The 56,938-nt window shown below is 41.9% G+C and carries 62 protein-coding genes and 1 riboswitch (2 of these 63 only partly in view); of the genes, 48 read left to right on the plus strand and 14 right to left on the minus strand.

What is annotated here, in order from left to right; translation table 11 throughout:
• From dapA to BUB93_RS06145, 5 genes are all read left to right on the plus strand, one after another.
• On the plus strand, positions 1-593 hold the 3' portion of the coding sequence (gene dapA, locus BUB93_RS06125) for a 4-hydroxy-tetrahydrodipicolinate synthase (RefSeq protein WP_200789441.1). Its footprint begins 301 nt before the window's first position; only the last 593 of its 894 coding nucleotides appear in the window; its start codon lies off the left edge, out of view; the stop codon is at positions 591-593.
• Between the two features lie 21 nt (positions 594-614).
• Positions 615-1,871: a glycerate kinase type-2 family protein gene (locus BUB93_RS06130; RefSeq protein WP_073270208.1), complete on the plus strand. Its 1,257-nt coding sequence runs from the start codon at positions 615-617 to the stop codon at positions 1,869-1,871.
• A 1-nt stretch (position 1,872) separates the two neighbouring features.
• Positions 1,873-2,796, plus strand: coding sequence for a 2-hydroxy-3-oxopropionate reductase (garR, locus tag BUB93_RS06135; protein ID WP_423230801.1), 924 nt, complete (start codon positions 1,873-1,875; stop codon positions 2,794-2,796).
• A 32-nt stretch (positions 2,797-2,828) separates the two neighbouring features.
• Positions 2,829-4,160: an enolase C-terminal domain-like protein gene (locus tag BUB93_RS06140; protein ID WP_073270210.1), complete on the plus strand. Its 1,332-nt coding sequence runs from the start codon at positions 2,829-2,831 to the stop codon at positions 4,158-4,160.
• Between the two features lie 182 nt (positions 4,161-4,342).
• Complete coding sequence (locus tag BUB93_RS06145; protein ID WP_073270211.1) at positions 4,343-4,762, plus strand: PPC domain-containing DNA-binding protein; 420 nt, start codon at positions 4,343-4,345, stop codon at positions 4,760-4,762.
• A gap of 332 nt (positions 4,763-5,094) precedes the next feature.
• Here the strand turns inward: BUB93_RS06145 and BUB93_RS06150 are convergent, their stop codons facing one another.
• Positions 5,095-6,201 carry a GntR family transcriptional regulator gene (locus BUB93_RS06150; RefSeq protein ID WP_073270212.1) on the minus strand — a complete coding sequence of 369 codons (1,107 nt, stop codon included), beginning with the start codon at positions 6,199-6,201 and terminating at the stop codon, positions 5,095-5,097.
• Positions 6,202-6,626: 425 nt separating this feature from the next.
• Here BUB93_RS06150 and BUB93_RS06155 point away from each other — a divergent pair, with 425 nt between their 5' ends.
• From BUB93_RS06155 to BUB93_RS06215, 13 genes are all read left to right on the plus strand, one after another.
• On the plus strand, positions 6,627-7,601 hold the full coding sequence (locus tag BUB93_RS06155) for a Bug family tripartite tricarboxylate transporter substrate binding protein (protein WP_073270213.1): 975 nt from the start codon (positions 6,627-6,629) through the stop codon (positions 7,599-7,601).
• A 68-nt stretch (positions 7,602-7,669) separates the two neighbouring features.
• On the plus strand, positions 7,670-8,116 hold the full coding sequence (locus tag BUB93_RS06160) for a tripartite tricarboxylate transporter TctB family protein (RefSeq protein ID WP_073270214.1): 447 nt from the start codon (positions 7,670-7,672) through the stop codon (positions 8,114-8,116).
• A 12-nt stretch (positions 8,117-8,128) separates the two neighbouring features.
• Complete coding sequence (locus tag BUB93_RS06165) at positions 8,129-9,616, plus strand: tripartite tricarboxylate transporter permease (protein WP_073270215.1); 1,488 nt, start codon at positions 8,129-8,131, stop codon at positions 9,614-9,616.
• An 18-nt stretch (positions 9,617-9,634) separates the two neighbouring features.
• Positions 9,635-10,060, plus strand: coding sequence for an HIT family protein (locus BUB93_RS06170; protein WP_084117036.1), 426 nt, complete (start codon positions 9,635-9,637; stop codon positions 10,058-10,060).
• Between the two features lie 2 nt (positions 10,061-10,062).
• Entirely contained in the window at positions 10,063-10,710 is a 648-nt protein-coding gene (locus tag BUB93_RS06175) for a bifunctional 4-hydroxy-2-oxoglutarate aldolase/2-dehydro-3-deoxy-phosphogluconate aldolase (RefSeq protein WP_242945398.1), read from the plus strand.
• 19 nt (positions 10,711-10,729) lie between these two features.
• Positions 10,730-11,875, plus strand: coding sequence for an iron-containing alcohol dehydrogenase family protein (locus BUB93_RS06180; RefSeq protein WP_073270217.1), 1,146 nt, complete (start codon positions 10,730-10,732; stop codon positions 11,873-11,875).
• A 29-nt stretch (positions 11,876-11,904) separates the two neighbouring features.
• Positions 11,905-12,924 (plus strand): 2-dehydro-3-deoxygalactonokinase, encoded by a 1,020-nt coding sequence (locus tag BUB93_RS06185; protein WP_073270218.1) that lies wholly within the window; start codon positions 11,905-11,907, stop codon positions 12,922-12,924.
• A complete protein-coding gene (locus BUB93_RS06190) occupies positions 12,925-13,887 on the plus strand; it encodes a C-terminal binding protein (RefSeq protein WP_073270219.1) in 963 nt (320 codons plus the stop codon).
• 23 nt (positions 13,888-13,910) lie between these two features.
• The gene (locus BUB93_RS06195) at positions 13,911-14,234 is read left to right on the plus strand and encodes a cupin domain-containing protein (protein ID WP_073270220.1); all 324 of its coding nucleotides are present in this window, start codon (positions 13,911-13,913) and stop codon (positions 14,232-14,234) included.
• Between the two features lie 85 nt (positions 14,235-14,319).
• Positions 14,320-15,507, plus strand: a complete 1,188-nt coding sequence (locus BUB93_RS06200) for an AI-2E family transporter (RefSeq protein WP_084117038.1) — start codon at positions 14,320-14,322, stop codon at positions 15,505-15,507.
• 163 nt (positions 15,508-15,670) lie between these two features.
• Positions 15,671-16,894 carry an L-lactate MFS transporter gene (locus BUB93_RS06205; RefSeq protein WP_073270221.1) on the plus strand — a complete coding sequence of 408 codons (1,224 nt, stop codon included), beginning with the start codon at positions 15,671-15,673 and terminating at the stop codon, positions 16,892-16,894.
• Between the two features lie 153 nt (positions 16,895-17,047).
• Complete coding sequence (locus tag BUB93_RS06210) at positions 17,048-17,791, plus strand: SDR family NAD(P)-dependent oxidoreductase (protein ID WP_084117040.1); 744 nt, start codon at positions 17,048-17,050, stop codon at positions 17,789-17,791.
• A 26-nt stretch (positions 17,792-17,817) separates the two neighbouring features.
• A complete protein-coding gene (locus BUB93_RS06215; RefSeq protein ID WP_073270222.1) occupies positions 17,818-18,864 on the plus strand; it encodes a zinc-binding dehydrogenase in 1,047 nt (348 codons plus the stop codon).
• A gap of 22 nt (positions 18,865-18,886) precedes the next feature.
• On the opposite strand, the gene BUB93_RS06220 is transcribed toward BUB93_RS06215, so the two are convergent.
• Complete coding sequence (locus BUB93_RS06220) at positions 18,887-19,567, minus strand: hypothetical protein (protein WP_073270223.1); 681 nt, start codon at positions 19,565-19,567, stop codon at positions 18,887-18,889.
• A 180-nt stretch (positions 19,568-19,747) separates the two neighbouring features.
• A riboswitch (cobalamin riboswitch) is annotated at positions 19,748-19,926 on the plus strand.
• A gap of 104 nt (positions 19,927-20,030) precedes the next feature.
• On the opposite strand from BUB93_RS06220, the gene BUB93_RS06225 reads away from it, so the two are divergent.
• Positions 20,031-22,349: an anaerobic ribonucleoside triphosphate reductase gene (locus BUB93_RS06225; protein ID WP_073270224.1), complete on the plus strand. Its 2,319-nt coding sequence runs from the start codon at positions 20,031-20,033 to the stop codon at positions 22,347-22,349.
• Positions 22,350-22,364: 15 nt separating this feature from the next.
• Positions 22,365-22,862 (plus strand): anaerobic ribonucleoside-triphosphate reductase activating protein, encoded by a 498-nt coding sequence (gene nrdG / locus BUB93_RS06230; RefSeq protein WP_073270225.1) that lies wholly within the window; start codon positions 22,365-22,367, stop codon positions 22,860-22,862.
• A 46-nt stretch (positions 22,863-22,908) separates the two neighbouring features.
• Here the strand turns inward: nrdG and ablB are convergent, their stop codons facing one another.
• The gene (gene ablB, locus BUB93_RS11255) at positions 22,909-23,739 is read right to left on the minus strand and encodes a putative beta-lysine N-acetyltransferase (protein WP_084117042.1); all 831 of its coding nucleotides are present in this window, start codon (positions 23,737-23,739) and stop codon (positions 22,909-22,911) included.
• Positions 23,740-25,065, minus strand: coding sequence for a lysine 2,3-aminomutase (gene kamA, locus BUB93_RS11260; protein ID WP_084117044.1), 1,326 nt, complete (start codon positions 25,063-25,065; stop codon positions 23,740-23,742).
• 503 nt (positions 25,066-25,568) lie between these two features.
• On the opposite strand from kamA, the gene BUB93_RS06240 reads away from it, so the two are divergent.
• Both BUB93_RS06240 and BUB93_RS06245 read left to right on the plus strand, forming a co-directional pair.
• Complete coding sequence (locus BUB93_RS06240) at positions 25,569-25,937, plus strand: helix-turn-helix transcriptional regulator (RefSeq protein WP_073270226.1); 369 nt, start codon at positions 25,569-25,571, stop codon at positions 25,935-25,937.
• Positions 25,938-25,951: 14 nt separating this feature from the next.
• On the plus strand, positions 25,952-26,428 hold the full coding sequence (locus BUB93_RS06245) for a permease (protein ID WP_073270227.1): 477 nt from the start codon (positions 25,952-25,954) through the stop codon (positions 26,426-26,428).
• 529 nt (positions 26,429-26,957) lie between these two features.
• On the opposite strand, the gene BUB93_RS06250 is transcribed toward BUB93_RS06245, so the two are convergent.
• Positions 26,958-27,293, minus strand: a complete 336-nt coding sequence (locus BUB93_RS06250; protein WP_073270228.1) for a YggT family protein — start codon at positions 27,291-27,293, stop codon at positions 26,958-26,960.
• Between the two features lie 371 nt (positions 27,294-27,664).
• Here BUB93_RS06250 and BUB93_RS06255 point away from each other — a divergent pair, with 371 nt between their 5' ends.
• The 11 genes from BUB93_RS06255 (at position 27,665) to BUB93_RS06305 (ending at position 35,994) form a co-directional block, all read left to right on the plus strand.
• Positions 27,665-28,201, plus strand: coding sequence for a permease (locus tag BUB93_RS06255; protein ID WP_073270230.1), 537 nt, complete (start codon positions 27,665-27,667; stop codon positions 28,199-28,201).
• Between the two features lie 496 nt (positions 28,202-28,697).
• Positions 28,698-29,486: an ABC transporter substrate-binding protein gene (locus tag BUB93_RS06260; protein WP_073270232.1), complete on the plus strand. Its 789-nt coding sequence runs from the start codon at positions 28,698-28,700 to the stop codon at positions 29,484-29,486.
• 153 nt (positions 29,487-29,639) lie between these two features.
• Complete coding sequence (locus BUB93_RS06265) at positions 29,640-30,308, plus strand: amino acid ABC transporter permease (protein ID WP_073270234.1); 669 nt, start codon at positions 29,640-29,642, stop codon at positions 30,306-30,308.
• A 7-nt stretch (positions 30,309-30,315) separates the two neighbouring features.
• Positions 30,316-31,041: an amino acid ABC transporter ATP-binding protein gene (locus tag BUB93_RS06270; protein WP_073270364.1), complete on the plus strand. Its 726-nt coding sequence runs from the start codon at positions 30,316-30,318 to the stop codon at positions 31,039-31,041.
• 198 nt (positions 31,042-31,239) lie between these two features.
• Positions 31,240-31,515, plus strand: coding sequence for a DUF5320 domain-containing protein (locus BUB93_RS06275; protein WP_073270236.1), 276 nt, complete (start codon positions 31,240-31,242; stop codon positions 31,513-31,515).
• Between the two features lie 12 nt (positions 31,516-31,527).
• Complete coding sequence (locus BUB93_RS06280; RefSeq protein ID WP_073270238.1) at positions 31,528-31,902, plus strand: DUF134 domain-containing protein; 375 nt, start codon at positions 31,528-31,530, stop codon at positions 31,900-31,902.
• 3 nt (positions 31,903-31,905) lie between these two features.
• Positions 31,906-32,271, plus strand: coding sequence for a NifB/NifX family molybdenum-iron cluster-binding protein (locus tag BUB93_RS06285; RefSeq protein WP_073270240.1), 366 nt, complete (start codon positions 31,906-31,908; stop codon positions 32,269-32,271).
• Positions 32,261-33,103 (plus strand): 4Fe-4S binding protein, encoded by an 843-nt coding sequence (locus BUB93_RS06290; RefSeq protein ID WP_084117046.1) that lies wholly within the window; start codon positions 32,261-32,263, stop codon positions 33,101-33,103. Before BUB93_RS06285 ends, BUB93_RS06290 begins: the two co-directional genes overlap by 11 nt.
• Positions 33,100-33,966 carry an ATP-binding protein gene (locus BUB93_RS06295; protein ID WP_073270244.1) on the plus strand — a complete coding sequence of 289 codons (867 nt, stop codon included), beginning with the start codon at positions 33,100-33,102 and terminating at the stop codon, positions 33,964-33,966. Before BUB93_RS06290 ends, BUB93_RS06295 begins: the two co-directional genes overlap by 4 nt.
• Before the next feature lie 8 nt (positions 33,967-33,974).
• Positions 33,975-34,802 carry an MBL fold metallo-hydrolase gene (locus tag BUB93_RS06300; protein ID WP_073270246.1) on the plus strand — a complete coding sequence of 276 codons (828 nt, stop codon included), beginning with the start codon at positions 33,975-33,977 and terminating at the stop codon, positions 34,800-34,802.
• Between the two features lie 25 nt (positions 34,803-34,827).
• Positions 34,828-35,994: an iron-sulfur cluster carrier protein MrpORP gene (locus tag BUB93_RS06305; protein ID WP_073270248.1), complete on the plus strand. Its 1,167-nt coding sequence runs from the start codon at positions 34,828-34,830 to the stop codon at positions 35,992-35,994.
• 45 nt (positions 35,995-36,039) lie between these two features.
• Here BUB93_RS06305 and BUB93_RS06310 read toward each other — a convergent pair whose 3' ends face one another.
• Positions 36,040-36,498: a hypothetical protein gene (locus tag BUB93_RS06310; RefSeq protein WP_073270250.1), complete on the minus strand. Its 459-nt coding sequence runs from the start codon at positions 36,496-36,498 to the stop codon at positions 36,040-36,042.
• A gap of 85 nt (positions 36,499-36,583) precedes the next feature.
• On the opposite strand from BUB93_RS06310, the gene BUB93_RS06315 reads away from it, so the two are divergent.
• Positions 36,584-37,015, plus strand: coding sequence for an MOSC domain-containing protein (locus BUB93_RS06315; RefSeq protein WP_073270253.1), 432 nt, complete (start codon positions 36,584-36,586; stop codon positions 37,013-37,015).
• Positions 37,016-37,115: 100 nt separating this feature from the next.
• A complete protein-coding gene (locus BUB93_RS06320) occupies positions 37,116-37,562 on the plus strand; it encodes an Hsp20 family protein (RefSeq protein WP_073270256.1) in 447 nt (148 codons plus the stop codon).
• A 40-nt stretch (positions 37,563-37,602) separates the two neighbouring features.
• On the opposite strand, the gene BUB93_RS06325 is transcribed toward BUB93_RS06320, so the two are convergent.
• From BUB93_RS06325 to BUB93_RS06340, 4 genes are read right to left on the minus strand one after another with little or no spacing between them, the layout of a single operon-like run.
• Positions 37,603-37,968, minus strand: coding sequence for a VOC family protein (locus tag BUB93_RS06325; RefSeq protein WP_073270258.1), 366 nt, complete (start codon positions 37,966-37,968; stop codon positions 37,603-37,605).
• On the minus strand, positions 37,968-38,396 hold the full coding sequence (locus BUB93_RS06330; RefSeq protein WP_073270260.1) for an acyl-CoA thioesterase: 429 nt from the start codon (positions 38,394-38,396) through the stop codon (positions 37,968-37,970). Before BUB93_RS06330 ends, BUB93_RS06325 begins: the two co-directional genes overlap by 1 nt.
• Entirely contained in the window at positions 38,389-39,237 is an 849-nt protein-coding gene (locus BUB93_RS06335; RefSeq protein ID WP_073270262.1) for a tRNA 2-thiocytidine biosynthesis TtcA family protein, read from the minus strand. Before BUB93_RS06335 ends, BUB93_RS06330 begins: the two co-directional genes overlap by 8 nt.
• An 8-nt stretch (positions 39,238-39,245) precedes the next feature.
• Positions 39,246-40,364, minus strand: coding sequence for a cysteine desulfurase family protein (locus BUB93_RS06340; protein WP_073270265.1), 1,119 nt, complete (start codon positions 40,362-40,364; stop codon positions 39,246-39,248).
• 264 nt (positions 40,365-40,628) lie between these two features.
• Between BUB93_RS06340 and BUB93_RS06345 the strand changes: the two genes are divergently transcribed.
• The 3 genes from BUB93_RS06345 (at position 40,629) to BUB93_RS06355 (ending at position 44,577) form a co-directional block, all read left to right on the plus strand.
• On the plus strand, positions 40,629-41,759 hold the full coding sequence (locus BUB93_RS06345; RefSeq protein ID WP_073270266.1) for a sugar ABC transporter substrate-binding protein: 1,131 nt from the start codon (positions 40,629-40,631) through the stop codon (positions 41,757-41,759).
• 81 nt (positions 41,760-41,840) lie between these two features.
• Positions 41,841-43,379: a sugar ABC transporter ATP-binding protein gene (locus tag BUB93_RS06350; protein ID WP_073270269.1), complete on the plus strand. Its 1,539-nt coding sequence runs from the start codon at positions 41,841-41,843 to the stop codon at positions 43,377-43,379.
• A 25-nt stretch (positions 43,380-43,404) separates the two neighbouring features.
• The gene (locus tag BUB93_RS06355; RefSeq protein ID WP_073270271.1) at positions 43,405-44,577 is read left to right on the plus strand and encodes a sugar ABC transporter permease; all 1,173 of its coding nucleotides are present in this window, start codon (positions 43,405-43,407) and stop codon (positions 44,575-44,577) included.
• Between the two features lie 56 nt (positions 44,578-44,633).
• On the opposite strand, the gene truA is transcribed toward BUB93_RS06355, so the two are convergent.
• Positions 44,634-45,371 (minus strand): tRNA pseudouridine(38-40) synthase TruA, encoded by a 738-nt coding sequence (gene truA, locus BUB93_RS06360; protein ID WP_073270273.1) that lies wholly within the window; start codon positions 45,369-45,371, stop codon positions 44,634-44,636.
• Between the two features lie 117 nt (positions 45,372-45,488).
• On the opposite strand from truA, the gene BUB93_RS06365 reads away from it, so the two are divergent.
• The 3 genes from BUB93_RS06365 to BUB93_RS06375 are packed head-to-tail and all read left to right on the plus strand — an operon-like array spanning position 45,489 to position 48,649.
• Positions 45,489-47,363 (plus strand): YgiQ family radical SAM protein, encoded by a 1,875-nt coding sequence (locus BUB93_RS06365; RefSeq protein WP_073270275.1) that lies wholly within the window; start codon positions 45,489-45,491, stop codon positions 47,361-47,363.
• A gap of 14 nt (positions 47,364-47,377) precedes the next feature.
• A complete protein-coding gene (pgsA, locus tag BUB93_RS06370) occupies positions 47,378-47,914 on the plus strand; it encodes a CDP-diacylglycerol--glycerol-3-phosphate 3-phosphatidyltransferase (RefSeq protein WP_073270277.1) in 537 nt (178 codons plus the stop codon).
• Between the two features lie 15 nt (positions 47,915-47,929).
• The gene (locus tag BUB93_RS06375) at positions 47,930-48,649 is read left to right on the plus strand and encodes a class I SAM-dependent methyltransferase (RefSeq protein WP_073270280.1); all 720 of its coding nucleotides are present in this window, start codon (positions 47,930-47,932) and stop codon (positions 48,647-48,649) included.
• Positions 48,650-48,657: 8 nt separating this feature from the next.
• Here BUB93_RS06375 and BUB93_RS06380 read toward each other — a convergent pair whose 3' ends face one another.
• Genes BUB93_RS06380 through BUB93_RS06390 form a run of 3 tightly spaced genes read right to left on the minus strand, consistent with a single transcriptional unit; the run spans position 48,658 to position 50,753 of the window.
• A complete protein-coding gene (locus BUB93_RS06380; protein ID WP_073270282.1) occupies positions 48,658-49,287 on the minus strand; it encodes an amino acid ABC transporter ATP-binding protein in 630 nt (209 codons plus the stop codon).
• Positions 49,288-49,295: 8 nt separating this feature from the next.
• Positions 49,296-49,937 (minus strand): amino acid ABC transporter permease, encoded by a 642-nt coding sequence (locus BUB93_RS06385; RefSeq protein WP_073270283.1) that lies wholly within the window; start codon positions 49,935-49,937, stop codon positions 49,296-49,298.
• Between the two features lie 12 nt (positions 49,938-49,949).
• Positions 49,950-50,753 carry an amino acid ABC transporter substrate-binding protein gene (locus tag BUB93_RS06390; RefSeq protein WP_073270286.1) on the minus strand — a complete coding sequence of 268 codons (804 nt, stop codon included), beginning with the start codon at positions 50,751-50,753 and terminating at the stop codon, positions 49,950-49,952.
• A 155-nt stretch (positions 50,754-50,908) separates the two neighbouring features.
• Between BUB93_RS06390 and BUB93_RS06395 the strand changes: the two genes are divergently transcribed.
• From BUB93_RS06395 to BUB93_RS06425, 7 genes are all read left to right on the plus strand, one after another.
• Positions 50,909-51,580, plus strand: coding sequence for a TVP38/TMEM64 family protein (locus tag BUB93_RS06395; RefSeq protein WP_073270289.1), 672 nt, complete (start codon positions 50,909-50,911; stop codon positions 51,578-51,580).
• Positions 51,577-52,413: a CvfB family protein gene (locus tag BUB93_RS06400; RefSeq protein ID WP_073270291.1), complete on the plus strand. Its 837-nt coding sequence runs from the start codon at positions 51,577-51,579 to the stop codon at positions 52,411-52,413. The genes BUB93_RS06395 and BUB93_RS06400 overlap by 4 nt, the downstream gene beginning before the upstream one ends.
• Positions 52,414-52,469: 56 nt before the next feature.
• Positions 52,470-53,369 carry an FUSC family protein gene (locus BUB93_RS06405; protein ID WP_073270292.1) on the plus strand — a complete coding sequence of 300 codons (900 nt, stop codon included), beginning with the start codon at positions 52,470-52,472 and terminating at the stop codon, positions 53,367-53,369.
• Between the two features lie 525 nt (positions 53,370-53,894).
• Complete coding sequence (locus BUB93_RS11430) at positions 53,895-54,539, plus strand: ABC transporter permease (protein WP_341465278.1); 645 nt, start codon at positions 53,895-53,897, stop codon at positions 54,537-54,539.
• 14 nt (positions 54,540-54,553) lie between these two features.
• On the plus strand, positions 54,554-55,444 hold the full coding sequence (locus BUB93_RS11435) for a glycine betaine ABC transporter substrate-binding protein (protein ID WP_073270294.1): 891 nt from the start codon (positions 54,554-54,556) through the stop codon (positions 55,442-55,444).
• The gene (locus BUB93_RS06420) at positions 55,441-56,244 is read left to right on the plus strand and encodes an ABC transporter ATP-binding protein (RefSeq protein ID WP_073270296.1); all 804 of its coding nucleotides are present in this window, start codon (positions 55,441-55,443) and stop codon (positions 56,242-56,244) included. Before BUB93_RS11435 ends, BUB93_RS06420 begins: the two co-directional genes overlap by 4 nt.
• Before the next feature lies 1 nt (position 56,245).
• Positions 56,246-56,938 carry the 5' portion of a Crp/Fnr family transcriptional regulator gene (locus tag BUB93_RS06425; protein ID WP_073270298.1) on the plus strand. It continues 3 nt past the right edge of the window, so the window shows 693 of its 696 coding nt (coding positions 1-693); its start codon is at positions 56,246-56,248; the stop codon falls past the right edge of the window.

The following is a 56,938-nucleotide window of genomic DNA, read 5'->3' on the forward strand; positions in this document are numbered from 1 at the left end:
CTGACGCTATGAGCGTTCTTACCCCAATGTTCATCAATCCTTCTGAAAAGGAAATGTATGCACATTTTGAGACTATTGCCAAAGCTACAAGCTTGCCGATTCTTTTATACAACAATCCTGGAAAGACTACCAACAATATTTCTGTAAGCATGCTGAAAAGACTTGCCGAGATAGACAATATTATCGGAATCAAAAATACGTCACTGGATTTTTCCCAGACAGTTGAGTATATTGACGCGACTAGAGACAATGATACTTTTGAGGTTTTAAGCGGAACGGACTACTACATTTACGCTACGTTGATGTATGGCGGAGTGGGATGTGTTGCAGGAACGGCGAATGTCGCTCCAAGACTTGTTTCAGACATTTACGATAAGTTTGTTGTAGGAGACTATAAGGGTGCAATGAAGTCTCAGTTTGACTTGGTTCCTCTAAGAAAAGCTTACAATTTCGGAAGCTTTCCTGTAGTTATGAAGGATTGCCTCAACTTGATGGGTTTAAATGTGGGACATCCGGTAAAGCCCATCGGTCACTGTTCAGAAGAAAAGATGGAAGATTTAAAAAAGGTACTGGCTGATTTAGATCTAATCTAAATGTCGGTAAGAGGTGATAATATGGCAAATATTCGAGAAGATGCAATGACGGTAATAAAGGAGTCAATCGAGGCTGTTTTGCCGGATGTTGCAGTTAAAAGAGCCCTTGAGGACAAAGAGTTTTATACAGATGTATACGTAATAGCCATTGGCAAAGCTGCCTGGAATATGGCTGATGCAACCAAGGATGTATTGGGAGACAAGATCAAAAGAGGTCTTGTTGTAACCAAGTATGAGCACTCAATGGGTGAGATCGAAGGTTTCGAAATAATAGAGGCCGGCCATCCCATTCCTGATGAAAACTCGGTGCTGGGGGCAAGAAAAGCTCTTGAGCTTGTAGAATGCCTCGGAAAAGATGACAAAGTGATATTTTTAATATCCGGCGGAGGATCGGCTCTTTTTGAAAAGCCGTTGGAGGGCGTCAGCCTGGAAGACATAATGGATATCACGAACCAGCTGCTTGGTTGTGGAGCAGACATAGTTGAGATCAACACAGTCAGAAAGCATCTTTCAGATGTAAAAGGCGGAAGGTTCGCCCTGGCATGCAAGAATACCACCGTGTACTCCATAGTGCTTTCAGATGTTTTGGGAGACAAGCTGGATTCCATAGCCTCAGGTCCCGCTTACCCGGATTTTACGACCTCGGAACAAGCAATGGAGATAATAGAAAAATACGGCCTTCATATCGAAGATAACTTAAAAAAAGCCATTATGATAGAGACGCCAAAGGAAATTGGCAACTGCGAGACTATAATTACTGGAAGCGTGACTGCATTGTGCGAAGCAGCTGCTGAAAGTGCTTTAAGGCTTGGATATAAACCAATAATACTTTCCTCAAGTGTTGAGTGTGAAGCAAAAGATGCGGGCAGATTCATGGCGACGATCATTAAGGAAGCCAAGAAAGAATCTCCGAGCAGGTTCGCGCCACAATTACCCTGTGCTGTTATTGCAGGGGGGGAGACTGTAGTAAGGATCATGGGAAAAGGCAAAGGTGGAAGAAACCAAGAAGCTGCGCTAGCTGCTGCGATAGAAATCGAAGGTATTGAGGATGCGGTGTTCTTCTCTCTTGGTTCAGACGGAACAGATGGTCCAACAGATGCGGCAGGTGGCATAGTTGATGGAAAAAGTGCTGAGAAAATCAGAAAATCAGGCATCATGCCGGAAGTCTACTTAGACATGAACGACTCATACACTGCACTTAAGGCAAGCGACGATTTGATAATCACCGGAGCTACCGGAACAAACGTCAACGACGTAATGGTAGCTTTGTGCAAATAAGATATATAAATTAAAAACTGAAAAGGAGAATTATATTATGAAATTAGGATTTATCGGACTGGGAATCATGGGCAAGCCCATGGCAAAAAACTTAATCAAAGCAGGACACGAATTGGTTGTCCTTGACTTTAACAAAGATGCTGTAGCTGAACTTATAGAACTAGGAGCCGACATCGCGCAGACGCCTGCAGAGGTGCTTAAAAAAGCAAATGTAGTGGTTACTATGCTTCCGAATTCACCACACGTTAAGGCTGTTGCATTAGGCGAAAATGGACTTGTAGAGAGTGCAACCGAAGGTTGCGTGCTCATTGACATGAGCTCTATAGCTCCACTTGCAAGCAAGGAAATCGCAGAAGGACTTGCTGCAAAAGGCATGGAGATGTTGGACGCACCTGTAAGCGGTGGCGAGCCAAAAGCTATCGATGGAACTATAGCTATCATGGTAGGTGGAAAGAAAGAAAACTTTGACAAATACTATGACGTACTTATGGCAATGGGTGGTTCCGCAGTATATGTTGGAGAAATCGGAGCTGGAAATATCGCGAAGCTTTGCAACCAGGCAGTGGTAGCTATAAATATCGCAGCTGTATCAGAAGCGATGATCCTGGCTAAAAAAGCAGGCGTAAGCCCTGATCTTGTATACAAGGCTATCAGAGGTGGCTTGGCAGGAAGTACGGTAATGGACGCTAAGGCGCCTATGATGATGGACAGAACTTTTGATCCAGGGTTTAGAATTGACCTTCACATTAAGGACATGACAAATATTTTAGAGACGTCAAGAAGCGTAGGAGCACCGCTTCCGTTGTCTGCACAATTAATGGAAATGATGCAAGCGATCAAGCTTGACGGATGTGGAGTCGAAGACCACGCAAGCATAGTTAAATTCTACGAAAAGATAGCAAACGCAGAAGTAACTAGAGACTAGGGAAAATAAAGGTCACTGAGAGGAGATTATAAATGGGCAATTCACCAACTGTTGTTGAAATGCAGGTAATACCTGTCGCGGGAAAGGATAGCATGCTGCTAAACTTAAGTGGAGCGCACGCGCCCTACTTTACAAGAAATATCGTCATAATGAAGGATACAAACGGAAACACCGGGTTAGGTGAAGTTCCGGGTGGAGAAAAAATAAGGCAGACATTGGAAGATGCAAAAGAGCACATCCTGGGAAAGAGCATAGGCAACTACAAGAACATCATGAACACAATTCAAAAGGTTTTCAGCGATAGAGATGCCGGTGGAAGAGGATTGCAGACTTTCGATCTTAGAACTACAATTCATGTTGTAACGGCTATAGAATCTGCGCTTTTAGACCTTTTAGGACAGCATTTGGAAGTTCCTGTCGCAGCTCTTTTAGGAGATGGACAACAAAGAGAAAAGGTAAAAGTGCTTGGGTATCTGTTTTTTATAGCAAATCCGGACAAGACGGATTTACCGTATTTCAGAAACAAGAATGCAGAAAACGAGTGGTACAAGGTCAGACATGAAGAGGCAATGACTCCTGAAGCTATAGTTAAGCTTGCTGAAGCATCTAAAGAGCTGTATGGCTTCAATGACTTCAAGCTTAAAGGCGGAGTATTAGAAGGAAAAGAAGAAATCAAGGCAATTAAAGCCTTGAAGGAGAGATTCCCGGAAGCTAGAATCACGCTAGATCCAAACGGCGGATGGTTGCTTAAAGATGCTATCGATTTATGCAAGGACATGCACGGTGTTTTGACATATTGCGAAGATCCATGCGGCGCGGAAGAAGGATTCTCAGGAAGAGAGATTCTCGCTGAATTCAGAAAAGCTACAGGACTTCCCACTGCTACCAATATGATAGCTACTGACTGGAGACAAATGCAGCATTCTGTTGCCCTTAACTCTGTCGACATACCTTTGGCAGATCCTCACTTCTGGACTATGTCAGGCTCGGTAAGAGTTGGACAAATGTGCAACGAGTTCGGTCTGACTTGGGGATCACACTCAAACAACCATTTTGACATATCTCTTGCCATGTTTACGCAAGTTGCGGCAGCGGTTCCTGGAAATGTTACCGCCATCGACACTCACTGGATCTGGCAGGAAGGCATTGAGAGACTTACAAAAAATCCGTATAAAATAGAGGATGGACACCTGTCGATACCAAGCAAGCCAGGTCTTGGACTTGAGATTGACATGGAAGAAGTACAAAAGGCCCACGAAATTTACCTTAAAGAAGGTTTAGGTGCCAGAGATGATGCCATCGGAATGCAGTATTTGATTCCAGGATGGAAATTTGATAACAAGAGACCTTGTCTAGTTAGATAAAGACAATTTTTCATACCTAACTCCCTTGAAATAACAAAGAAGCAGCCGATTGACCGGCTGCTTCTTTGCATTATGTCGCTTATATACAATAAAAAGAGATTTTGTCATATGTAAAGCATATGGGCATTGCTTGAAATTAAACATATAATTTAACTAAGAAACAACTTGAGGAGGTATTAATCATGGAATTTAAGAAATTTGGCAATAAATACATCATAAGGCTGGATAAAGGCGAGGAAATAATCGCTACGGTAAAATATCTTTGCGAAAAGGAAGGCGTCACACTTGGTTGGATCAATTGTTTTGGAGCAGTCAACAAAGTAGAGCTGGGGCTTTTCAAGACAGAAGAAAAAGAATACAGCGTAAGAACTCTTGAAGGTGATTTTGAAATAACCAGCCTTATGGGCAATGTTTCAACAAAAGAAGGTGAGGTTTACCTTCATATGCACATAAACCTATCAGATATCGAAAACAAGGCCTATGGAGGCCATCTAAATGCCGCATATGTAAGTGCGACGGTTGAAATGGTGCTAGAAGCTATCGATGGCAGAATAAACAGAAAATTCAGCAAGGAAATCGGCTTGAATTTATTTGATTTCTAGTAAGAACGAGTCTGTTGGGGAATAATATATTTGCTTTGTTAATTTGAATTCTATAATTACAAATGAACGCCATATGTTATTATCAATAAAGAAAAGTGCAAGGGCCGAGAAGTGATTCAAAGTATTCTCTAGCTATGGATTTGTCCTATTCTGGGTATCAAAGAAATTTAGGATAAAACCGCTGAAGTAGCAGCGCGACTAAAAAGTTAAATCTCAAAGTAAAAAAGAGAACCCATCAAGACCAAGAGGCCTTTTCAAAGCCTTGAATCTTGTAAGTTCTCTATATTGTTAGTTATTTGAGGGATAATCAGTTGTTTGACGATAGTCCTTGTTCATTTACTGATATCTTTTACGGTCTTTCGAAAAATCAGATTAACAGGAACATTTATTATCAGTCCCGTATTGTATAAGTCGTATGGGCCGTGAACCGCGCTCTCTATGGCTATCTTTGCCATAGTAGAAATTTTTGTATCAACTGTCGTTAAATCCGGCTCGGTGTACTTAAGCTGTTCCATGTTGTCAAATCCCACGATGCTTACATCATCGGGTATAGACATTCCCAACTCTCGTATTGCTTTTATCGCTCCTATGGCCATCATGTCGTTGAAAATAAAAAGTGCCGTGGGTTTTTCTCCATCTTTTTTTCCTTCGAAAATTTCCTTGGCACAGTTAAAGCCGCTTTGGTATTCCCAATTGCCAATCGCAATATTGCTTCTTTCCAGTATCAATCCAAAATCATAAACGGCTTTTAAGCAGCCTGTCAATTTTTCATTAGAAGTGTAATAACTTTCAGGTCCGGTTATAACGCCTATGTTCTTGTGTCCCATGCTGTAAAGGTGCTTCATCACGTTATATGCACCTCCCACGTTGTCATAAGTCAATGTAGGCAAGCCAAGGTGGTGTTCGTTTAAAATAATGGCAGGGATATTCATTTTTCGCGCCATTTCTATGTACTTGCTGTCTATGTTGGAAACAAAGATTATGGATAGATAATTTTGGCTTTTAAGGACTTCTGCCATATTTGTCGATGCATTAATTGTTGTGTAAATTACCTGGCAATCGTTGTTTTTTCCTTCTATCTCAAGGTAGTAAAAAAGTTCAGCGTAATACGGCTGCATTATTTTTTTGCTATTCTTTTCATCATCGGATATGAATATGCCGATGATGTTTCCTTTACTGTTTGAGTTTACCGGGTTAATCTCGTTATCATTGATGTCGTTTTCGAATACGACCTTTGTGCCTACTCCTGCCTTTTTCTCAACCAGGCCGTCTTTGACCAATATCTCCAGTGCTTTTCGAACGGTCGTGCGTTCCACCTGAAAACGAAGGGATATCTCTCTTTCCGAGGGAAGAAGGGAGTTGGAAGGATACCTTCCCTCGAGAATTTCTTTTTTAAGCGTTGAGTAGACCAGATCGTACAAGTATTTGACGTTTTCCATATATGTTCCTCCTGTATAGGTATTTAACTACATGTTAGTCTAGCGTGGTGCGTTTTTTACTATGAATTATTGCTATATCTCTATTATACACAAAAATAAATATAAATCAATAGAAAAAAACTACATGTTGGTTTTTGTGGGACATATATGCGAAAGCCTTGTATATCAACGGAATTGGGTTAAATTCAAATAAAAATAAAAATGTTGAAATAACAATGCCTGTGTGTTAATATTAATTCAACGATATGTATGCAACATGTATCTTTAAAGGCGGTAAAAACATAGAATGGCAACAAAAGAGGGCTAAAAAAACCTACAGGTTGAACCACCTGGCCCGTCCTGCCACCCGGGATAATTTAATGTCTCGACAAAATTTATCGCTGATTGAAGATCGTGTGCAATAAAAGTATTAGGGAGGATATGTAATGAAAAAAGGGAAAAGAAGGTTTTTGAAGTTGTTTGCATTTGTAGCGGTATTGGCGCTGATGACATCGTTTGCAGGATGTCAAAGCGAGGATGAGTTTCCGAGTAAGCAGATATCATTGGTAATTCAGGCAGCACCAGGTGGAGAATCGGATATGACAGGCAGGTTGGTAGGCCAGACGATGGAAAAAGAGCTTGGGGTGCCTGTAGTCGCATCAAATAGAACCGGAGCTGCCGGAGCTGTGGCGTTCCAATATGTTAAATCACAAGCTGCTGATGGTTATACTATTGGTATTTGCCCTGCTGAAATAGCAATGGTGCAAGCTTTGGGTCTGTCGGAGATAGTTCCTGACGATATGGACTTCTTAGGTGGCGCAGCAGAAACATCGTCATCTTTGATTGTTAGCGCAAATGCACCTTACGACACTCTTGAAGAGTTTGTAGAATATGCAAAAGCAAATCCAGGTCAACTGAAAAGCGGAACAGCTGGAGCGGGTTCGACTCTTCATATAGCAAGCGCATTATTGGAAAGAGCGGCGGATATAAGCTTTAACTATGTTCCTTATGATGGAAGCTCTGAAGCGATAACCGCTCTTATGGGTGGTCACGTTGATATTGTAACTATAGGAGTATTGGCTGCTAAAGCTGGTGTTGATTCTGGAGACTTGAAAATCCTTGCCATTCTTGGAGAAGAAAGAGTAGAGCAGTATCCAGACGTACCAACAGCACAAGAAGCCGGTGTAGACTGCGTTTACACTACATGGGTAGGCCTTTATGCTCCATCAGGATTGGATGCTGATGTTAAAGCTACGTTAGAAGCTGCGGTTAAAGCCGGTGTAGAAGGAGAACCTTACCAAAACTTCGCAAAAGAAAGAGGACTTACCATAAGATACAGAACAGCTGCAGAGTTTACTCAGTTCGTTAACGAAAATTATGAAATGTACTCTGAATTGATACCAACCCTTAACTTGAATTGATAGCACATCAGTTTCGGCCGATGGGGGACCGTCGGCCGAATTTTAAAAAAGGAAGTGGAGTGTGTAAAATGTTAAAAAGATTGCTGAATGCGGATGCTATTTTTGCAAGTATAGTTTTAGCTATCAGTGTAGGATTTTATATAATGTCTCTGTCGTTTACAAGGGAGACTGTGGGTGGAAATGTAAATGAGGGGTTTTTCCCCAGGATGCTGGCAGTCGGCGTTGCTTTAATGGCTTTGTACATCATCATTGGAAGCATTAAGAACAATGTGCATTATTTTGAGCTTAAAGACGGAAATAAAGATATTTTAAAAACTGTGGGCATCTGTATGTCTCTGTTCGTACTTTACATAATATCATGGAATCATGTTCACTTTTTGATAAAAACAATCATTTTTTTACTTGCCATGTGTAGAGTGCTTAAGCTCAAGCTTTTGTTTTCTGTAATATACTCTGTTGTTTTTAGTGTAGGGATATACATGCTTTTTACCCAGGCATTCAGAATTCTTTTGTGAGGAGGCGAAGTTATGGAATGGATTGAATCATTAATAGGTGTTTTTTCGCCATCCGTATTGATTTTCTTGATACTGGGCGTTTTAGCGGGATATGTCATCGGCGTTTTGCCGGGCTTGTCCGCGACAATGGCGGTAGCCATACTTACTCCGGTTACGTTTTGGCTAAGGCCGGATCAAGGTTTTGCAATGCTGATAGGAGTATTTAACTCCGCGATATTCGCAGGAGGCATATCGGCGGTACTTATAAACACACCGGGAACTCCGGCATCGATAGCAAGCACCTTTGACGGCTATGCAATGACCCAAAAGGGGCAACCGGGCTTGGCCCTTGGACTCAATACGATTTTCTCTTGTATTGGCGGATGGTTTGGAACATTGGTTCTTGCCTTGGCTGCATTTCCTTTAGCCAGATTTGCCTTGAAGTTTGGCCCTACCGAATACTTTGCAATAGCGATATTTGGACTGGCCATGATGGTAAGCGTCTCAGGGAAGTCGATAATAAAGGGATTGATGATAGGGTATCTAGGTCTTCTTTTATCCACAGTTGGAGCAGATCCAATGTTTTCAACACCCCGATTCACATTGGGTGTTACAGAGTTGTTCGACGGGATTTCGTTTATTCCGGTTATGATAGGGTTGTTTGGATTAGGTGAAATCTGGACCCAGATGTATGATGGGGCTAATCTGGAAAAAGTTGAAAGAATAACATGTCTTGGAAGGATCTTTCCCACATGGAAAGAGTTCAAAGCCTGCATGCCCGGGTCTGTAATAGCATCGATAATTTCGGTTTTTGTCGGCATAATACCTGGAGCCGGTGGAGATATCAGCGGAATAATCAGCTGGGATCAGGCCAAGAGAATTTCAAAAAAACCTGAAGAGTTTGGCAAGGGTTCAGTAGAAGGTGTAGCTGTAACCTCTCTTTCAAACAATGCGGCTCTTGGAGGCGCGCTGATTACGATGATGACGCTAGGAGTTCCTGGAGAAGCAGTATCTGCAGTTCTGATTGGTGCATTGATGATGTACGGAATGGATCCGGGACCATCCTTGTTTTCAGAAAATGCCGCATTTGTCCATACTTTCATAATGTTGATGATGGTAGCTTACGTATTGATAATGATCATCGGGTTGTTGTCGGCTAAGCATTGCAACATCATTTTAAATGTAAAAAAAGAGCTTATCTGGATGACTGTTATAGTATTTTGTGTTGTAGGCGCGTTTTCGATGAACTCTTCATATATTGATGTGGTGATAATGGCCATAAGCGGTTTTGCAGGATTCTTCTTCAGAAAGATGAACTATCCACTAGGTCCGATAATACTTGGATTGCTTCTTGGAAATATGGCGGAGAGCAACTTTAGAAGGTCGATGGCCATGTTCAACGGTTCATATACAGCGTTTTTTACAAACCCGATATCTGCAGTTTTGCTGACATTGGCTGCATTGGCTATAGTGGTTCCGTTGATCAAGCATATATTCAAAAAAAGAGAAAACTACATATAAGCAAGAGGAGGAGTAGATTTGGAGAATTGTTTTTACTGCGAAAAATCAGACAAGCTGAATGAATTGATGGTCAAGGTAATTGATCTTGCTTACTCAGATGTCTACCTGATAAGAAATCAGAATTTTCCAGGCAGATGCGTAGTAGCTTACAAAGATCACAAGAGAGAACTCTTTGAGCTTGAAAAACAAGAGTTGATTGGCTTTACTGAGGAAGTGTCGCTGGTAACAAAGGTAATAAACGATATGTTTAAAGCGGATAAAATGAACTACGGGATATACGGAGACGGAGTTCCGCATCTTCATTATCACATTGTACCCAAGAAAAAAGACGAGTATTGTTGGGGAGCGCCCTTCAGTTTGACCGGTAATGATAATTACTTAGAGGAAACCGAGCTTCAGGATAGAGCGGCGAAAATCAGAAGTGAAATTCAAAAGGGTAGATGAAAATGAAAAAGACTATAGAACAATTGTACGAACACAAGATCATCGCAATAATCAGGGGAGTGAAACTTACTCAGATGGCCTCTTTGGCAGATGCATTGCTAAAAGGCGGTATTTGCTGCATGGAAGTTACATTCGACAATTGCAGCGAAAGAGGTCAGCAAGAAACACTGGAAAGTATCCACATATTGAAAAGAACATTCGATTCGCAAGTAGTGCTTGGTGCAGGGACTGTTCTAACGGAAAAACAAGTTTGTGATGCCCAAAACGCTGGAGCCTCTTTCATAATATCTCCCAATGTATCTAAGGAAGTAATAACAAAAACAAAAGAGCTTGGAATGGTCTCTATACCTGGAGCGATGACTCCCAGTGAAGTAGTGGCGGCGCATGGATTTGGTGCAGACATAGTCAAGCTTTTTCCTGCGGGCATGTTTGGAGTATCTTATCTAAAAGCAGTAAGAGGGCCCTTAAGGCACATACCTATGATGGCGGTGGGAGGAATAAATCCTGATAATATAGCTGAGTTTCTGGAAGCAGGAGCTTGTGGTGTCGGCATCGGAGGCAACTTGGTGAATCTTAAATATATTAAAGACGACAGATATGACTTGATTAGCGCTGAAGCAAAAAGATTTTCAGATGCTATAAAAATATAAAATATAAGGAGCAGTTATAATGATAGATTTTGTTGTGAACAGACAAGTGCTGGTAGGAAAAGATACAATTGACGAAATTGGTGGAATACTGAAATGGAATGAAAAAAAGAAGGTTTTGTTGGTTGTGTATAACCAAAATGCGGATTGTGTTAAAAAAATAATCGACTCAATCGTAAAAAGCGGCATGGAGTATTCCATCTATGACAAAATTCAGGCAGAACCTGATCTGGAAGTCATAGATAACGGCGTTGCATTATGCCTGGAAGAAAACTGCGACAGCGTAGTTGCTGTCGGAGGTGGAAGCGTGATCGATGCTTCAAAAACCATAGCGATGATAGCGGCCAACGGTGGAAAGACTATAGATTATCAACTGGGTGGAAAAGAAGTCGAAAAGCTTCCCTTGTTTTATATAGCTGTTCCAACCACAGCAGGTACTGGTGCCGAAGCTACTAAAGTCAGCGTCATATACAACAAGGAAAAGGGATGGAAAAAAGCGATTTATCACACTTCGATGATAGCGCAAACAGCAATACTTGATCCAATGACTACTGTGGGATTGCCTCCTAAAGTAACTGTTTTCACCGGGATAGATGCTATTACTCATGCAATTGAATCCTATGTTTCTGTTTTCTCAAATGAAGTGTCAAAGATGTACTCGTTGAAGGCGTTAAAATTATTGGCAGACAATATCGTGAAGGTGTATAACGATCCTAATGATATACAAGCAAGAGAAAATATGCTTTTAGGAAGCTATTTCGCGGGATGCGCGATATCTGTAGGCACGTGTCTTGCCCATATCGTGGGACAGCCTATGGGTGCGATACACAAAATTTCTCACGGTGAAGCATGCTCCATATGCTTGATACCTTCCATGGAACTGAACCTTGAATACGCTTTGGAAGAATACGCAGAAATCGCAAAGGTGCTCGGCGTAAAAGAAGATGGAAAGAAAAACAAAGAGATTGCCTTGGAGGGAATAGAAAAGTTAAGAATTATAGCAAAGGCTATAAATGCTCCCGAAAAACTTACTGAATATGTATCAAAAGATAAGATAGATGTTGAATATATGCTGGACAACATTCAAGGTTCCATGGGACATATCAAGACCAACCCCCGTCCTGTAAGCCGTGAGCTTTTCAAAGAACTTATTGAATCAGTCATATAATCCAAAGTATCCGGCGAGGAGAGTAAAAAATGAAAAAATATAATATTACCATTGATACGGGAACAACCAATACCAGGACTATTTTATGGAATGAAGAAAAAACAATGCTTGCTGTTTCCAATAGCCCGGTAGGAGTAAGAAATACAGCTATTGACGGAAATAACCACCAGCTTAAGGCTGCAGTTAAAAGATGCTTGCTGGAGTTGCTGGAGACTGAAAACATAGGCTTTGATGATATCGGTTGGGTAATAGCAAGCGGTATGATTACATCAAACGTGGGCCTTGTCGAGATTCCGCATTTGGTAGCTCCTGCCGGAATAAAGGACCTTGTAGAGGCAATCGAACCGGTGTTGCTGGAAGAAATCTGTCCGCTGCCCATATGGTTCATCCCCGGCGTAAAAAATTCGGGAGACAAAATAGATGTTTCAAATTTTGAAGCTATGGATATAATGAGAGGTGAAGAGGTCGAAAGCTGTGCGATAATCGACGGACTTCACGATAACAACAAGATGCTGCTGGTTTTGCCGGGCTCCCACACCAAATTTGTTGCTGTGGATGAAAACGGCAATATGACAGGTTGCCTTACTTCTATAGCCGGCGAGCTGATATCGTCAATAACAAACAATACTATCATAGCCGATGCCGTGGGCAGAAAGTTTGTTCAGGAGGATACATATAACCAGGACATGTTGCTGCTTGGATACGAAACTGCAAAAAAAGTTGGGCTGGGACGTACTTGCTTTTCGGCAAGGATCTTAAATCTATTTGCGGCAAGAAGCAATGAAGATATGGCCAACTTCATCCTAGGAGCTGTATTGCAAGATGACGTGGCGGCGATAAAAGCCTCTGATGCAGTCAAGGCGGATGGAAATACCACAGTTGTAGTTTCGGGCAAGAATCCATTGCAGCAGGCTTTGCTTGACATATTCGAGCATGACAATTCCTTTGCAAAGGTAGTGTCCTTCACTCCTGAAGGTAACATGCCCTTGTCAGCTGTAGGAGCATACTTGATAGCAGAGCAGAACAAATCGATACGGGAGGTAGTTTAGATGGTAGGAAAAAAGGTCGTCATAACAGATTATCAATATGAAAATGTGGATAACGAAAGAAAAATAGTTGAGGAAGCCGGATTTGCCTTGGAGGTCTATAATAGTAAGGAGAAATCGGATGTAATATCAGCTGTCAGAGAAGCTGATGCTGTAATAGTTCAGTATGCTGATATCGACGAGGAAGTAATTTCCCATATGGAAAAATGCAAGGTAATAATCAAGTACGGCATAGGTTTCAACAACATAGATACAAAGGCTGCATCCCAAAAAGGCATTTATGTATGCAACGTTCCGGATTATGGCATAGATGAAGTAGCAAACCATGCAATCGCGATGATTATGGCACTTGCTAAGAAGCTGATAACTATCGATGGGGCTCTGAAAAAGGGTGACTGGAGCTATGATTCCATAATACCTCTTTACCGTATGGCAGGAAGCACTTTAGGGCTCGTGGGTCTGGGAAGGATTCCCATGTCTGTGGCAAAAAAAATGAAGGGATTTGATATGGAGATACTGGCTTATGATCCTTTTGTGGATAAAAAGCTTGCAGAAGAAAATGGCGTGAAGTTGGTGGACTTTGATACTTTGTGCACAAAAAGCGACTTTATATCCGTCCATTGTCCTTTAAATGATGATACCCTTCATCTATTCAACAAAGACGTCTTTGATAAAATGAAAGAGACTGCATATATTATAAATACAGCCAGAGGTCCGGTAATTAACGAAGCCGACTTGATTGAAGCGTTAAAGGCGAAGAAGATAGCCGGTGCAGGTCTTGACGTATTTGAGGTCGAACCGATCACCAAAGATAACGAGCTGCTAAACTTGGACAACGTCATAGCAACTCCCCACATAGCCTGGTACAGCGAGCAAGCCATAAATTCAGTCCAATCTAAGGCAGCTATAGAAGCTGTCAATGTAATCAGCGGAAACAAGCCGTTAAACCCGGTAAACAGTTTCTAGCAAAAAAAGCAGGTGGCTAGGATATGTATACAGAAAACGATAAGATTTTGCAGCAAAATGTGGGCGAGGGCGTAGTTAGAAAAGTTCTTTCCTATAGCGACAACCTAATGTGCTGCGAACTTAAATTCAAAAAAGGATCTATAGGAGCTCTTCATTCACATCCTCATGAGCAAATAGGCTACGTAATATCAGGCTCTTTTGAATATGAGGAAGAAGGAAGCAAGGTAGTAGTAAAAGCCGGAGACACCTATTATGTTGCTCCAAATATCGTTCATGGAGTAGTAGCACTGGAAGATTCCGTGCTTCTTGATATATTTGCTCCTAAAAGGGAAGATTTTTTATTATGACATTCTTTGGTCATGTGCTGAATCCAGCAGTGGCCAAAGTTTTTTTACTATAGCATAGTTTACGCACCGAGCAGGGTAATGTATAATGAATAGTATTGATTGGGTATTTATATTTGATGATTCAGGAAAGGACTTTCCTATGGACAAAATAAAATTCAAACAGTATTTTCTTATAATAACATACGGCATTACCTTGTTTATTGCCCTTACAAATATTAAGTCTGTGTTTAGTGTGTTGGGGAGGCTGCATTCAATAGCAGTCCCGTTCATATACGGCTTGGTGCTGGCATACCTTCTGAACATGCCATACAAGAGCTTTAGAGAGAGGGTTTTCAAGCCTCTTGAAGCGAAGGGGAAAACCTCGAAAAAGGCAGCTGTGGCCCTGTCCATACTATCCACATATTTGGCGGTCATAATCACTCTTGCTTTTTTATTCAGATTCATCATACCTCAATTGATAAGCAGCATCACTCAGCTTATCCAAAACATACCCTTTTATTTGGAGACCTTGGAAAACTGGGCTATATACTTGGATGATACCTTTGGAGTGGAGCAGATGATCGAGTGGTATGACAGTGATTTTTGGTCCAATATTTCCAATCGTGCAACAGAGCTGTTGACGCAGATATTGCCATACGTGGGTGATTATCTTATGGGATTGACATCAGGAATTTACAACTGGCTAATCGGCCTTATAATTTCAGTATACCTTCTCTACGGAAAAGACCTTCTGATAAGACAGATGAACAGGATAACAAAGGCTTTTTGCCCGGATAAATATTTTGTCAGGACTATCGAAATAAGCCACAGGGCAAATTATATCTTCAACAGATTTATAACAGGTAACGTGATAGATTCACTGATAGTGGGGATAATCTGCTTTATAGGCATGAATGCCTTTCAGATGCCTTTTCCTCTTTTGGTAAGCGTGATAATAGGCATAACGAATATAATTCCCATATTCGGTCCATTCATTGGAGCTGTTCCCGGGATATTTATAATACTCATTGTAGATCCTGTCAAAGCTTTGGTTTTTATGTTCTTTATACTTGCGCTGCAGCAGGTTGACGGCAATATAATAAAACCTAGAATCGTAGGAAATACTGTAGGGCTTCCGGGGCTCTGGGTTTTGGTATCCATTATCCTGGGGGCGGGTTTATTCGGGATAACAGGCATGCTTTTGGGGGTGCCGACGTTTGCGCTGATTTATTCCCTTCTTCGAGATGAAGTGAATGAAAGATTAAAGGAAAAGGGAAATGAGATTCTGGAATGACAGGATCTCTTTTTTTAAAGAAAAATACAACGACAGAGGTTTTTATACGTACTCAATATACTTGTATATTTATGAATTTGATGATAAAATAGCGCAAGATAAAAATCGGGACGTCTGATATTTCAACGGGACGGTTTTCAAAATTGATTTTTGGAGGTCTTGAATGGAAAAAGTTACGGATATAAATGTAAATAACCCAAAAAAAAGATGGATTTATGTTTTGTTGGGAATATTGATTATGATGTGCCTGGGAACAGTATATTCATGGAGTGTTATAAGAAGTCCAATCGAAGAGCTGTTTAACATAGGTTCGACTCAAAGCGGGCTTCCTTATATGACATCACTGGCATTTTATGCTATATTCATGCTCTTGTCGGGCAAGTACCTGGACAAGGTGAGCCCCAGGGTAACAATTACCATTGGTTCTGTGCTTGTGGCCCTGGGATGGGTACTGTCATCTTTTGCCACCAATATATATATGCTCACCCTTACTTATGGCGTCATTATAGGCTCCGGCGTGGGTATAGCATATGGATCGCCTATGACGATAGTTGCCAAGTGGTTTCCTGAAAACAGAGGACTGGCGGTAGGATTGGTGCTTATTGGCTTTGGATTGTCTCCTCTTGTCACAGCGCCGCTCCTGAGGACGCTTATCGAGATTAAAGGGGTAACGGATACCTTCGTGATACTGGGGGTTTCATTCGGCATTATAATGCCCCTGCTTAGCATGCCCATAAAGTCGCCAAAGGACACTGGAATAAAAGACGGGAGCAGCGCTTCCAATCAATCGACTGACAAGGACCAGGTCGACACGTCGCGGATGATTAAATCCAAAGGATTCAAAGGTCTTTATCTAAGCTTTCTCATAGGCACGATGATAGGACTTATGATAATTGGAATGACAAGCAATGTAGGAGTGGACATGATAGGCCTTGATGCCCACCAGGTGGCATTTTTGATGACCATATTCGCCGTTTTCAATGGCATTGGAAGGCCCTTTTATGGCTGGCTTACAGATAGGCTGTCTGCAAAAAAAGCGATGTTCTTTTCATACGTGATGATAGCAGTAGCTGCGGGGATAATGATTGCTGCAGGTGAAGGGACAACTATAAGGTTTTTGGTGGGGTTTTCAATATTTTGGTTTAACCTCGGCGGCTGGCTTGCAATTGCCCCTGCTTCTACCCTTTCCATGTACGGGACCAAGCACTATAGCCAAAACTACGGAGTCGTTTTTACTGCCTACGGGGTAGGAGCTATAACCGGTGTTACTGGTTCAGGGATGCTTCTCGATGCCGTTCACGATTATCATGCAGTGTTTTACTTAATAATTGGACTTTGTATTTTAGGAATGATATTTTCGCAAACTTTAATTAAAAAATGCGACTAACTCTTTGACCTCGGATGCTTTATCCGGGGTTTTTGATTATATGAGTTAAAAAAGCACAAAAACATCTTCCCATTTCATTGACTTACACATATTTAATTGTTACTATTGTAATCAGAATGATCATATGTAATAAATTTATTTGAGGAGAATGATATGCTGGCGATAGATTTACGAGGCAAAATAGCCTTTGTTACAGGTTCTTCCCGGGGCATAGGAAAGTCCTGTGCAAAAACACTGGCTCAAGCGGGTGCAAAGGTAATAATCAACTATAATACGAATAAAGAAGCCGCCCTGGAAGTTGCAAAGGAAATAGGCGGAGACACCCCCATTATTCAAGGGGATGTTACCGATCCACAAAAGGTTGAGGACATGTTAAATTTCATTAAGGAAAAATACGGCAGGCTAGATATCTTGGTGAATAACGCAGGAACTACCACCGAATATAATCTTGAGGATCTTCCCGTTGAGGACATACAAAAGATTTTTGAAGTGAACCTGTTTGGAACGTTCTACTGCACCAAGTTCGCCCTTCCCCTAATGAAGGAAAACGGGGGTACTATCATAAACATCTCCTCAACAAGCATGTATACAGGGGCCGGTGGAGGCGCCCATTACGCTGCATCCAAATCTGCGCTTTTAGGATTTACCAGAAACCTTGCAAAAGATTACGGCCAATACAATATAAGGACCAATTCAATTGCTGTGACTATGGTTAATACCGAGCTTTTGATTAACAGAAAGACTGGAGACTTAAAATCAAAGATCGAAAGCGTGCCTGTCAAGAGACTTTGCGAGCCTGAGGAGGTAGGTTATCTTACTGCCTTTTTAGCATCGGACATGGCGGGGTATATAAATGGTGAGGTCATAACTATGGACGGCGGAAGAACGTACGCATAGATAAATATAATATATGGGGTGAGAAGATGAAAGCTTTGGTTTTGGAAGGCAAGGAGAAGTTTGTATACAAAGACGTGGAAATGCCTAAATGTCCTAAGGATGGGCTGTTATTGAAAGTCGATTCTGTGGGGCTTTGCGGTTCGGATGTGAGAACGTATTTTCACGGCCACCATCACGTGACTTATCCATGTATTCTTGGGCATGAAAATGCAGGAACGATAGTGGAAGTAGGTTCTGAGGTAGAAGGCTTTGAAAAGGGAGAAAAAATTATCGTAAATCCCGTTTTGCCTTGCGGCAAATGCTGGTATTGCCAGAAGGGCTGGCAGCATCTGTGCTCCGACAGATTGACGTACGGGCACCAGATTCAAGGCGGCTTTGCAGATTACATGGTGGTACCCGGAATAGGGCTTGAGCGTGGACAGGTAATCAAGATTCCTGATGGAGTATCAACCGATGATATCGTAATCGTGGAATTATTGTCTTCTGTAATCAACTCCCAAGAGTTTGCAGATGTGACTTTAGGAGAGACAGTTGCCATTTTCGGTGCAGGTCCTATCGGGTGTCTCCATTCTGAGATTGCTAAGCTAAGAGGCGCAAAAAAAATAATAATGATCGATATAAATGAAAACAGGCTGGAGCTTTCAAAAAAGTTCAGCGGAACAGACTTTATAAATTCCAAGGAAACCAACTTGCAGGAAGAGGTTATGAAGCTTACTGAAGGCTTTGGCGTGGACGTGGTCATATCTGCCACACCTTCCGTGGAGACCCAGGCACAGGGCATCGACCTTTTAAGAAAAAGGGGTAGGCTGGTTCTGTTTGGGGGCGTAAGCGCCGAAAACCCATATACCACTCTTGACAGCAACAAGATACACTACAACGAGCTTTCTGTTCTTGGCTCATTTGCATATGGTCCAAACAATTTCAAGAAGGCATTTGATATCGTGGCAGGCAAGATGATAAACGTGGATGGGTTTGTCACCCACGTGCTTCCTCTAAAAGATGCGGTAAAGGGTATTGAAGAGATAAAATCCGGAAGGGCGCTAAAGGTCGTCTTAAAGCCGGGTATGGAATAAAAAAAGCGCGTACGCGCTTTTTTTATTGCACAAGAAACTCGCTCATATCCATAATTTCCGCATCTTCAGGATAGGCCAGGTCATCGGCAGTAAGCTCATTTACTCTCATGTTCCTAAAGTAGTATTCGCTTTCGTATTCATCGGAGTGGACTATCATTTTAACAATTATTCCAGTGTCCCTCCATATGTAGTACTTTGCATAAACATCCATGGCATCGTATTCAAATACATCCACGGTTTTCCCGTCCAAGGTTTCAGAACCTTTGTATAAAATACCCTCATAAACTTCTTCTTCGATCTCGTCGGCGGCTATAAAAGGCGTGTAAAAATCTTCGTTTTCGGATATGGGCATCAAGACCAGCTGGTTCGTTTCCTTGGTATAAATACCCATCTGTTCCTCTGAAGGCTTAATGAAAATGGCCTGATCCTGGTTCTCGAACTTCATGTCTCCACCTAAAAACCAGAGTTGGCTGGTAGGGAAGTCTTCCCCATTTACATTAACCTCCATCTCGAAATAATAGTTTTCGTAGATGCCTTCTGCTTTTAAGGAATCTTCAAAGGTTATATCTTCTTCGGATTCTGATGAGCCTTCACCGTTGTCGGTAACTTGCGATCCATTTGTGTCCCCATTGCCCCCACAGGCTGCTAAGCTCAGAATCAGCAATGCTGCAAGCAAAAAAACCAAAAACTTTTTCATTTTCATTGTTACATCCCCCTCGAGCTGGTATAATGTACGAGCCCAATATTTTAGGTGTGATGAGCACCTCTTAACTAAATTATATCACCACCTGTAACTTATCAAAAGAAGATTTGATCTTCTTGTGTGCTTAAATAACGCTGCATTATTATTGACACAACATATAGTGCGTGATATGATAATTCAAACAATATATGTACATTTGGTGTCTGCGCTGCAAGCGCGGATGAAAAGGGAAGCAGGTGTGATTCCTGCACGGTCCCGCCGCTGTAATGGATGAGTTTTGGCAAATAGCCACCTGAAAGGGGAAGGCTGCCGGAACGATGAAACTAAGTCAGAAGACCTGCCAAAGGGAGTAGCGCCGATACTCTACGGACGATAGAGGGTGCGAAGCGTTGTCTTTTTCGACTGCTCCGACCTTTGTCTGGAGTTTTTTTATTGGCAAATATCAAAAACAAGGGAGATAATGATGATAACAAAAATCAAAAAAAGAGACGGCAGGGAGGTTCCCTTCAACATAGGCAAGATTGCAGATGCCATATATAAGGCTGCAAGCGCAGTTGAAGGAAACAACTACGATATGGCCATGGAATTAGCTGAAAAAGTGGCGATTTATGTCCAAACTGACCTAAATACTAAAATACCCACAGTGGAACAGATACAAGACAGCGTGGAAAAAGTCCTCATTGAAGAAGGTCACGCCAAAACGGCGAAGAAATATATTTTATACAGAGCTGACAGAACAAAGGTCAGGGAGATGAATACAAGGCTTATGAAGGTATATGAGGATCTTACCTTCAAGGATGCAAAGGACAACGATTTAAAGCGTGAAAACGCAAATATAGATGGAGATACAGCAATGGGCACGATGCTGAAATACGGTTCAGAGGGAGCAAAGCAATTTTATGAAATGTTCGTGCTGAACAAGGATCATGCTGAGGCTCACAATAAAGGGGAGATACATATTCACGACATGGATTTTTTGACCCTAACGACCACGTGCTGCCAAATCGACTTGGACAGGCTATTTAAAAACGGATTTAGCACAGGCCACGGATTTTTGCGGGAGCCAAACAGCATACACAGCTACTCAGCCCTCGCATGCATAGCCATACAGTCTAATCAAAATGATCAACATGGAGGACAGAGCATACCTAACTTTGATTATGCAATGGCAGCAGGGGTTAAGAAGACATATGAGAAATGCTACTTCGTAAACCTTTCTAAAGCCATGAGTCTGCTTTTGGATATTGAGGATTCGATGGATGTAGCTATAAAGATAAAAGAAAAGCTAAAGAAAGAAAAAAATCTTTCCCCTACCTTGGAAGACAACGGAGAGTACCTTGGAGAAGAGCTCAAAGAGCTTGAAAAAATAGCGCCGGATAAAGCTTTGGCAAAAAAGATTCAAAGATTTGCAGGCAAGAATGCCATTATAGAGACAGAAAAAAACACATATCAGGCGATGGAGGCTTTTGTTCACAACCTTAACACAATGCACAGCAGAGCTGGTGCTCAGATACCTTTTAGCTCAATCAACTATGGCCTTGATACCACTCCTGAGGGCAGGATGGTCGTAAAGAACCTTCTCCTTGCTACAGAGTCCGGACTTGGAAACGGAGAAACTCCGATTTTTCCGATTCAGATATACAAGGTAAAGGAAGGCATAAACTACAACAAGGAAGATAAGAACTACGATCTATTCAAGCTTTCCTGCAAGGTCAGCGCAAAGAGGCTTTTCCCCAACTTTTCCTTTATAGATGCACCTTTTAACCTGAAGTATTACAGAGAGGGAAGGCCGGAAACTGAAATTGCCTACATGGGCTGCAGGACAAGGGTCATAGGAAACACCTTCGATCCGGATAGGGAGATAACCTACGGCAGAGGAAACCTAAGCTTTACCACTGTAAACCTTCCGGCTATTGCCATAGAATCCAAGGGAGATAAGCAGGAGTTTTTCAAGCTTCTTGACGAAAAAATCGACCTGGTAATCGCACAGCTAAGGGAACGATACGAAATCCAAGCACAAAAGAAGGTTAAGAACTTTCCATTCCTTATGGGACAAGGAATATGGATAGATTCTGACAAGTTGGGCCCCGAAGACGAGATAAGGGAAATCATCAAGCACGGGACACTTTCTACAGGCTTTATAGGACTTGCGGAGTGCTTAAAGGCCCTTGCGGGAAATCACCACGGTGAATCTGATATTGCTAGGAAGCTAGGTATCGAGATAATATCCCACATGAGAAATAGAATGGATGAAGCCAGCAACAGAGAAAAATTAAACTACACTTTAATCGCAAGTCCGGCAGAAGGTACGGCTGGTCGGTTTGTGAGGATGGATAAAAAGCGATACGGAATTATACCGGGAGTTACCGATAGGGAGTACTACACCAACGGCTTCCACGTGCCCGTGTATCATAAGATCAGCGCATTTGAAAAAATATCTATAGAAGGACCGTATCATGAACTGACCAATGCCGGTCATATCACATATGTAGAAATAGACGGCGACCCTTCAAATAACCTTGAAGCCTTTGAGAAAATCGTCAGGGCCATGAAGGAATCAGGAGTGGGGTATGGATCGATAAACCATCCTGTCGACAGAGATTCTGTTTGCGGATATACGGGAATGATAGGTGAGGTTTGTCCGTCCTGTGGCAGGAAGGAAGATCATATACCCTTTGAAAGAATCAGAAGGATAACAGGATATCTCGTAGGAACTCTAGACAGGTTCAACGATGCTAAAAAGGCAGAGGTGCATGACAGAATAAAGCACGGAGCCTCTTAGGAAGGTGAAGGGAATATGATTAGGACAGCGGGAATAGTAGAAGAGTCTTTTGTTGACGGTCCGGGAATAAGGTTCGTTGTGTTTGCTCAAGGCTGCAGTCATAACTGCACCGGGTGTCATAATCCTCACACTCATGATTTTAATGGAGGAAGTTTCATATCGATTGATGAGATCATAAGTCGCATGAGAAAAAACCCGCTGCTTGACGGTATAACTTTAAGCGGAGGGGAACCCTTTGAGCAGGCAGACAAGATGGGGCTGCTTGCTGCAAGAACGAAGGATATGGGTTACGATGTGATGGCTTATTCAGGTTATCGATATGAAGAGATACTTGAAAAATCCGAAAGAGACAAAGGGTGGAAAAGCCTTATTCTAAACACTGATATTCTTGTAGACGGGAAATTTGAACTGGAAAACAAAGATCTTATGCTGAAATTCAGGGGATCGAAAAACCAAAGAATAATAGATGTTAAAGAGTCGATGAAAATCGGCAAGACGATAATATTAGATTAAAAAAAGGACAGCCAGAGCGTGTAGCTTTGGCTGTTCCTTTTGATAGTTAAATTATTTTGTACCACACGTTCATGCTTTCGATGTCTCCTGAAATGTTGGTGTTGTTTATCAGCATCCCGCCGAAAGCATAGCCGGCCTTTGCAAATGTTGCATTCATTCCGTGGGACTTGGCCCGTGCTATGGTGTATAGAGTCTTAAAGCCGAGGGCTTTCATGGACTTTTCCATTTCAAAGAGAAGAACGAGAGCGAATTTCTTGCCCCTATAATTTGGCAAGGTGGCAAAGTCGGTCATTTCGCAGTTTTTATATTCCGGGTCGGTTTCGCTTGAAGACAAGGCGACAAGCTTTTTGCCTTGGAATATCCCGTAGTAATGGATGTTTTCTTCCATGGTTTTTATTAGATAATCTGCATCGTGTATAGGAAATGGATATGTTTTGAAGACTCTTTTGTAAAGCCCTGCCATTTCAGGGGCATCTTCTTTTGTCAATTTCTTAATCACATGTCCATCTTCCAGTGGAGGCGGATCGACTTTCGCTTTTGATCTTGCAGTTGCCAGAACATCATCCAGGAGAGCGCTGTCGTTAATCAGTCCCCTTGCATGGTCCATATATTTGCCCAAGAAAACATAGTCTTCCTCGCCGCTTTTGTAGTTTGGAATCTTGGCTTCACGAGTATATCCTGCAGTAAGGAATATGCTTTCTTTATTGAGCGGAACTTTTGCAAAAATCTTCGAATAGCTGTATTTGTCCGCCAAATCTTTAAGGCTGTCTATAATTTTAGTCTCGTCCCTGTAGTCGTATTTCATAAGGTAAATCCTGTCGTTGTCTTTACCGTGTTGTATCAGACTATGGCCTAAAAATTCTACTTTATCTCCCATTTAAGATGCATCTCCACTATTTCGGGTATCCCTTTCAAGGTTTTCCGGCGTTAATGTTATTTCTTCCTCGTAGTCGCTTAGAAGCTTTGAGATGCCGATTGTTTTATATTCTAAATCGTCATTCTCGGTTTTAAGCGTAAGGTTGCAGTTTTCACACTCAAGATCGCACTCATTGTGCTTGTAGTCATCAGGCATCTTGTAGGTGGTTATTACACCCTCGTAGTTTCTAAGGATGACCTTATTTGTAGACCAGGATATCAGATACGACGGCATAACAGGAATCTTTCCTCCACCACCGGGAGCATCGATAACGTATGTAGGCACGGCAAATCCGCTTGTATGTCCCCGTAGGTTCTCCATGATTTCTATGCCTTTTCCTACATTTGTCCTAAAGTGCTCCAGACCTTCGGAAAGGTCGCACTGGTACAGGTAGTAAGGTCTAACCTTATTTGCTGTCAGTTTGTGAACCAGTCTCTTCATGATTCTCGGACAGTCGTTTACGTCTCTTAGAAGAACAGATTGATTTCCCAGAGGGATTCCCGCCCCTGACAGCTTCTTAAGAGCTCTCCTAGATGAGCCCGTTATTTCTCTCGGGTGATTAAAATGGGTGTTCAGCCAGATGTTGTCGTATTTTTTTAGTACTTCCACCAGCTCGTCTGTAATTCTATAAGGAAGCACTACCGGCATCCTAGAGCCTATTCTAATGACTTCCACATGTGGTATTTCTGAAAGCTGGCTTAGTATCCAGTCCAGGTAATCGTCTGATAGCATCAGAGGATCTCCACCTGATATAAGGACGTCTCTTACCTGAGGCGTGTTCTTTAAATATTCGATGCCCTTTAAGATAACTTCCTTTGAAGGTATGGAATCAACGTCTCCAACCTTTCTTTTTCTGGTACAGTGCCTGCAATACATCGCACATACGTTGCTTATATGAAATAAGACCCTGTCTGGATAACGATGCGTGATTCCTTCAACGGGGCTGTCCTTGTCCTCGTGAAGTGGATCGGACATGTCGCAGTTCGACAAGCTCAGTTCCCTGATATCAGGGAAGCACTGCTTGAATACCGGATCGTTTTCAGGATCGTCTGTATCCACCAGTGATAGATAGTAGGGAGTTACAGACATTGGAAATTTTTCTATTGTAGTCTTAATCGCTTGTTTCTTTTTATCTGAAAAAGTTACTCCTAAAATCTTTTCCACTGTTTCGACCTTGTGGATGCTGTTTTTAAGCTGCCACTTCCAGTCGTACCATTTGTCTAGCAGTATTTTTGATATTTCCTCATTGTTGATTCTGTCTTTCGTAATATTAATAGTTTCTTGCATGTTTTCTCCTTTCGATGTAAAACATAGTCTTTTCAGGTTGTAGTAGGGCCGGTTGGTTGGCCAAATATTTAAAGGCACCCCAACTCTGAATTTTCAGAGTTAGAGTGCCTAAGTTTCGCTGAATATCAACTCACTTTATACCATGCTTCCATAGTATATTGCATGACCATATGATCCTGCACAAGCCCCAGTTCCAAATAACGTAAATGGATTGTTTTTCACTTTGGATTTCCCCTATTCCAACCAGTTTACTTGATTCCGCATCCCATTTCTAAGGAATACGTAAGCAAGCTCGCCGATTAGGCTACTACCCAAAATTACTTCACATTTTGAACATTTCTCGTCAAATTATATCATGTATCGGAGTGTTTGTCAAAAATATGGAATATACAGGGAGTCTCATCAATTAAATCTTGACAAAAAAACTATTAGCTATTAAACTATACCCATGCTAACTATATACATAACGCACATAGTAAAAAATAAAAGGAAGAAGGGGAAAAATGCCTGAAAAAAAGAACTGCTGTTGCAACAGCAAAGGCAATAAAATGGAAAAATTTCTGGAAGCCTGCCTGCTACTTCTGCTTAAAAAGCAGTGTGCTCATGGTTACGGGCTTATAGAGCAACTTGAGCCTTTAGGGTTTTCTCCAGATGATATGAATTTAAGTACCCTTTATCGAACCCTAAGAAAAATGGAAGAAAAAGATCAAGTCAAATCCAGTTGGGAAGCCGGAGGCGGCGGACCTAAAAAAAGGGTATACGATATAACGGCCCAAGGGATTAAAGACCTTGAAGAATGGCGTGAAATTTTTGAATTTAGGAAAAAACGCATTGAAAAATTTTTGGATCTGTATGAAAAGCAGTGTGACTAAGAGGAGGTATTGTAATGCATACAGCGGTATTTTATATTTTGGCAGGGGGACTTCTGTCATTATCTTATATAAAGGATAAGGGAAAAACTAAAAAGAGCCTAATGAAAGCATGGAAAGCACTTGAGAACATGCTGCCCCAACTTTTAGGAATAGTATTGCTGGTTGGCGTGATGCTGGCGGTAATGAATCCGGACACTATCAGCAGACTTATAGGAAGATCTTCCGGATGGAGGGGGACAGCCATAGCAGCAGTGGTAGGCGCTGTAACACTGATACCGGGCTTTATAGCATTTCCTACAGCTGCTCTTCTCTTGCAAGGTGGTGCAGGATACATGCAGATTGGAGCTTTCGTATCGTCTTTGATGATGGTTGGGGTTGTTACGTTGCCGATGGAAGTAAAATATTTTGGCAAAAAATCTACAGTAGCTAGGAATGTCTTTGCCTTTATTTATTCCTTTGTAGTGGCTTTCATCATAGGAAAGGTAGTGTAAAGTAGCCCATGAAAAAGAATGACGGGGAAATATCCCAAATAGGGGATTTGAGAATCATAGATTAGTTGGCACAAAGAGAAGCGCCGCTCCTGACGGCAACACGAATAAATGCTGAAAAAGGACTGCGACGGCGAAAAACTCAAGAACAGAAGAGAAGAATTATCGCGTCGCAAGCCCAGCATTTTAGCATTGATTAGCATTTGGCAGTCAAGAGTAAACCGAAACCAAAGATTTCGGCGGTCAGTAAGCTCCGGCTCACGATTTAAGAACCAAAGTCAGGAAAATGCAAGAGACTGGCAAGAATTTCGTCCAAGATTATAAGAAGCTGCCATTTGTCGGGCTTCATGAAATTCTGCACTTGCGAGGCCTGATGGTCCATTCTTTGGGAGACCTCTTGAGGCCTTTGGGTTCTTTGGTGATTCCCGGTTCTTACTCAGTGTAGGTTTCCAAGGTTTTCTCTCTTGTCACATTTTGTGTACCGGTTCTCTCTGTGTGGCTTGCGGTCCTTGGTTCGCTCCGATGCCGTATATTATTGCCTGCGGACCGTTCTCTTTGCAAAAAGAGACTGAATCAACCACGATACGATTAAAAGAATGACTAAGACAATAATGGTCGCGGGTTCAAATACGCCGTTTCCCATATCGCTTTCAGCAAAAATTCCGTTAAAGAGTACCACAAAAGGTTCTGTTATTCTGTAGATGATGCTGACGAATCCGTTGTCCGGATTTGCTCCGAACAGTAAAAAGACGAATCGGAAGACAAGAATGAATCCCGCCAAGGAAAGCAGAATGTTGACAACCCGCCTCAAGGTATCCGTCGGTGCCTCCGTTTCATTCACTTGTCGCTTTCGTTCCATGTTACTCATTGAACAATCCCCTTTCTTTCTATAACACGTGAATCCTTTGTAGGATCATTTCCATCCTACGAATCTTGCATTCTGTTGAGTGGTGTTTGATTTTACCTGATACTTTCTTTATGCCCAAAAATACCCACTTTCAAACATTTGTTAGGATTACCGGTGAAAAAGCCCCCGAAAGGTTTTATTATGGATGAATGAATAAGTCTTGCAGTAGTTTGCGACCACAGTGAGTGAAACGCAAAAATCACGGTAGATGTAACGAAGCCTGTATTTGCATTTTTCGTTTTTAAGATATAAGAATCAACATTTTTATAAATTATAATAAATAATCGAGGTGTCAAACTTGACACTGCCATAGGAAAGGTGACGGGTAAAGTATGAAAAATATAATGATAAGATATAGATTTTTCTTCGTAATGGTAGCAGTAACGATAGGTCTGGCCGCAATAAACCCTGCGGCAGGAGAAAAGGCTGTGGATACCACGATTTTCAGCTTTAGGGAGATGCTTTCAGTATTGCCTCCTATATTTATACTGCTGGGACTTTTAGATGTTTGGGTTCCTCGTGAGACTATGATAAGGTTTATGGGCAAGGGATCAGGAGCAAAGGGGATACTGCTGGCAATATTTTTAGGATCTGCGGCGGCCGGTCCTCTCTATGGTGCTTTTCCCATGGCGGCGGTTTTTATGAAAAAAGGCGTCAAGTTTTCCAATGTGCTTATTTTTCTCGGGGCTTGGTCAACTACAAAGATACCCATGTTCCTCTTTGAGCTATCGGCCTTGGGAACGAGATTTGCCCTAACGAGACTTGGGGCCAGCATGGTGGGCATATTTGTAATCGCCCATTTGGTTGACAAATCGGTAGATGAAAAAGAAAAATCAATGGTTTACAAAAACGCTTCGGAAATGAATTGATTGCGTGAAAGAAGAGCTTTGTCATAAGAAAATAATGTAAATTGCGCATATTGACAAAAAAACAGAAATATGATATACTAAATCCGATTTAAAAAGCAATTAAAATTAAATAATACAGGTTTTATTGCAACAAGTGAAGTAAGTAAAATGACTAGCCGGTGTTCGAGCTGTTTCACGTATTGCTTTCAATGTGGGTTTCAGTAAGGTCACCATGATCCGCCTACTTAAAATTTGAAGATCAAAGGCGAAAATTTTACTGAAAAACTGTTCTTAGAACTGGGGTTTGATTAGGATCAAGTGGTCATAATCTATGCTATCAAACATACGCACAGCGGTATGGGAAATGGCATAAAGTGAACTGATAATCAGGTAAGCTTAGGCACCCTAACTCTATATGAGTTAGGGTGCCTTTTACTTTTCGTGAACGAAGCGAACCAGTTTACATGTCTATAATGCCAAAAGGCATAAAATAGTGGAATTAGGAGGGAAAAGATTTATGAAAAAGATCAGTGCAGTACTGCTTGTAGCTTTGCTGAGCGTTGTTTTGCTTGCAGGGTGTGGAAGCAGCGCAGAAACAACCTATGAACAGATTTTGGAAGATGGCGAAATGACTTTTGCCATGACAGGTGCTTATCCCCCGTTTAACTTTATTGACGAAAATGGGGATCTAGCGGGCTTTGACATCGACATAGCCAATGCTATCGCTGAAAAGATGGGAGTTGTAGCTGTTCCCATAACGACAGAGTGGGATGGCATAATAGGTGGCCTTACAGGAAATAGATTCGACATGATAATCGGAAGTATGGCCATTACCGAGGCTCGCCTGGAGCAGGTAAATTTCTCAGATCCGTATTATTATGACGGAGCTCAGTTTTTTGCACCGGTAGGCTCTGGACTTTCCAGCATTGACGATCTTGAAGATGGCAGAGTCGGAGTAGTAACAGGCACCACTTTCCACGACGCTCTTGAAGAGATGGACAGCGTAGGGGAAATACTTCAGTTCTCAAGTGATGTAGACAACTTCATGGCTGTTCAGCAGGGAAGAAGCGACGGGCTTGTCACAGGTATCTTCGTTGGGCTACAGGCGCCGGCTGAATACGGCGTAGACATTGAGCCAATAGGAGATATGCTTTACTCTGAAGAAATTGCAATAGCTATAAGAAAAGATGATACTGATTTGCTAAACGCGGTAAATGACGCATTGGCTGAGATAATCGAAGATGGAACTTATGCCGAACTAAGCAACAAGTGGTTTGGAGTAAACCTTCTTGAAATCCAAAACTAAACTTATTTTCCCCCGCTTCTCTTAGAGAAGCGGGGGAAATCAGCTTTAAAAAAATAAAGCCAAGGACGGCCAAATCAGTATATTTCATGCAGTACAGATGTGTGGAGCATACTGATTTAGTTGTCTTGAAAAGACAGTACGAGGAGGAAGAACATGAACCCGATAATAGATTTTTTTAACACGGTGGTAAGGTTTGCTCCCAGGTTTATACCAGGAGTAATTGCCACGATGCAGCTTGCTTTTTTCTCAATATTAATTGGTACGGTGATAGGACTTTTCGTTGCAGTCGTTAAGCTGGCAAATAAAAAGCCGCTGACATTTTTAATGAACATATACATTACCATAATAAGGGGGACTCCACTGCTTTTGCAACTCTGGTTTATATTCTACGGACTTCCGGGGATGGGAATTGAAATAGATAGATTCCCGTCAGCGGTGATTGGACTTGCCCTGCACAATGGAGCATACATAAGTGAAATTTTCAGAGGATCCATCGAGTCCATACATTACGGTCAAAGAGAGGCTGCCAGATCTCTTGGAATGACAAGAGGACAGGCACTTAAAAGGATAGTGCTGCCGCAAGCTTTCAGAAGGTCAATACCTGCGCTAGGAAATCAGTTTATAATAGCTGTAAAGGATTCTTCCCTTGCCAGTGTAATTACTATCACAGAGACCATGCTTCTTGCCAGGCAGTTTGTCGCCGCAACATTTGACGTGTTCCCCATATTTTTTGTCGCGGCCTCTTACTATCTGATAATAACCATGGGACTTGCCAAGCTGCTGCAAAAACTTGAAACAAAACTGAAAGTCGGGGTGAGATGATATGAGCATGATAGAGATAAAGAACCTCCACAAGTATTTTGGAGACCTGGAGGTATTGAAGGGAATCAATTTGACGGTTGAAGAAAGCGACGTGGTATGCTTGATAGGGGCCAGTGGTTCTGGTAAAAGCACGCTTCTTAGGTGCATAAACTACCTGGAGAAAAAGACTGAAGGAGAAATCTGGATAGATGGAAAGCCTGTTGAAGAGACCGAGGATGGAATCAATAAAGTACGCCAGGATGTGGGAATGGTATTTCAAAGATTCAACCTGTTTCCTCATATGACAGTTGCAGAAAACGTCATGGAAGGACCTGTCACTGTGAAGAAGATGGGTAAAGAAGAGGCACGAAAGCTCGCCGTTGAACTGTTGGAAAAGGTAGGAATAGCTGACAAGGCGGATGTATATCCGGAGATGCTATCAGGTGGTCAGCAGCAAAGGGTAGCCATTGCCAGGTCCCTTGCAATGGAACCAAAAGTGATACTCTTTGATGAGCCTACTTCGGCACTTGATCCTGAGCTTGTAGGTGAAGTCCTCAAAGTAATGAAAGATCTTGCTCAGGAGGGGAGGACGATGATCGTGGTGACCCACGAGATGGGCTTTGCCAAAGAAGTTGCAGACAGGGTGATATTTCTTCATGACGGCATGATAGCCGAGGAAGGAGCCCCTAAAGAAATTTTTGAAAATCCCAAGCACGAAAGACTTCAAGCATTCCTTGGGGAGATACTGGTATAGAAATAAGAGTATAAAAATTAAAGATAATAAATCAGATTGCAGAGTTATTAAGTGCAGTCTGATTTTTTTATTTCAAGGTTATTGACATATGCCCTAAACAGAGTATAATGAATATATAAAGGGCATATGCCTAAAACTAAGGACAAGAAACAAAAAACGGTTATTTTTGTTTCTCGGATAGATTAAGGAGGAGTTAAAATGCCGAGAAGAGATGGAACGGGGCCAATAGGTCAAGGATCGCTAACGGGAATAGGGTTGGGATCATGGGAAACTGGAGCTTTTAAAAAAGCCGCCGGAGCTGCAGGTTTAGGTCTTGGATTAAGGATGGGACTTGGATGCAGAAAAGGCCTCAAAAGAAATGTCAGAAGAAGGTTTGCTCTTATGGACCGGTTTGATTCAAAAGAAGAGCTGAGAAGCCAAAAAAAATTATTGGAAGCAAGATTAAGGGAAATAAATAAAAAGCTAGAAGATTAAGGAGGAAATGAGATGCCCAGGCCGAGAAAGTGGAGGAAGGTTTGTTGCCTTCCAGACAGTAATCTATTTGGACCGTTAAATGCGAAACTCGTAGAAGAAGACATCATACATATGACTGTTGAGGAGTACGAAACTATCCGATTAATCGACCTAGAGGGAATGATGCAGGAAGAGTGTGCAAATCAAATGAACGTTGCAAGGACCACTGTCCAGAGAATCTACAATGAAGGCAAAAGAAAGCTTGCCCTGTCTTTAGTAGAAGGAAAAATTATCAAGATTGAAGGCGGAGACTACAAGCTTTGCGATGAAGAGGAAAGAGAAGAACAGATAAAATGCGGAAGATGCAGAAGACGCAGGCAATTTGTTAAAGATCAAGAGGAGATGTAGACAATGAAATTAGCGATGCCGGTAAACGAAAAGAATATTAAATCTGGGATATGTTGCTCATTTGGAAGAGCGCCTTGGTTTATGATATACGATACTGAAATAAAAAAAGAGTCTTTTATAGACAATAGCGCTGCTTCGAGTGCAGGAGGCGCAGGCATAAAAGCTGCACAGCTATTAGTGGATCAAAATATCGATGGGTTAATAACACCTAGATGTGGACAAAATGCTGCAGAAGTTGTTCAAGGGGCAGATATCCAAATAATTGAAAGCCAAGGAGAGGATATAGAGGAAAATATTAAATTGTTTGAAAAAGGAAAGTTAGTTCTTCTGAGTGAAATTCATGCCGGATATCACAATCATGGAAAGTAAAAAAATTGCAGTTCTGAGCGGCAAAGGCGGTACAGGAAAGACGTTTGTGTCTGTAAATTTAGCAGATGCTGCAGGTACAAGTGCATATATCGACTGCGACGTGGAAGAGCCAAACGGGCATTTATTCTTTAAGCCTGAGATAACAGCAGAAGAAAAAGTAGCTGTCAAGATTCCGGTAGTAGATCATGATCTGTGCACAGGATGCAGAAAGTGCACAGAGTTTTGTAGATTCAATGCACTAGCTTATCTAAAAGACAAAGTCAAAGTTCTTGAAGATATCTGCCATTCCTGTGGAGGTTGCGCCCTGGTATGTCCCCAAGAGGCAATTTATGAAAAAGATATGGCTATCGGCAAGGTAGAAATAGGAAAATCACAGCAAACGAAGACCTTAAGTGGGATGATGGGTATTGGCAAAGCCAGTGGGGTTCCCATAATAAAGAGGCTTCTTGAGTTAGGATCTCATGAAGATTTAACAATAATAGATTGTCCTCCGGGAAGTGCCTGCGTGACCATGGAAAGCATCAAAGATGCTGATTTTTGCGTTTTAGTGGCTGAACCTACTTTGTTTGGAGTCCATAATCTTGCCATGGTACATGAACTTGTAAATCTATTTAAGATACCATTTGGAGCAGTTTTAAATAAATGCACCGATGGAGAAAACCCGGCAGAAAAATACTGCGACGACAACGATATAAAAATTCTTGGCAAGTTCGATTATGACAAGGAAATGGGAAGACAAAATTCTCAAGGCGAAATAATATCTAGAGTTGACAAAACATACAACAAGAAGTTTACAGAGTTGCTGTATGCAATTTTGGAGGAAGTAAAATGAGACAGCTATTGATACTTAGTGGGAAAGGGGGTACCGGTAAGACTACGGTTGCAAGTGCCTTCATAGATTTTGCCGATGCAGAGGCTTTTGCAGATTGTGATGTTGATGCTCCCAACCTGCACTTGGTGATGCATATCAGGGAAGAACCAGAGATAAACAATTACTTCGGTATGGGAAAAGCGGAAATTGATCAATCAAAATGCATCTCATGCGGTCTATGCATGAAAAAATGTAGGTTTGATTCCATAAGCTTCAGTAAGGGCGCTTATCATGTTGGAGAATTCGGATGTGAAGGGTGTGGAGTTTGTGTTTTTTTATGTCCTCAGGATGCTATTGATATTAAAGCCGATGTGGCCGGAGAATTGCGCATTTATAAAAACACTAGGGTATTTTCAACTGCTACATTAAAGATGGGCAGTGGAACTTCCGGCAAGCTTGTAACCGAAGTGAAGAAAAATATGCAAAAGTCCTGCAATAAGGATGCATTTGCCATAATAGATGGATCCCCAGGGATAGGATGCCCCGTAATAGCGTCAATCAGCGGAGTAGACATGGTTTTGATAGTAGCGGAGCCTTCAGTTTCGGGAATTAGCGACATGGAGAGGATCATAAAAACTGCTAAAGGTTTTAATACCAAAATAATGGTTTGCATAAACAAATACGATACAAATTTAGAAAAAGCAATTGAAATAGAAGAGTATTGTAAAAGAAACGATATACCCTTCATGGGCAAGATTTCTTATGATGATAATGCGGCAGAAGCTATAAACAAAGGAATGAGCCTTGGGAAGGTAAATTGCAGAGCGTCGAACGAGATAAAAAAGGTTTACCAAAATACGATGAAATACTTTAATGAGAGCTAGGTGCACAAATGATTATAAGGGTATTATCTGAAAATACATGTGGCCAAGATTTATTAAAAGCTGAACACGGTCTTAGCCTGCACATTCAAACAGGTGAAAAAAAAATCATTTTTGATATGGGGCAAGGACCTTGCTTTATAAAAAATGCAAAAGCAATAGGGGTAGATTTGACAGAAGTTGATATAGGATTCATATCTCATGGGCACTATGATCATGGAGGAGGATTAAGAGCATTTTTATCTGTAAATCAAAAGGCAAAAGTCTTTATCAATAAAAAATCTTTTGATGAACATTACTCTTTGAGAAACAACAAGAATATAATTTACATTGGAATAGATGAAAAGCTCCTGGCAAACAATCGGATCATGTGCATAAATGGTGATTATAAAGTTGATGATAATTTGGAAATAATATCTAAGGTAGATGTAAAAGATGAGTTTTGGCCTGCAGTGAACAACAATCTTTATAAATCGGTGAGTGGTGAAATGACAAATGACGACTTTGATCACGAGCAAAACTTGGTAATTAATAATAACGGGAAATCATATCTGTTTTGCGGTTGTGCTCATAAAGGGATTGTAAATATTACAGAAGAATTTTATGCAAGAAATAAAAGCTATCCTGATTATATTATAGGAGGATTTCATTTTGACAGCAAATCTAACGAAAACAAGCTTGATGATAATATGATTATGGAAATAGGACGATATCTATTAAGCACTCAGGCTACGTGCCTAACCGGACATTGTACCGGCAGATCAGGGTTTAAAATATTAAGAAGAATTATGAAGGAAAAAATCAAATATATGGCTGTTGGAACACAATGGAACATATAAATAATACAAACAAGGAGAGAAAAATATGAATCAAACTGACAAACAAGTCGACTTTTCAGAAAAGCTTCATCCACAAAGCAATGTTAAAAAAGTTATAGGCGTGGTAAGCGGAAAGGGCGGCGTAGGAAAATCTTTGGTTACATCACTTCTTGCTGTGACCATGCAAAGGAGACAGCACAGGGTAGCTATATTGGATGCGGACATAACGGGTCCTTCTATACCCAAGGCTTTTGGCCTTACTGAAAAAGCATCTGCTACAGAGCTTGGGCTCCTTCCTGTAAAGAGCAAAACAGGTATAGATATAATGTCTATAAATCTTCTCTTAGAAAATGATACCGACCCTGTTGTCTGGAGAGGACCTATAATTGCAGGGACGGTTAAGCAGTTTTGGAGCGAGGTGATATGGTCTGATATTGATTATATGTTCGTAGACATGCCTCCTGGAACAGGAGATGTACCCCTTACAGTGTTTCAGTCATTGCCTGTTGACGGAATTATAGTAGTAGCTTCTCCACAGGAATTGGTATCTATGATAGTTGCAAAAGCCGTAAATATGGCAAAAATGATGGAAATTCCTGTGCTAGGGCTGGTTGAAAACATGTCATATTTTGCATGCCCTAACTGTGAAGAAAAATACCCTATATTTGGAGAGAGCCGAATCGATGAAACTGCAAAGGAATACGGACTTGATGTGATAGCAAAGATACCGGTAGATCCAAGGCTTGCCAGCGTTTGCGACAGAGGAATGGTGGAACTTTTCATAGGAGATTGGTTTGACAGCTTCGGCGAAAAACTTGATGGGAACGAAAATCTTGAAGAGGAAGTAGAGGAAAGCAAAATGAAAATTGCAGTTGCAAGTGAAAACAATCAAGTAACCCAGCACTTTGGTCACTGTGAAAGCTTTATGGTATATGATGTAGAAGGATCAAAAATAGTAAAGTCTGAAACTATAGCCAACCCGGGACACAGACCGGGCTTTTTACCGAACTTTTTATATGACATGGGAGTAAACGTGATAATATCAGGCGGCATGGGCGGCGGAGCTATCGATATATTCAATGAAAAGGGAATCCAGGTAGTTACCGGAGCTAAGGGAGAATCGCAAAAGGTTGCAGAAGATTTTATAGGCGGCAATCTCCTATATACCGGCTCTGTTTGCAGGGATCACCACCATGAAAGCAGTTGCCACTAAGAATCAAAAATAGCTCAGCAGGCATGATGTGCCTGCTGAGTTTAATTATTTGTTTCTATTTGCTCCAAAGCCGTTTCCGTTTCCTGTTTTTACTTGTTCCCCGTTTCCGTTACCTCGACCAAAACCCATTCCTTTAGCTTCTCCAACACATGCACCTTGGGCCGTTCCGTCGCAGTTTTCCTGGTTTTGAGCCATTCGCTCATAGATTGCATCTGCCTGTTCCTGGGTCATCCGTTCTTCTTGTACTCTTTCCTGTAATACTTCTTTTTTGTTTTCAAGCATTCTTTCTTTAAATTGCTCCTGGACGCCTTCTTCAATTGCCAAAGCTCCATAAGTTTCACCCTCCTGCCTTTGTTCGTAAATGGCTTCTGCAGATTTTCCGGTAAGCTCGGCGAGTATTTCAGCTGGAGAACCTGTGCTTGCTGCATAAGCAGCTCCTGAACCGCCTATGATTGCCAGTATAGTGCCTGCCATGATAATTTTTTTTGTTTTGTTGATTTTCATTTTTGCTACCTCCTGTGTTATATTGTTTCTATGATATGAGTATAGTACATCTATGTGTCACCTGTGTGACAGAAGGGAGATTAAAATGGGAAAGGTTCATAAATTGCAATTAAAGCTTACAAGAGGGGAAGAGCCTTCGCAAGTAGAGGAGTTGAACTTAATTGCAGGGGAAGGTATCAAAGGAGATGCTTTTTCGGGAGATGATGAAAATAGGCAGCTGACATTGATGGATTATCAGGCAAGAGCTGAAAATCAAGACAAGGCAGATGGATTCTGCCTGGCCCGTTTTACGGAAAATATATCTCTACAGGACTTGGAGGTTTCAGAACTAGAGGTTGGCGACAAGCTCCTAATAGGAGGCACGCAGCTGGAAATAACAATAGCGGGTAAGAAATGCTACCCGGAATGTCCAGTATATAAAAGGGAAGGCAATTGCGGGCTTTGGAAAAAAGCCGCTTTTGCAAAAGTGACTAAAAGCGGCTGGATTAAAGTTGGAGATCAGGCCTTAAAAAGGTAAATGACATGTGTTTAAAATAATCCAAAGTGGATATATAAAGAGTAGGACCTTAGCACTCTGGTAGCGCGAGTGCTAAAAAATAAGAAAGGAGTTGTTGATCATGGCAGGATTAGTACCGTTCAATAGGAAAGACACTGGTTTATTCGATACCGGCTTCGGGGACGTCTACAACATGCTTGACGACTTTTTTACCGACAATTGGTTGCCGTCAAGAAACTTGGCCAGAGACTCATTTAAAGTAGATGTACAGGAAAACGACACGGAATATGTCATCGAGGCTGACCTTCCGGGAATAAAAAAAGAAGAAATAAGCTTGTCTTTCGATCATGGAAGACTGGAGATAGCAGTCAAAAAGGAAGAAAAATTCGATGAAGAGAAGAAAAACTACATCCACAAGGAAAGACGCATAACTTCGATGTGCAGAAATCTCTACCTGGCAGATGCAAGCGGAGATGAGATCAAGGCAAAGCTTGAAGAGGGAGTGCTTAAAATCAACGTAGCTAAAAAGGCTCAGAAATCAGAAGATAAAAAAATTGAAATCGAATGAAGAAGTCCCGCCTAGTTTAAAAGGCGGGACTTTAAAGTTACTATAAGTTTTGTGCGAACTGTATCATCACGCCATCAGGATCGGTTATGTAAAAGAACTCGATATTTGGATTGGGCTTAAAAGGTCCGCTGTGTACACCGATACCCTTTGACTTGATTTCATCAATTTTCTTCCCAATATCTGCAACCGAAAATCCCATGGAGATATCCCTGGTGTAAGAAGGGGGATCATTCCTCTGAGCATCAAATATAAGCTCAACCTCTGTTCCACCGTCTCCTAAAAAAGCAATTTCTCTTCCCGGTCCTGCGGGGAATCTTCGGTTTACCGTAAGTCCCACGATGTCGGTGTAAAATTCGATGGATTTTTCCAAATCTGCAACCTTAATAGTCGTCCATAAGAAGCTCATTAATCTTTCCTCCTTTTAATTTCATCTTCAAATATATCGTATATTTCCGGGTTAGTCCTCTTCAATCTGAGTGGCTTCATGTTTTTATCCACAAATGCATGACGGCTTTTTCCAAAGGCATGGAGATGACCCTCCAGGCTAGTCACATTGTATTCCATAGAAATCCTGACGCCGCTGAAAGACTCTATATTGCATGAAATCAGCACAGTATCACCAAACCTGACAGGCGTTTTAAAGTCACACTCAACGCCTAAAACGGGTATCATTACACCAGTTGATTCTAATCGGTCATAGGGCAAAGACAGCTCATCCAACATGTATACCCTGGCTTCTTCAAACCACCTTATGTAATTTGAATGGTGAACTATTCCCATTTGGTCGGTTTCATAGTAGTGGACAGAGCGTTTGTACTGGTGAATATTACTCATTGTGATCTACCTTGTCAGCATCGTAGTCTTCCAAAAAACTATGGCGCTGACCCTTTTTTCGGTATTCTATGACAGTATCCAAGTTTACGTTGTGCATGCTTGTAAATATATTCATGTCCACTCCCGGGGTGTCTCTTTTTAATTTTTTTATAAGTGCTTTCATTTCCTGACGCTTCGAACCGATTCCGTCATCCCCCAGGACGCATTTTTCTGTCAATCTGCAGGCGCATCGTATAAATTCCAGCTCATTGTATCTTTTCCACGCCAATATGTCATCTTCTCGAACCATGTACATGGGCCTGATAAGCTCCATGTCTTCAAAGTTGCTGCTTTTTAGCTTGGGCATCATCGTCTTTATCTCCGCGCTATAGAGCATGCTCATAAGGGTTGTTTCGATGACGTCGTCAAAATGATGGCCCAAGGCGATTTTGTTGCAGCCCAGTTCTTTCGCCTTAGAGTATAGGGCGCCTCTTCTCATCTTTGCGCACAGATAGCAAGGGGACTGCTCTGTTCCTGCCACGATGTCGTAAATGCTGGATTCAAAGACAGTGATAGGAACCTTTAAAAGGTTGGCGTTGCTTTCGATAACTTGACGGTTTCTGTTATTGTATCCGGGATCCATTACCAAAAAAACAAGGTCGAAGCTGAATTTCCCGTGTTTTTGCAACAGCTGCATGGCCTTTGCCATAAGCATAGAGTCCTTGCCCCCGGAAATGCAGACAGCTATTTTGTCACCTTCATTTACCAAGTCGTATCTGATTACAGACTTAATAAACCTGTTCCATATTTCTTTTCTATATTTTTTGATTATGCTTCTTTCTATCAGTTGATGTTTTTCCATGATTACCTCTATTTAAAACTGTCAATGCAGCTTTTAAATTCCTTTTTAAATATTTTCATCTCATCCGATGTGGTCAAATGGCTTAAGCTGATCCTTAGAGCGCTTAGAGCCCTTTTTTTATCCCTGGTAATGGAGTAGACAGAGCGAGATGGGGTGTTAGGTGCGGAGCATGCCGACTTTGCGGACAGATATATCTCTTTTTCGCTTAAATAATCGGCGATGGCCTCTCCCTTTACTCCTTCGACGCTTATGCTGAGAATATTGGGTATGGAGTAGTATGTGGAGTTTATTTTTATGTTTTTAAATTGACTGAAATATTTTTTCAAGTCTCGGTTTAAAAAGAGTATTTTCCTTTGTCGCTCTTCCAGTTTGTCAATACTAGTGACGAGGGCTTGCTCCAGCGAGATTATCAGGGGAGCTGAAGGCGTCCCGCTTCTATATGGAGAAAGGCTAAGACCACCCTTTATTTGGGGCTCCAGTGATATGCTTTTATTTTTTATGAGAGCGCCGCATCCGTTTATGCCGTAGAACTTGTGTGCAGAAAATGTTATCAAATCAGCTGCTTTCAAACGTAGGTGGGCTTTTCCTATTCCCTGTGTTACATCCACGTGAAGGATGCAGTTTGGATATTTTTTTATTTCCCGGGCAATAGCATCAATATCTTGCATTACCCCGGCCTCGCTATCTACAAGGCAGACTGAAACCAAAGAAGTCTCTTCTCTCATAAGTGAGCTCAGGGATTTCAAATCCACTCGGCCATATTCGTCCACATCCACAAAATCAAGGTCATAGCCTCTATTCTTTAAGGACATTATGGGCCCGGTTACAGAGGAATGCTCCAAAAAAGTAGTGATTGCGTGCTTTCCTTTATGTGGATTTTGCTGTGCGTATCCTGTAATTGCCAAGTTGTTTGCTTCGCTGGCACCACTGGTGAATACTATCTCCCGATCTGACAGGTCAAGTAGGTTTAGTATTGTCTTTTCCGCCGTGCGTATCCTCTCAAATGCTATTTTCCCTAGCAGATGAGATGTATTTGGGTTGGCAAAGTATTCATTTGTACTTTTGTTGAAGATTTCGAGCACGTCTGAATCAACAGGAGTAGTCGCTGCATAATCCAAGTATATCAATGTTTTTCACCTCTCATATAAGCCGTAGTTTGCTGTTTCACTATACCAAATAGTTGGGGGAAATGCAATACACGGGTGTACGCAGATTGCTGTTTTCCTTTGAGAGAATAGTATGCGGCACGTGTCTTTATTTAATGAATTTGAATAAATATACATTCATGCAAATCCTATTGACAATGCTAAAACCAAAGAATATAATTATCTTGTGTGAACGTTTACATAAGTTTGCAACTAAAATATTTTTTCTTGGAAAGGGGAAAAATAATGAAAAAGTATCGTAAGTTAATCGTTTTTGCAACTGTGTTGATGCTTCTTTTGGCTACTCTGACAGGATGCGGTACAGACGGGACTGACGATGACGGCAACGGTGGAGATGGCGCTACAAGAATAGGTATAGTGCTTCCTACAAAAGACGAGCCTAGATGGGTTCAAGACGAGACTAGATTCAACGAAGCATTGGCTGATACAGACTATTCGGTAGAAATATTGTTTAGCCAAGGTTCATCAGCAAGCGAAAAGGCAAATGTAGAATCATTGCTGACAAAAGGAATAGATGTGCTGATCATCTGTCCACATGACGGCGATGCGGCAGCAGCGGCAGCAGAAGCGGCAGCGGCAGAGGGTGTAACGGTAATATCATACGACAGGCTCATAACAGGTACAGATGCTGTAGATTACTATGTGACATTTGACTCCATAGCGGTTGGAGCAGCCCAGGGGCAGTATTTGGTTGACAGCGCAGAAGGAGAGGGAAATCCTCTATACCTATATGCCGGAGCATCTTCCGACAACAATGCTTTTTTATTCTTTGAAGGCGCATGGAGCGTATTGCAGCCTAAAATAGCCGACGGAACATTCGTAATTAAAAATTCATCGGAAGCTGTGGCACTTCAAGACAAGGCCGAGCTTACTAGAGACGAAATGGGCAGGATTATCAGCCAGGTAACAACCAACTGGGATTTCAACGAAGCTAAAAATAAAGCAGAATCACATCTTACAGCAGCAGCGGCAGCAGACAAGGGAGATGTTTATATTCTGGCTCCTAACGACGGCACCGCAAGATCTATAGCAGATGTCTTTGCATCTGACAATGATGTGACCAGCTACGTGGTAACAGGACAAGATGCTGAAAAGGCATCGGTACAATATATAATAGACGGAAAACAGTCCATGACCGTATTCAAGGATGTTAGGACTCTTGTCAAAGATTCCATAGAAATGGCGATTTCCGTTCTTGAAGGAAACACTCCTCAAACCACAGGTTCATACAATAACAACGTAACAGATGTTCCTGCCAAGCAGACTGAGGTAATAGTCGTAGATCAGGACAATTTGAAAGCTGCCTTGATAGATTCGGGATATTATGAAGCATCTGAATTTACAGGATTGGAATAAGAAATGATTAAGAATAGTGAAAGTCTGAGGCTTTCACTATTCTGCTATAAACATCCCATGGAATAGAGGTGAGTCACTGACATGGATGGCTTGTCGAATCAAATAGACTACATACTTGAAATGAGAAACATAACCAAGGAATTTCCGGGAGTGAAGGCCTTGGATCAGGTTAATTTTAGCGTTAAAAGAGGTGAGATACACTGCCTGGTAGGAGAAAATGGTGCGGGAAAATCCACGCTGATGAAAGTACTCTCAGGAGTATATCCTTTTGGAGAATACAGCGGCGACATCGTTTTAAACGGAGAAGTTCAAAAATACCAGGGTATTCAAGAAAGCGAAAGATCAGGAATTGCCATAATTTATCAAGAGCTGGCGTTGGTTCCGGAGATGACGGTATACGAAAATATCTACCTAGGCCACGAAATAAAAAAGAAGAACATAATAGACTGGAATGAGACAGTAGTAAGATCTTCTGAAATGCTAAAAAAGGTTAGGCTTAAAATAACCCCGGAAACAAAGGTAAAGGAGCTGGGAGTAGGAAAAAGGCAGTTGGTGGAAATAGCAAAGGCATTCAGCAAGGATGTTAAGCTTTTGATATTGGACGAACCCACGGCAGCGCTAAATGACGACGACTCCAAAAACCTTTTGATGCTTTTAAAAGAGCTGAAATCCGAAGGGATAACCTCAATCATGATATCTCACAAGCTAAAAGAGGTAATTGAAATAGCTGACACCGTGACAGTTTTAAGAGATGGTAAGACCATATGCTCTCTGGATGCCCACAAAGGCGAGGTTACAGAAAGGGTTCTCATTAAAAATATGGTTGGAAGAGCAATCGACGACATATTCCCCAAAAGAGACAAGAAAGAATTTGGAGATAAGATACTTCAAGTAATAGACTGGTCTGCCTATGATTACGCGGCAGGAAAGGACATATTAAAGAACGTGAACATATATGCCAGAAGGGGGGAGGTCGTAGGTATAGCAGGCCTGATGGGAGCAGGGAGAACGGAGCTTGCCTACAGCATATTCGGAAACCCCAGAGGATATAAAACTGAAGGAAGCATTTTAGTGGGGGGAGATAACAAGAGATTTCACCATCCAAGCGATGCGATTAAAGCTGGTATAGCATATGTTACAGAGGACAGAAAAGGAGAAGGGCTGATACTTATACAAGACGTTAAGAAAAATATATCACTGGCAAATTTAAGGACGCTTGCGGATAAAGGAGTCATTAACGATAACGAAGAAATTAACGTTGCCACCAGATATAAAGATTCTTTGACCATCAAGACACCCAGTATCGAACAGCTTGTTAACAATTTAAGCGGAGGGAATCAGCAGAAGGTTTCATTGGGGAAATGGCTTTTTACCCAGCCCAAAATTCTCATTTTAGATGAACCCACAAGAGGAATAGACGTGGGCGCTAAGTTTGAGATTTACACGATCATAAACAAGCTGGTAGAAGAGGGAATGTGCATTATAATGATTTCTTCGGAGCTTCCCGAAATATTGGGCATGAGCGACAGGATTTATGTAATGGCTGAAGGAAGGATTACAGGTGAGCTTCCCGTTGAGAAAGCCAGCCAGGACGAAATAATGGAAATGGCCACAGTCTGAAAGGTCTGAAGATGGGAGGATGAATATGAGCTTTTTTAGTGAATTGAGCAAACTTCTTAAGAAAAATATACGCGACTATGGCATGTTTATAGCATTGTTTATAATCATGTCGGTCTTTTCCCTATTGACAGACGGCGTGTTCATATCCCCAAGAAACATAAGCAATCTGATTAACGCTACCGGCTATATAGCTGTTTTGGCAGTAGGAATGACATTGGTCATCGTTATCAGACACATCGACCTTTCAGTTGGGTTTCTGGCGGGTTTTTTGGGAGCTGTAGCTGCCATACTTCTGACAAGCTACGGATTGCCGGTTGTTGTCGTGATTCCGGTGATGCTTATGATGGGGGCTGTTGTGGGGTTTTTCAACGGGGTGCTGGTAGCCCGTCTAGGCATACCTGCTTTCGTGGTGTCTCTAGCAGGCATGATGATTTTCAGGGGAGCGCTTTTGCAGGCGACATCTAAGACCGGAACTATTATCGTGCCAAACCCAGCCTTTAATGCCATAGGCAATGGATTCATACCTGATTTTGAACTGGTCGACGGCCTTCACACTGTGACATTGCTCGTGGGTCTTTTGGGGATACTCTTCTACATTAATAGTGAGATAAAGTCTAGAAGAAAAAAGCAGCACTATGAATTTGAAGTGATACCAGTATCCATATTTTATGCAAAGCTGCTGTTTGTTTCGGCATTGATCGGCTATATAACCTGGACCTTGGCAAGCTACAATGGCCTTTCCTGGACGGTAGTCGTTATGCTGGTGGTAACAGGGATATATCATTTTATGACAAAAAACACCGTGTTGGGAAGGCATATATACGCAGTGGGAGGAAATCCCGAAGCTGCTGCACTTAGCGGCATTGATGTCAAAAAAATAACTTATTTTGTTTTTTCTTCCATGAGCATGCTGGCAGCCTTGTCGGGAATATTATATACATCAAGGCTTCAGTCCGCTACTACGACCGCCGGAACTCTATTTGAGCTTGATGCCATTGCTGCCGCTTATGTAGGTGGCGTATCGGCGGCTGGTGGGGTAGGAAAGGTAACAGGCTCCATAATAGGAGCATTGGTAATGGCTTCGTTGACCAGCGGAATGAATCTGATGGGGGTTGGAATATCTTATCAGTACATGATCAGAGGCGCGATATTGATCATCGCGGTGGTATTCGATGTGTTGACTAGAAATAAAAAGTAGGTTGCAAGGTCCGGTTCTCATGCCGGACCAATTTTCCTACGATATCAGCCACTCGCCTAGTATTTTACTTCCTCTAAAAACAATCCATGGGGAGGCACCGTATATCCGGCCTTTTCCCGAGTCTTTGTCTTAAATACTTCTTCTATGGAAGAGACTTTTCTCTTTTTTGTGCCTATTTCTAAAATCGTGCCCATTATTATCCTTATCGTGTTGTATAAAAATCCATCACCTTTGAATACAAATTTGATTCGCGGTCCGTCCTTTTCCATAGTGAGTGAATTGATTGTCCGCACAGTGATTTTCTTGCTTTTTCTTAGGGATGAAAAGCCTAAGAAGTCGTGAGTTCCTTCAAACAGGGGAAGGGCCTTGCGAATAGCCTCGATATCCAGTGCTTCCGGAACGTGCAAGCTGAATTTTCTGTCGAATACGGAATTAACCTGATTGTTGTAAATGTAATAGACGTAGGTTTTTTCCTTGGCATCGTGTCTGCTGTGGAAGTTTTCTTTTTCAAAGGCAACTTCCTTTACTGCGATATCCTGGGGAAGGTAAGCATTGAAATAATCTTTGATCTCATTTTCCTTCATGTCGGTGTCTATAATAAAGTTAGCCACCTGGCCTCTCGCGTGAACGCCTGAATCGGTTCTGCCCGAGCCGATTATCCCGGTTTTATTTCCGGTCATCTTAAGGACTATGTCCTCCAGCTTTCCCTGGATTGTATCGTTTGAGTCGAGCCTTTGCCAGCCCTTGTAGCGGCCTCCGTCGTATTCTAAAACAATTTTTACATTTCTTTTCATTAAATTTACCTTATCTTTCTTAGATTTCTTCTACTCCATTCTAATACAAATATGATACAATGTAAATTTATAATAGTATCGGAGTAAACCGATAAAAAAAAGGAAGAGTAAAATATAATGAATGATTTTTTGCCCGTATCACGGGAAGACATGCAAAAACGTGGCTGGGAACAGCTGGATTTTATAATTGTTTCAGGGGATGCCTATGTGGATCACCCTTCATTTGGAACAGCCGTCATAGGCAGGGTGCTTGAAAGCCGTGGCTTTAAGGTAGGCATCATACCTCAGCCGGATTGGAAGAATAAGGACTCCTACAAAAAACTAGGAAAGCCCAAGCTGGCCTTTCTAGTTACATCAGGGAACATCGATTCTATGGTGAACCACTATACCACGGCTAAAAAGACCAGAAAAGACGACCTTTATTCACCGGGTGGAAAATCCGGTTTCAGGCCGGACCGGGCGACCATGGTGTATTCGAGAAAATTAAAGGAGCTCTATAGCGATGTCCCTATAATATTGGGAGGCATTGAGGCAAGCTTAAGGCGCTTTGCCCATTTCGACTACTGGAGCTCAAAAGTCAGAAGATCCATACTCCTAGATGCCAAGGCGGATATCATAGTCTACGGGATGGGAGAAAGGCAGATTATAGAAATTGCAGAGGCTTTGGACAGCGGGCTTCCCATAGGCGAGATTACCTTCATAAAGGGAACGGTCTACAAGACTAAGGACAAGCAGAGACCTTACGAGCCTTTATGGCTGCCTCATTATGATGAGATAATAGCTTCTAAGAAAAAATATGCACAGAGCTTCATGATCCAGTACACAAACATGGATTCCATTAACGGAAAGCCCTTGGTAGAACCATACAACAACTATTGGGTAGTTCAAAATCCCCCCTCAGATTCCATGAGCAATATCGAGCTGGATGATGTCTATGCCCTTCCATATACAAGAAGCTACCACCCCATGTACGAAAAAGCCGGTGGAATACCTGCAATAAAGGAAGTAAAGCATAGCATAATAAGCAACAGGGGGTGTTTTGGCAGCTGCAACTTCTGCGCCCTTACATTCCATCAGGGAAGAAAGGTTCAGTCTAGAAGCCATGCTTCAATCATTAGGGAAACTGAGGAAATCACAAAAGATCCTGAATTTAAAGGTTATATCCACGATGTTGGGGGCCCTACGGCGAACTTCAGGCACAGTGCATGTAAAAAGCAGGAAAAGCACGGAGTATGCCCTGACAAGCAGTGCATGTTTCCCGAGCCTTGCAGCCAGCTGATTGTAGAGCACCGGGATTACCTTGAGCTTTTAAGAAAGATGAGAAACATGCCGGGAATAAAAAAAGTGTTTATAAGGTCAGGATTGCGGTATGATTATCTTATATACGATAAGGACGATACATTCTTTAAGGAATTATGCGAGCACCATATCAGTGGCCAGCTAAAGATCGCTCCGGAGCACGTTTCACCCAAGGTATTGGAAAAGATGGGCAAGCCGGGAAGAAAGGTATACGACAGATTCGTAAATAAATACCACAAGATCAACAGAGATCTTGGGAAAAATCAATTTTTAGTTCCCTATCTTATGTCGAGCCACCCAGGGTCCACTTTGAAGGAAGCTGTGGAGCTTGCCGAATATTTAAGGGATATAGGTTATACCCCGGAACAGGTCCAGGATTTTTATCCAACCCCTGGGACGATGTCTACCTGTATGTTCTATACCGGGATCGATCCGAGAAATATGTCGGAAGTTTACATACCATCAGATCCCCACGAAAAGGCTATGCAAAGGGCACTGATACAATATAAAAAGCCCCAAAACTACAGGCTGGTTAAAGAAGCTCTTTTAAAAGCCGGAAGGAACGACTTGATAGGATTTGGCAAAAACTGCCTTATAAAGCCGGAGGGAGACCAAAAAGGCGGCAAAAAGGCTTACGGGGATCAGCGCAAAAAAAGGCAAACCGGAAAGAAAAAGACAAACAAAAGAAGATAACAGGAGGGATGTCCATGAAAAACGTACCCAATATTTTGACGATCATAAGAATGGTATTGATACCTGTTTTTGTATATGTATTTTTTTCCGATATGGAAAATTTCAGATACTGGGCTTTGGCCGTCTATGCTTTGGCATCATTTACTGACCTGGTTGACGGCTATATCGCAAGAAAGTTTGATGTAGTGACAGATATAGGAAAGGTACTAGATCCGCTGGCAGACAAGCTTATGCTTCTTACTGTATTGGTATGTCTGTTTATAGCCGGTGACGTACCGAATATTATTTTGGCCATAGTCCTATTTAAGGAAGGATTTATGATAACCCTCGGGCTGATATTGTACCATAAGAAGGATAGGATCGTAGTACCTGCAAACTATTATGGAAAAAGCGCCACAGTCCTTTTTACCGTATCAATAGTGCTGGTGTTTTTATTCCCGGGCAATGCAAACGTAATGTATCTGATGTACATCTCAATTGCACTGAAATTTATCGCTCTTTTCAAGTATTACTTCACTTACCAGGCTGAAAAGAAAAAAAGAGGGTTCTAGAAAGGAAGTCAAAGGATGGGGTTTTACGAAGAAATCGCAAAGCATTACGATGATATATTTCCTGCCGGTAAGGTGCAGGAAGAGCTTTTGCTGCAAATGGCAGGAGAGCCTGAAGCAGATGTGCTTGATATAGCCTGCGGAACCGGAGGATATTCCATATCCCTTGCCAGGGCAGGGCACAATGTAACTGCAGTGGATCTGGACGAAAAGATGATAGATGCACTAAAGGACAAGGTTAAAGGTCAAAAACTTAATATAAGAGCTCACAAAATGAACATGATGGATATATCCGCCCTTAAGACATCATTTGATTTGGCATACTGCATCGGAAACAGTCTGGTCCATCTTGACAGCGTACAACAAGTGACTGGCTTTCTAAAAGAAGCAAAGAAGGTTCTTAAAAAAGGGAAGCTTGTCATACAGATAATAAACTACGACAGGATACTTAAACAGGACATTAAGTCTCTGCCCACGATAGAAAATAAAGAGGCTGGACTTACTTTTGAAAGATTATATAGATTTGATAAAGTAGAGAACAAGGTTTACTTCAAGACAATCTTAAATGTAGATGAAAATACCTACGACAACGAGATACCCCTGCTGCCTCTTACTTCAGACGAATTGGAGTCATCTCTTAAAGAGGCGGGCTTTGAAGATGTCGTCATGTACGGAGACTTTAAAAAAAGCCCCTACGACAAAGACGAATCCTACGCCCTTGTAGCAGTGGCTAAGTAAGTCACAAGTTACTCTACTCTTTCAAGCTCGCTGCCCAGCGCATAAAGCTTGGTGGAGTATTTTTCTGCAAACTCCCTGTCATGGGTTATTACTATTACGCCTGTTCCTTTTTTTGCAATTTCTCTTAAGATTTCGCCTACGCTGTCTCTTAGCTTGGAATCTAGAGCTGATGTAGGCTCGTCGAAGCAAAGATACTCTGGATCCATGGCAAGGGCCCTGGCAATTGCCACCCGCTGCTTCTGCCCTCCGGAGAGCTGGAAGGGGTAGCTGCCCTCAAGACCTGTAAGCCCAAGGGATTCCATGAGCTCAAGAGCTTTTTTCTTTGCATCTTCCTTATTCATGCCCTTTGCCTTGATCAGAGGAAAGGTTATGTTTTCCAGTGAACTAAGGTGAGGGAACAAATTGAAGCTCTGAAACACGAGTCCCACGGGATGTTCCTTTTCCGATCTTCTCTCCGATATGTCTATAGTACCAGAATCGTAGGTTTCCAATGAGGAAAGACATCTGATAAGAGTGGTTTTTCCCACGCCTGAAGGTCCGGTAATTATGGCTATATCGCCTTTTTCCACTTCGAAGCTTATTTGATCCAAAACCTTTTTGTCTCCAAAGCTTTTTGAAAGCTTGTTTACTCTTAGCATATCCTCACCTACCTGTAATATTCAAATTTAGTTTCAGCTTTTTTAAGTCCGAAGGTAACTACCGAAACAAGCACCAAATAAATGGCTCCTGCCAAAAAAAGCGGTATCAATGAAGCTTGCTGGTTAGTCAGCGTCCGTGATGCTCTTAGGACATCCCCAAGCCCAAGTATATATGCTAAAGAGGTATCTTTCACCAAGGTTATCAGTTCATTTCCTCCGGGAGGAAGAACGCGTTTTACTACCTGGGGAAGTATGATTCCGAAAAATGTCTGTATTTTCGACAGGCCCAGCACGGTTGATGCTTCGTATTGGCCTTGGTCTATGGAGAGAATCCCGCCTCTGAATATTTCGGCAAAATATGCAGCGTAATTAAGGATAAAGGCAATCAAAGCAGCCGACTCCCTGTTAATCACGATTCCTATGATAGGAAGACCAAAGAAAATAAAAATAAGCTGAAGCAAAAGGGGGGTCCCTCTCATCAGCAATATATATAGTTGCATCATTCTCTGCAAAGGCGTGTATTTTGAAAGCCTGAGGATGCAGACGAGCATCCCCAGAGGTATAGAGCCAAGTGCAGTTAGGAAAAACAGCCACAGGGTCGTTCTAAGACCCTGTAACATAAGTGGTGCCATGCTCAATAAATAATCCATATATTCACCCGGTTACTTCACTATGTTTTCGCCGAACCATTTTTCTGAAATAGCTTCAGCTGATCCGTCTGATTTCATTTCGTCCAAAATATCGTTTAACTTACCAAGAAGAATCTCATCAGATTTTCTTACTCCCACGCCATATTCTTCGTCACCGAAATCTTCATCAAGGACTTTGTATTTTTCTTCGCCTCTTTCAGATATGTAGTACCTAGCCAGGATTTCATCAGCGACTACTGCATGCACTCTTCCTGCTTCCAGGTCCATGAAAGCATCGTTGTAGGTATCGAAGAGTATAGGCTCGCCACCGTCAAAGGTTTCTGCCGCGCCTTCTGCTTGAATGGCTGCCAAAGCACTTGAAGCGTTTTGAGCTGCAACGATTCTTCCTTCAAGATCGGCTTTCATATCGATATCTGAACCGCTTAAGACTACGATGACCTGTCTGTTGTCAAGATATGGCTTTGTAAAGTTGACCTTTTCTTTTCTTTCATCTGTAATTGTATATCCGTTCCAGATAAGGTCTATGTTTTTTGTATTAAGCTCGGTTTCCTTAAGATTCCAGTCTATTGGCTGAAATTCAGGCTCAAGGCCCATCCTGCCGATAGCCTCTTTGGCAAGGTCTATGTCGAAACCGATTATTTCTCCGCTTCCATCTTTGAATCCCATGGGAACAAATGTATCGTCGAAACCGACTATTACAGTTCCTCTGTCCTCAAGGTCTTTCCAGGTGTCTTCTGAACTGTCTGTGCTGGTGCATCCAAATAATAATGAAACGGATAAAACCAGCAGCATCACTGCTGTTAATGATTTTTTCATGAGTTTCCCTCCTCCTGTTTTATAAATGCATTTTAATTTTTATACGGTCCAATGTCAAGCTAATAAGCTTCAATTTCAATATATGTCCGCTAAAACTGTATTTATCGTTAAAAATAGAGTAGAATATAAGTAGCAAACACAAGGGAAGGTAATAGATGATAGGACTTATAAAGCATCATAAAATACTAACGGTACTGATAATAGCCCTTTTATTGCTGGCAGTGATGTGGCTGGCTGGTACTGACAGGATGGAAATAGCAGACATGCTCAGCTATGAAGCAGAATCGCCTTTTATGGCTTCCGGCATAATCATACTTTGGTATCTAGCTAAAACGGTACTTGTCTTTATACCGATGAAAGGCTTGTTCATAGCCACCGGGCTGATACTGCCTTTCCACTTGGCGATATTGACCACCTTTACAGGGCTGTATCTCCATCTAAGTGTCGGTTATCTTTTAGGTAGAAGGTTTGGCAAGGACAGAGTCGAAAAGATGATAGAAGGAAGCAAGAAGGCTCATGATATCATGGAATACGGCGAAAAAAACGGCCTGGTAATATGTGCGGCATCGCGAAACATACCAGGACCTCCAGTTGACATAGTCAACATGTTTTTCGGTGCGGCAGGGGTGCCGTATCCGATTTATATCACAGGAAGCCTGTTGGGGTTTGCTCCGGGGGTATTTCTTTTTACCTTGATGGGCGAATCCGCAGATGATCCCACCTCCCCTGCATTTATATTGCCGGTTATTATAGCTTTGGGAATATCATTTGCAGTGGCAAGAGGATATAAAAAATTCAGCAGAAAAAATGAAGAGGAGAAAATATAATGGATATAGGAAAGATACAGGAGCTGACGATACTTAGAAAGACAAGCATAGGAGTTTACCTAAACGAATTTGAAGGGGCGCTGGATGATGATGTGCTGTTGCCTAAAAGCCAAGTGCCGGAAGATGCACAGCCTGGGGACAAGATAAAAGTCTTTATCTACAGGGACTCTAAAGACAGGCTCATAGCGACTGTCAGGACACCTAAGATCTTATTTGGCGACATAAAAAAGCTCAGGGTGGTAGAAGCGACAAACATCGGTGCTTTTTTGGACTGGGGCCTTGAGAAGGACCTTCTTTTGCCGTTCAAAGAGCAGATAGGAAAGGTAAGGACGGGGGATGACTGTCTTGTGTCTTTGTATGTGGATAAAAGCGACAGGCTATGCGCAACGATGAAGGTCCACAAGATGTTAAGCGATAAATCTCCCTTTAACGAAAATGACCAGGTCAGCGGAACTGTCTATGCCCACAACAGAGAAATGGGCGTATTTGTAGCTGTGGAAAACAAGTATCACGGCATGATACCCCTTAACGAGATGTTCGGCATTTTTGATATAGGGGACGTGATAGAAGCAAGGGTAGTTAAAATCAGACCTGATGGGAAGCTGAACCTCAGTATCAGAAAGCAAGCTCACGACGAAATTGACGATGATGCTGAAAAGATAATGAGAAGCCTTGTCAAGCGAAACGGATTTTTGCCATATAACGACAAGAGCCAGGCGAGCGCCATAAAAGCAGAATTTGACATGAGCAAAAGCGCATTTAAAAGAGCGGTGGGAAGACTGTTGAAAAACAAAAAAATAGAAATAAACGATAAAGGAATCAAGATGCTGTAAATACGAGCTGAATATTACGACTTTTACTATCTACTACCAACAAAGAGGTATTCATTATGAATTATAAAAGCTATAAAAACTACAGACTTGGAATGCGAAACGTAAAAACGGCCATAGCCGTGCTTATATGCCTTTTGCTTGGAGAGCTGTTAAATATGGACAGCCCCTTCTACGTCGTCATCGCCGCAATGATCTCGATGGAGAGTTCTGTAATGAACTCATTTGACGTCGGCAAAAACAGGGTGATGGGCACGGTTCTTGGAGCCCTTTTAGGAATGGGCTTTGCCTATATAGATCCAGGCAATCTGATCCTCACGAGCATAGGGATAACAATAATAATATACATCTGCAACCTTTTCAAATGGAATAAGTCCATTGTCATAGCAGGCGTGGTGTTTTTGTCTATCATGCTTGAAATGGCGGAAGGCAGCATACTGGCAAACAGCTTAAACAGGATAGCAGATACCATCTTGGGGCTGGGAGTCGGGCTCGCAGTAAACTATCTTATATTTCCCTACGATTTTGAAAAGACTATTAAGACACAAGCAGATGCATTGGTGGAGATAATAAAACAAGATGTCAACGATGCCTTTTGCACAAATGAGAAGGTCGATCTGGAAAAATTCAGGGAGGCTCTTAACAGCCTATCTGACGAAATAAATGATTATAGAGCTGAATTTGCCATGAAGAAGAAAAACGCAAGAAGCCTGGCAGAAAAGCGTAAGCTGCTGGAAAGATTCGATTCAATATACACCCATCTGAAGGTGATGGACAAGATATCAAAACGACCGGTATTAAGCGATGAAAACCTGCAGCAACTGGAAGATTTGCATTTTGAAGGTGCAGATACGTATCAACACGAAAGTAAAGCATTTAAAAACGTATACAATTATCATGCGGAAGCTTTGCTTGAAAAGATGAAAGAACTGGGCATAGACGGAGCCTGCGATAAATAACCGATTATATCTTACAACTTATAGCAGGTCTTTAACCAATCGTTTATCAATAGTTAAACCGGGTAAATAATAAGTGACGGAAATGTTGGGAAAGCCTCTTGTATTTAAAAGGAGGGATAGTGGAAAAATATGAATTATTATTTGGAACTCTGTCTGATTATAAGCATCATGAAATATGTTGTATCCAAGGTTGCGAAACGCTTTGAATTTTCATACTAAAACGCTTGCTGCGACAAATTTATGATGAGTTGACTCAATTAAAATGGGAATATTATGTCTTTGCATGGGACGTAGCGGGTCCTGTGGCAATTACATGAAATTTCATGAAAGTTGAGTAGTGGTTGTTTGCCCCCGCCCCTGGAGCTGATATAGCTCCGGGGGCTTTGTGCATATTGGGGAGTCAGAAGCATGCACAGTTTTGCCTGCAGCTTTCCATTTGTTTATTTTATAACTTTAAATTTTGTGTCTAACAACGTGTTTTCAGGGTATAAAAATTTAATAACAACAACTGAAAGTGGTGATATCTTGAAAATAAGTGGCGTGTTTGATCTTTATATGCAAAGAACCGAGTTTTTCACCAAGTTGTTTATCGAACATATATACCTTACATCGGTCGCCGTATTGATAATAACAGTTGTAGGCCTCTCTACAGGAATACTGATGACTTCAAATAAAAGGCTGGCGTCGGTGGTGCTTACCCTGACAGGCTTTTTATATACGATTCCATCCATTGCATTGTTCGGATTTTTGGTAGCTGTTACAGGCATAGGAAACACCAGCGCCATAATAGCGTTGTCCCTATACGGAGTCTTGCCGATTATCAGAAACACTTACGTGGGGATAACGGAGGTAGATCCTGAGATAATCGAATCCGCAACGGCAATGGGAAGCACGCCTTTGCAGCTGCTAGTAAGCATTCAGCTCCCTTTGGCTTCCCCTGTTATAATAGCAGGATTCAGAACCATGGTGATCATGACCATAGCCCTTGGAGGAATAGCCTCGTTTATAGGGGCCGGTGGCCTGGGAGTAGCTATCTGGAGGGGAATAACCACGAACTTTCCCGAAATGACCGTGGCAGGGAGTCTCTTGGTAGCTCTGTTTGCAATAATCTCGGACGTAGTGCTGGGATTTGTAGAAAAAGGATTTAGCATTAAAGTGTTGGGAAAATAATAGGGGGTGGCATATTGAAAAAGATTATAGCAATCATAGGAGTGATAGCGCTGACGACATCCTTGTTTGCAGGATGCTCCACAGAAGAAAAAAAGGTGGTAATAGCAAGCAAGCCCATGACGGAGCAGTACATACTGGTTGAGATGCTCACAGACCTTATCGAACAGGAGACTGACATAACCGTTGAGCAGAAGATGGGCATCGGAGGAGGAACGTCTAACATCCATCCGGGGATGGAAAAGGGAGAAATCGACATGTATCCGGAATACACCGGTACAGGCTGGCTGTTTGTGCTAAAAGAGGACTTGATAAATGATCCCGATGAACTCTACCGGGCGGTAAAGGAAGGATATCAGCAGGAATACAACTTCAAGTGGACAGGGCTTTACGGATTTAACAATACCTTTGCCCTTGCTGTCAAAAGAGAGCTGGCCTTGGAACTTAATCTACAGACCTACAGTGACCTTGTCAGGGTAAGCAACGACCTTGATTTTGGAGCGGAGTACGACTTTTACGAAAGGGAAGACGGCTACCCCGGGCTTGTAGAGGCTTACGGATTTGACTTTTCCCGTCAAGTCGAGCTGGACATAGGCCTTAAATACGATGCAATCGGCAGAGATGAAGTCGACGTTATAAATGTATTTTCTACAGACGGTCGGCTTAAAGAGTACGATTTGGTTGTTTTAAAAGATGACAAAAATTTCTTTCCCTCCTATTATGCAGCTACCATAATCAGGCAAGAAACCCTTGATGAATACCCAGAGCTTGAAGGGGTTTTGGAAATGCTAACAGGAGCCATAGATGACGAGGAGATGACTTATCTAAACTATTTGGTTGAAATAGAAAAGCAGGATCCTGCACAGGTTGCCAATGACTTCCTTAAAGAAAAAGGGCTGATTGAATGACTATCATCGAATTTGACAAAGTGTCGAAATCCTACGAAGAGGGAAAGCATGTAATAAAGGACATATCCTTAAAAATCGACGAAGGGGAATTTGTCACTCTGGTTGGGCCTTCAGGATGCGGGAAGACAACTCTTTTAAAAATGATTAACAAGATGATAATGTCTACATCGGGAAGGATAGTAATCAGGGACAAGGAGATATCCACCTGGAATACGACAGACCTTAGAAGATCCATAGGATATGTAATCCAGCAGGTTGGGCTTTTCCCCCATATGACCATCGCTGAAAACATAGGTTATGTTTTGAAGATAACGGGAGAAGACAAAGTCAAAAGAAGGTTAAAGGCACTTGAACTTATCAAGCTGGTGGGACTTGATGAAGGCTACATAGACAAATACCCCAGGCAGCTATCGGGAGGCCAAAAGCAGCGCATCGGCGTAGCAAGAGCCCTTGCAGGAGACCCGGACATAATACTTATGGACGAGCCTTTTGGAGCAGTGGATGAGATAGCCAGAAAGAAGCTTCAAGACGAGTTTAAGCAGATTCACCAAAAGCTAGGCAAGACTATAGTGTTCGTAACCCACGACATACACGAAGCCTTAAAGCTCGGCACCAGGATAGTTTTGATGAACAGCGGCAGGATAGAACAAAGCGGAACTGACAAGGATCTGGTCTACAGGCCTAGGACCCCTTTTGTGAAAGACTTTTTCGGTATCAAGGGGTACAAGGCTCTCCTTGATGAAAATGAGCTACAAAAGGAATACGAAGCGGCTATATTAAAAGCTGAAGGGACAAAATAAAATGGAGCATACATGCAGTAATTGTGGACACAGCCTTTGTGCCAAAAGGGTACCCATATTTTCGAAGTTAAATGAGGATGAGATAAAAAAGGTAGTAACCCTTATCAGAAGAAAGCACTATCAAAAAGGTGAGAATCTCTTTTTCGAAGGAGGGGATTTTAAAGGGCTGGTAATCATAAACAAGGGAAAGGCAAAAGCCTATACAAATACGTCTGAAGGAAAGGAGCAGATACTCCACCTGTTTTTTCCGGGAGACTTCCTGGGAGAGAAGAGCCTTGTAATAAACAAAAAAACAGAGTATAACGTCCAGGCCATTGAGCCTGTAGATACCTGCATGATTTCAAAGAAGGATTTTCAGGACCTGATAAAAAAACACCCAAACATCAATCAGAAGATAATGGAAGAGTTGGTTTATAGGATAGACAGGCTCGAGTCCATGATAGAAAACATTGGGGCAAAGGATATCGAAAAGCGAATAAACGCAGTGCTTTTGGAGTTTGCCCATAAGCATGGGACAAAAAACGAAGACGGCTCTTTTGAGCTTATGCTCCCATTAAGCAGAGAAGGAATAGCAAGCTACATCGGAACAACCCGGGAGACGGTCAGCAGAAAGCTAAACAGCCTCCAAAATGAAGGGGTGATTGTGATGACGGGTAATAAAAAGATAAAAATCTTAGATATTAACAGGCTTAAA

It is taken from the genome of Alkalibacter saccharofermentans DSM 14828, assembly GCF_900128885.1.
Lineage (GTDB): Bacteria > Bacillota > Clostridia > Eubacteriales > Alkalibacteraceae > Alkalibacter > Alkalibacter saccharofermentans.

Coding starts and splice junctions, on each gene's coding strand:
- BUB93_RS06130 (WP_073270208.1), top strand. CDS start 615: ATGGCAAATATTCGAGAAGATGCAATGACGGTAATAAAGGAGTCAATC.
- BUB93_RS06140 (WP_073270210.1), top strand. CDS start 2,829: ATGGGCAATTCACCAACTGTTGTTGAAATGCAGGTAATACCTGTCGCG.
- BUB93_RS06145 (WP_073270211.1), top strand. CDS start 4,343: ATGGAATTTAAGAAATTTGGCAATAAATACATCATAAGGCTGGATAAA.
- BUB93_RS06150 (WP_073270212.1), bottom strand. CDS start 6,201: ATGGAAAACGTCAAATACTTGTACGATCTGGTCTACTCAACGCTTAAA.
- BUB93_RS06155 (WP_073270213.1), top strand. CDS start 6,627: ATGAAAAAAGGGAAAAGAAGGTTTTTGAAGTTGTTTGCATTTGTAGCG.
- BUB93_RS06160 (WP_073270214.1), top strand. CDS start 7,670: ATGTTAAAAAGATTGCTGAATGCGGATGCTATTTTTGCAAGTATAGTT.
- BUB93_RS06165 (WP_073270215.1), top strand. CDS start 8,129: ATGGAATGGATTGAATCATTAATAGGTGTTTTTTCGCCATCCGTATTG.
- BUB93_RS06175 (WP_242945398.1), top strand. CDS start 10,063: ATGAAAAAGACTATAGAACAATTGTACGAACACAAGATCATCGCAATA.
- BUB93_RS06180 (WP_073270217.1), top strand. CDS start 10,730: ATGATAGATTTTGTTGTGAACAGACAAGTGCTGGTAGGAAAAGATACA.
- BUB93_RS06185 (WP_073270218.1), top strand. CDS start 11,905: ATGAAAAAATATAATATTACCATTGATACGGGAACAACCAATACCAGG.
- BUB93_RS06190 (WP_073270219.1), top strand. CDS start 12,925: ATGGTAGGAAAAAAGGTCGTCATAACAGATTATCAATATGAAAATGTG.
- BUB93_RS06195 (WP_073270220.1), top strand. CDS start 13,911: ATGTATACAGAAAACGATAAGATTTTGCAGCAAAATGTGGGCGAGGGC.
- BUB93_RS06200 (WP_084117038.1), top strand. CDS start 14,320: ATGAATAGTATTGATTGGGTATTTATATTTGATGATTCAGGAAAGGAC.
- BUB93_RS06205 (WP_073270221.1), top strand. CDS start 15,671: ATGGAAAAAGTTACGGATATAAATGTAAATAACCCAAAAAAAAGATGG.
- BUB93_RS06210 (WP_084117040.1), top strand. CDS start 17,048: ATGCTGGCGATAGATTTACGAGGCAAAATAGCCTTTGTTACAGGTTCT.
- BUB93_RS06215 (WP_073270222.1), top strand. CDS start 17,818: ATGAAAGCTTTGGTTTTGGAAGGCAAGGAGAAGTTTGTATACAAAGAC.
- BUB93_RS06220 (WP_073270223.1), bottom strand. CDS start 19,567: ATGAAAATGAAAAAGTTTTTGGTTTTTTTGCTTGCAGCATTGCTGATT.
- BUB93_RS06225 (WP_073270224.1), top strand. CDS start 20,031: ATGATAACAAAAATCAAAAAAAGAGACGGCAGGGAGGTTCCCTTCAAC.
- nrdG (WP_073270225.1), top strand. CDS start 22,365: ATGATTAGGACAGCGGGAATAGTAGAAGAGTCTTTTGTTGACGGTCCG.
- ablB (WP_084117042.1), bottom strand. CDS start 23,739: ATGGGAGATAAAGTAGAATTTTTAGGCCATAGTCTGATACAACACGGT.
- kamA (WP_084117044.1), bottom strand. CDS start 25,065: ATGCAAGAAACTATTAATATTACGAAAGACAGAATCAACAATGAGGAA.
- BUB93_RS06240 (WP_073270226.1), top strand. CDS start 25,569: ATGCCTGAAAAAAAGAACTGCTGTTGCAACAGCAAAGGCAATAAAATG.
- BUB93_RS06245 (WP_073270227.1), top strand. CDS start 25,952: ATGCATACAGCGGTATTTTATATTTTGGCAGGGGGACTTCTGTCATTA.
- BUB93_RS06250 (WP_073270228.1), bottom strand. CDS start 27,293: ATGAGTAACATGGAACGAAAGCGACAAGTGAATGAAACGGAGGCACCG.
- BUB93_RS06255 (WP_073270230.1), top strand. CDS start 27,665: ATGAAAAATATAATGATAAGATATAGATTTTTCTTCGTAATGGTAGCA.
- BUB93_RS06260 (WP_073270232.1), top strand. CDS start 28,698: ATGAAAAAGATCAGTGCAGTACTGCTTGTAGCTTTGCTGAGCGTTGTT.
- BUB93_RS06265 (WP_073270234.1), top strand. CDS start 29,640: ATGAACCCGATAATAGATTTTTTTAACACGGTGGTAAGGTTTGCTCCC.
- BUB93_RS06270 (WP_073270364.1), top strand. CDS start 30,316: ATGATAGAGATAAAGAACCTCCACAAGTATTTTGGAGACCTGGAGGTA.
- BUB93_RS06275 (WP_073270236.1), top strand. CDS start 31,240: ATGCCGAGAAGAGATGGAACGGGGCCAATAGGTCAAGGATCGCTAACG.
- BUB93_RS06280 (WP_073270238.1), top strand. CDS start 31,528: ATGCCCAGGCCGAGAAAGTGGAGGAAGGTTTGTTGCCTTCCAGACAGT.
- BUB93_RS06285 (WP_073270240.1), top strand. CDS start 31,906: ATGAAATTAGCGATGCCGGTAAACGAAAAGAATATTAAATCTGGGATA.
- BUB93_RS06290 (WP_084117046.1), top strand. CDS start 32,261: ATGGAAAGTAAAAAAATTGCAGTTCTGAGCGGCAAAGGCGGTACAGGA.
- BUB93_RS06295 (WP_073270244.1), top strand. CDS start 33,100: ATGAGACAGCTATTGATACTTAGTGGGAAAGGGGGTACCGGTAAGACT.
- BUB93_RS06300 (WP_073270246.1), top strand. CDS start 33,975: ATGATTATAAGGGTATTATCTGAAAATACATGTGGCCAAGATTTATTA.
- BUB93_RS06305 (WP_073270248.1), top strand. CDS start 34,828: ATGAATCAAACTGACAAACAAGTCGACTTTTCAGAAAAGCTTCATCCA.
- BUB93_RS06310 (WP_073270250.1), bottom strand. CDS start 36,498: ATGAAAATCAACAAAACAAAAAAAATTATCATGGCAGGCACTATACTG.
- BUB93_RS06315 (WP_073270253.1), top strand. CDS start 36,584: ATGGGAAAGGTTCATAAATTGCAATTAAAGCTTACAAGAGGGGAAGAG.
- BUB93_RS06320 (WP_073270256.1), top strand. CDS start 37,116: ATGGCAGGATTAGTACCGTTCAATAGGAAAGACACTGGTTTATTCGAT.
- BUB93_RS06325 (WP_073270258.1), bottom strand. CDS start 37,968: ATGAGCTTCTTATGGACGACTATTAAGGTTGCAGATTTGGAAAAATCC.
- BUB93_RS06330 (WP_073270260.1), bottom strand. CDS start 38,396: ATGAGTAATATTCACCAGTACAAACGCTCTGTCCACTACTATGAAACC.
- BUB93_RS06335 (WP_073270262.1), bottom strand. CDS start 39,237: ATGGAAAAACATCAACTGATAGAAAGAAGCATAATCAAAAAATATAGA.
- BUB93_RS06345 (WP_073270266.1), top strand. CDS start 40,629: ATGAAAAAGTATCGTAAGTTAATCGTTTTTGCAACTGTGTTGATGCTT.
- BUB93_RS06350 (WP_073270269.1), top strand. CDS start 41,841: ATGGATGGCTTGTCGAATCAAATAGACTACATACTTGAAATGAGAAAC.
- BUB93_RS06355 (WP_073270271.1), top strand. CDS start 43,405: ATGAGCTTTTTTAGTGAATTGAGCAAACTTCTTAAGAAAAATATACGC.
- truA (WP_073270273.1), bottom strand. CDS start 45,371: ATGAAAAGAAATGTAAAAATTGTTTTAGAATACGACGGAGGCCGCTAC.
- BUB93_RS06365 (WP_073270275.1), top strand. CDS start 45,489: ATGAATGATTTTTTGCCCGTATCACGGGAAGACATGCAAAAACGTGGC.
- pgsA (WP_073270277.1), top strand. CDS start 47,378: ATGAAAAACGTACCCAATATTTTGACGATCATAAGAATGGTATTGATA.
- BUB93_RS06375 (WP_073270280.1), top strand. CDS start 47,930: ATGGGGTTTTACGAAGAAATCGCAAAGCATTACGATGATATATTTCCT.
- BUB93_RS06380 (WP_073270282.1), bottom strand. CDS start 49,287: ATGCTAAGAGTAAACAAGCTTTCAAAAAGCTTTGGAGACAAAAAGGTT.
- BUB93_RS06385 (WP_073270283.1), bottom strand. CDS start 49,937: ATGGATTATTTATTGAGCATGGCACCACTTATGTTACAGGGTCTTAGA.
- BUB93_RS06390 (WP_073270286.1), bottom strand. CDS start 50,753: ATGAAAAAATCATTAACAGCAGTGATGCTGCTGGTTTTATCCGTTTCA.
- BUB93_RS06395 (WP_073270289.1), top strand. CDS start 50,909: ATGATAGGACTTATAAAGCATCATAAAATACTAACGGTACTGATAATA.
- BUB93_RS06405 (WP_073270292.1), top strand. CDS start 52,470: ATGAATTATAAAAGCTATAAAAACTACAGACTTGGAATGCGAAACGTA.
- BUB93_RS06420 (WP_073270296.1), top strand. CDS start 55,441: ATGACTATCATCGAATTTGACAAAGTGTCGAAATCCTACGAAGAGGGA.